The 49,464-nt window shown below is 58.6% G+C and carries 39 protein-coding genes and 10 pseudogenes (1 of these 49 running past the window's edge); 22 read left to right on the forward strand and 27 right to left on the reverse strand.

The features are described 5' to 3' along the window. Together AC0L2D_RS08120 and AC0L2D_RS08125 are read left to right on the forward strand one after the other, a co-directional pair. A protein-coding gene (locus AC0L2D_RS08120; protein WP_473540745.1) for a toll/interleukin-1 receptor domain-containing protein crosses the window boundary here: on the forward strand, positions 1-1,183 show its 3' portion. Its footprint begins 266 nt before the window's first position; 1,183 of the gene's 1,449 nt are visible here — the last part of the coding sequence; its start codon lies beyond the left edge, outside the window; the stop codon is at positions 1,181-1,183. Positions 1,184-1,187: 4 nt separating this feature from the next. After that, positions 1,188-2,696: an argonaute/piwi family protein gene (locus AC0L2D_RS08125; RefSeq protein ID WP_473540746.1), complete on the forward strand. Its 1,509-nt coding sequence runs from the start codon at positions 1,188-1,190 to the stop codon at positions 2,694-2,696. A 30-nt stretch (positions 2,697-2,726) separates the two neighbouring features. Here AC0L2D_RS08125 and AC0L2D_RS08130 read toward each other — a convergent pair whose 3' ends face one another. The 3 genes from AC0L2D_RS08130 to AC0L2D_RS08140 form a co-directional block, all read right to left on the reverse strand. After that, positions 2,727-3,206, reverse strand: coding sequence for a toll/interleukin-1 receptor domain-containing protein (locus tag AC0L2D_RS08130; protein ID WP_473540747.1), 480 nt, complete (start codon positions 3,204-3,206; stop codon positions 2,727-2,729). Positions 3,207-3,435: 229 nt separating this feature from the next. Beyond that, a complete protein-coding gene (locus AC0L2D_RS08135) occupies positions 3,436-4,401 on the reverse strand; it encodes a caspase family protein (RefSeq protein ID WP_473540748.1) in 966 nt (321 codons plus the stop codon). 1 nt (position 4,402) lies between these two features. Next, positions 4,403-4,867 (reverse strand): TIR domain-containing protein, encoded by a 465-nt coding sequence (locus tag AC0L2D_RS08140; RefSeq protein WP_473540750.1) that lies wholly within the window; start codon positions 4,865-4,867, stop codon positions 4,403-4,405. Positions 4,868-5,039: 172 nt separating this feature from the next. Between AC0L2D_RS08140 and AC0L2D_RS08145 the strand changes: the two genes are divergently transcribed. Further along, positions 5,040-6,197 (forward strand): hypothetical protein, encoded by a 1,158-nt coding sequence (locus AC0L2D_RS08145; protein WP_473540751.1) that lies wholly within the window; start codon positions 5,040-5,042, stop codon positions 6,195-6,197. A 324-nt stretch (positions 6,198-6,521) separates the two neighbouring features. Here the strand turns inward: AC0L2D_RS08145 and AC0L2D_RS08150 are convergent, their stop codons facing one another. From AC0L2D_RS08150 to AC0L2D_RS08185, 8 genes are all read right to left on the reverse strand, one after another. Continuing rightward, entirely contained in the window at positions 6,522-7,883 is a 1,362-nt protein-coding gene (locus AC0L2D_RS08150; protein ID WP_473540752.1) for a metallophosphoesterase family protein, read from the reverse strand. Next, entirely contained in the window at positions 7,880-8,164 is a 285-nt protein-coding gene (locus AC0L2D_RS08155; RefSeq protein WP_473540753.1) for a hypothetical protein, read from the reverse strand. The genes AC0L2D_RS08150 and AC0L2D_RS08155 overlap by 4 nt, the downstream gene beginning before the upstream one ends. Positions 8,165-8,179: 15 nt before the next feature. After that, complete coding sequence (locus AC0L2D_RS08160; protein WP_473540754.1) at positions 8,180-9,172, reverse strand: caspase family protein; 993 nt, start codon at positions 9,170-9,172, stop codon at positions 8,180-8,182. A 5-nt stretch (positions 9,173-9,177) separates the two neighbouring features. Further along, positions 9,178-9,525, reverse strand: coding sequence for a TIR domain-containing protein (locus AC0L2D_RS08165; RefSeq protein ID WP_473540755.1), 348 nt, complete (start codon positions 9,523-9,525; stop codon positions 9,178-9,180). A gap of 36 nt (positions 9,526-9,561) precedes the next feature. Continuing rightward, the gene (locus tag AC0L2D_RS08170) at positions 9,562-10,038 is read right to left on the reverse strand and encodes a toll/interleukin-1 receptor domain-containing protein (protein ID WP_292519461.1); all 477 of its coding nucleotides are present in this window, start codon (positions 10,036-10,038) and stop codon (positions 9,562-9,564) included. Between the two features lie 166 nt (positions 10,039-10,204). Beyond that, positions 10,205-10,525, reverse strand: coding sequence for an SCP2 sterol-binding domain-containing protein (locus AC0L2D_RS08175; protein WP_473540756.1), 321 nt, complete (start codon positions 10,523-10,525; stop codon positions 10,205-10,207). A gap of 7 nt (positions 10,526-10,532) precedes the next feature. After that, positions 10,533-11,120 carry a TIR domain-containing protein gene (locus tag AC0L2D_RS08180; protein ID WP_473540758.1) on the reverse strand — a complete coding sequence of 196 codons (588 nt, stop codon included), beginning with the start codon at positions 11,118-11,120 and terminating at the stop codon, positions 10,533-10,535. Next, entirely contained in the window at positions 11,117-11,422 is a 306-nt protein-coding gene (locus tag AC0L2D_RS08185; RefSeq protein WP_473540759.1) for a hypothetical protein, read from the reverse strand. Before AC0L2D_RS08185 ends, AC0L2D_RS08180 begins: the two co-directional genes overlap by 4 nt. Before the next feature lie 1,992 nt (positions 11,423-13,414). On the opposite strand from AC0L2D_RS08185, the gene AC0L2D_RS08190 reads away from it, so the two are divergent. After that, positions 13,415-13,582 carry a hypothetical protein gene (locus AC0L2D_RS08190; RefSeq protein ID WP_473540760.1) on the forward strand — a complete coding sequence of 56 codons (168 nt, stop codon included), beginning with the start codon at positions 13,415-13,417 and terminating at the stop codon, positions 13,580-13,582. A gap of 29 nt (positions 13,583-13,611) precedes the next feature. On the opposite strand, the gene AC0L2D_RS08195 is transcribed toward AC0L2D_RS08190, so the two are convergent. Further along, a complete protein-coding gene (locus AC0L2D_RS08195; RefSeq protein ID WP_473540761.1) occupies positions 13,612-14,310 on the reverse strand; it encodes an IS6 family transposase in 699 nt (232 codons plus the stop codon). Between the two features lie 75 nt (positions 14,311-14,385). Between AC0L2D_RS08195 and AC0L2D_RS08200 the strand changes: the two genes are divergently transcribed. Next, a complete protein-coding gene (locus AC0L2D_RS08200; RefSeq protein WP_473540791.1) occupies positions 14,386-14,610 on the forward strand; it encodes a hypothetical protein in 225 nt (74 codons plus the stop codon). Here the strand turns inward: AC0L2D_RS08200 and AC0L2D_RS08205 are convergent. Beyond that, a pseudogene (locus tag AC0L2D_RS08205) lies at positions 14,575-15,530 on the reverse strand (IS481 family transposase). The gene AC0L2D_RS08200 and the pseudogene AC0L2D_RS08205 overlap by 36 nt on opposite strands. An 81-nt stretch (positions 15,531-15,611) precedes the next feature. On the opposite strand from AC0L2D_RS08205, the pseudogene AC0L2D_RS08210 reads away from it, so the two are divergent. Continuing rightward, a pseudogene (locus AC0L2D_RS08210) lies at positions 15,612-16,094 on the forward strand (IS110 family RNA-guided transposase); the annotation flags it as partial. A gap of 285 nt (positions 16,095-16,379) precedes the next feature. Here AC0L2D_RS08210 and AC0L2D_RS08215 read toward each other — a convergent pair. Both AC0L2D_RS08215 and AC0L2D_RS08220 read right to left on the reverse strand, forming a co-directional pair. Beyond that, complete coding sequence (locus tag AC0L2D_RS08215) at positions 16,380-16,649, reverse strand: hypothetical protein (protein WP_245267560.1); 270 nt, start codon at positions 16,647-16,649, stop codon at positions 16,380-16,382. Between the two features lie 151 nt (positions 16,650-16,800). After that, positions 16,801-17,090 (reverse strand): annotated as a pseudogene (locus AC0L2D_RS08220) (recombinase family protein); the annotation flags it as partial. Between AC0L2D_RS08220 and AC0L2D_RS08225 the strand changes: the two are divergent. The 4 genes and pseudogenes from AC0L2D_RS08225 to AC0L2D_RS08240 form a co-directional block, all read left to right on the forward strand. Continuing rightward, positions 17,091-17,294, forward strand: a pseudogene (locus AC0L2D_RS08225) (transposase); the annotation flags it as partial. 106 nt (positions 17,295-17,400) lie between these two features. Then, positions 17,401-17,466, forward strand: coding sequence for an isopentenyl transferase family protein (locus AC0L2D_RS08230; protein WP_473540789.1), 66 nt, complete (start codon positions 17,401-17,403; stop codon positions 17,464-17,466). 257 nt (positions 17,467-17,723) lie between these two features. Continuing rightward, positions 17,724-19,409: an NAD(P)/FAD-dependent oxidoreductase gene (locus tag AC0L2D_RS08235; RefSeq protein WP_473540763.1), complete on the forward strand. Its 1,686-nt coding sequence runs from the start codon at positions 17,724-17,726 to the stop codon at positions 19,407-19,409. 114 nt (positions 19,410-19,523) lie between these two features. Beyond that, positions 19,524-19,895 (forward strand): annotated as a pseudogene (locus AC0L2D_RS08240) (DDE-type integrase/transposase/recombinase); the annotation flags it as partial. 320 nt (positions 19,896-20,215) lie between these two features. Here AC0L2D_RS08240 and AC0L2D_RS08245 read toward each other — a convergent pair. Beyond that, the gene (locus AC0L2D_RS08245) at positions 20,216-20,386 is read right to left on the reverse strand and encodes a hypothetical protein (RefSeq protein ID WP_473540764.1); all 171 of its coding nucleotides are present in this window, start codon (positions 20,384-20,386) and stop codon (positions 20,216-20,218) included. A gap of 842 nt (positions 20,387-21,228) precedes the next feature. Here AC0L2D_RS08245 and AC0L2D_RS08250 point away from each other — a divergent pair. Continuing rightward, positions 21,229-21,603: a hypothetical protein gene (locus AC0L2D_RS08250; RefSeq protein ID WP_027161678.1), complete on the forward strand. Its 375-nt coding sequence runs from the start codon at positions 21,229-21,231 to the stop codon at positions 21,601-21,603. A 41-nt stretch (positions 21,604-21,644) separates the two neighbouring features. Then, positions 21,645-23,165: a radical SAM family RiPP maturation amino acid epimerase gene (locus tag AC0L2D_RS08255; protein WP_473540765.1), complete on the forward strand. Its 1,521-nt coding sequence runs from the start codon at positions 21,645-21,647 to the stop codon at positions 23,163-23,165. 810 nt (positions 23,166-23,975) lie between these two features. Here the strand turns inward: AC0L2D_RS08255 and AC0L2D_RS08260 are convergent. Further along, positions 23,976-24,192 (reverse strand): annotated as a pseudogene (locus AC0L2D_RS08260) (transposase); the annotation flags it as partial. A gap of 235 nt (positions 24,193-24,427) precedes the next feature. Between AC0L2D_RS08260 and trxA the strand changes: the two are divergent. From trxA to AC0L2D_RS08275, 3 genes are all read left to right on the forward strand, one after another. Then, positions 24,428-24,748: a thioredoxin gene (gene trxA / locus AC0L2D_RS08265; RefSeq protein WP_473540766.1), complete on the forward strand. Its 321-nt coding sequence runs from the start codon at positions 24,428-24,430 to the stop codon at positions 24,746-24,748. Between the two features lie 294 nt (positions 24,749-25,042). Continuing rightward, complete coding sequence (locus AC0L2D_RS08270; RefSeq protein ID WP_473540767.1) at positions 25,043-30,220, forward strand: shikimate kinase; 5,178 nt, start codon at positions 25,043-25,045, stop codon at positions 30,218-30,220. 125 nt (positions 30,221-30,345) lie between these two features. Further along, positions 30,346-30,858, forward strand: coding sequence for a DUF192 domain-containing protein (locus tag AC0L2D_RS08275; RefSeq protein WP_473540768.1), 513 nt, complete (start codon positions 30,346-30,348; stop codon positions 30,856-30,858). A gap of 81 nt (positions 30,859-30,939) precedes the next feature. Here AC0L2D_RS08275 and AC0L2D_RS08280 read toward each other — a convergent pair. Next, positions 30,940-31,633, reverse strand: a pseudogene (locus AC0L2D_RS08280) (Tn3 family transposase); the annotation flags it as partial. Positions 31,634-32,025: 392 nt separating this feature from the next. Here AC0L2D_RS08280 and AC0L2D_RS08285 point away from each other — a divergent pair. Together AC0L2D_RS08285 and AC0L2D_RS08290 are read left to right on the forward strand one after the other, a co-directional pair. Beyond that, positions 32,026-33,381, forward strand: coding sequence for an aspartate aminotransferase family protein (locus AC0L2D_RS08285; protein ID WP_473540769.1), 1,356 nt, complete (start codon positions 32,026-32,028; stop codon positions 33,379-33,381). A gap of 194 nt (positions 33,382-33,575) precedes the next feature. After that, positions 33,576-33,804: pseudogene (locus tag AC0L2D_RS08290) on the forward strand (LysR family transcriptional regulator); the annotation flags it as partial. Between the two features lie 13 nt (positions 33,805-33,817). On the opposite strand, the gene AC0L2D_RS08295 reads toward AC0L2D_RS08290, so the two are convergent. The 7 genes and pseudogenes from AC0L2D_RS08295 to AC0L2D_RS08325 all read right to left on the reverse strand — a co-directional run bounded on the left by AC0L2D_RS08295 (position 33,818) and on the right by AC0L2D_RS08325 (position 39,666). Next, complete coding sequence (locus AC0L2D_RS08295) at positions 33,818-34,630, reverse strand: TIM barrel protein (RefSeq protein WP_473540770.1); 813 nt, start codon at positions 34,628-34,630, stop codon at positions 33,818-33,820. Between the two features lie 416 nt (positions 34,631-35,046). Then, positions 35,047-35,501: pseudogene (locus AC0L2D_RS08300) on the reverse strand (transposase); the annotation flags it as partial. 36 nt (positions 35,502-35,537) lie between these two features. Beyond that, positions 35,538-35,612 (reverse strand): annotated as a pseudogene (locus AC0L2D_RS08305) (IS6 family transposase); the annotation flags it as partial. Between the two features lie 193 nt (positions 35,613-35,805). Continuing rightward, a complete protein-coding gene (locus AC0L2D_RS08310) occupies positions 35,806-36,702 on the reverse strand; it encodes an alpha/beta hydrolase family protein (protein WP_473540771.1) in 897 nt (298 codons plus the stop codon). Positions 36,703-36,803: 101 nt separating this feature from the next. Further along, positions 36,804-37,103, reverse strand: a complete 300-nt coding sequence (locus tag AC0L2D_RS08315; RefSeq protein WP_473540772.1) for a tautomerase family protein — start codon at positions 37,101-37,103, stop codon at positions 36,804-36,806. Between the two features lie 159 nt (positions 37,104-37,262). Then, on the reverse strand, positions 37,263-38,618 hold the full coding sequence (locus AC0L2D_RS08320) for an MFS transporter (protein WP_473540773.1): 1,356 nt from the start codon (positions 38,616-38,618) through the stop codon (positions 37,263-37,265). A 46-nt stretch (positions 38,619-38,664) separates the two neighbouring features. Further along, on the reverse strand, positions 38,665-39,666 hold the full coding sequence (locus AC0L2D_RS08325) for an NAD(P)H-dependent flavin oxidoreductase (RefSeq protein ID WP_473540774.1): 1,002 nt from the start codon (positions 39,664-39,666) through the stop codon (positions 38,665-38,667). A 116-nt stretch (positions 39,667-39,782) separates the two neighbouring features. Here AC0L2D_RS08325 and AC0L2D_RS08330 point away from each other — a divergent pair, with 116 nt between their 5' ends. Further along, on the forward strand, positions 39,783-40,709 hold the full coding sequence (locus AC0L2D_RS08330) for a LysR family transcriptional regulator (RefSeq protein ID WP_473540775.1): 927 nt from the start codon (positions 39,783-39,785) through the stop codon (positions 40,707-40,709). A gap of 599 nt (positions 40,710-41,308) precedes the next feature. Here AC0L2D_RS08330 and AC0L2D_RS08335 read toward each other — a convergent pair. Beyond that, entirely contained in the window at positions 41,309-41,587 is a 279-nt protein-coding gene (locus AC0L2D_RS08335) for a hypothetical protein (protein ID WP_473540776.1), read from the reverse strand. Between the two features lie 780 nt (positions 41,588-42,367). On the opposite strand from AC0L2D_RS08335, the gene AC0L2D_RS08340 reads away from it, so the two are divergent. From AC0L2D_RS08340 to AC0L2D_RS08355, 4 genes are all read left to right on the forward strand, one after another. Next, entirely contained in the window at positions 42,368-43,798 is a 1,431-nt protein-coding gene (locus AC0L2D_RS08340; protein WP_473540777.1) for a phosphomannomutase, read from the forward strand. Beyond that, a complete protein-coding gene (locus AC0L2D_RS08345; RefSeq protein ID WP_473540778.1) occupies positions 43,798-45,213 on the forward strand; it encodes a mannose-1-phosphate guanylyltransferase/mannose-6-phosphate isomerase in 1,416 nt (471 codons plus the stop codon). The genes AC0L2D_RS08340 and AC0L2D_RS08345 overlap by 1 nt, the downstream gene beginning before the upstream one ends. Before the next feature lie 230 nt (positions 45,214-45,443). Continuing rightward, positions 45,444-45,704 carry a helix-turn-helix domain-containing protein gene (locus AC0L2D_RS08350; RefSeq protein ID WP_473540780.1) on the forward strand — a complete coding sequence of 87 codons (261 nt, stop codon included), beginning with the start codon at positions 45,444-45,446 and terminating at the stop codon, positions 45,702-45,704. Between the two features lie 298 nt (positions 45,705-46,002). Beyond that, entirely contained in the window at positions 46,003-47,910 is a 1,908-nt protein-coding gene (locus tag AC0L2D_RS08355; RefSeq protein WP_473540781.1) for a putative bifunctional diguanylate cyclase/phosphodiesterase, read from the forward strand. Positions 47,911-48,093: 183 nt separating this feature from the next. On the opposite strand, the gene groL is transcribed toward AC0L2D_RS08355, so the two are convergent. After that, positions 48,094-49,464: chaperonin GroEL (gene groL / locus AC0L2D_RS08360; protein WP_473540782.1), on the reverse strand; the 1,371-nt coding region annotated here is incomplete at its 5' end.

A 49,464-nucleotide genomic window follows, 5' to 3' on the forward strand; every position in this document is an offset into this window, starting at 1 on the left:
AGGAGTAAGAAACGAAATCAGTGTTGCTCTGGCGACCGGTAAGGGAATTCAGGACGATAGCTTCGTTATTCCCTTGCGGACAGCGGAATATGATTCCTCTTACCAGATCGTCCATGCCCAGCGCGTCGATTTTGGCGAAGGGTGGGCTCAGGGCTTGCGTGACCTGCTCGAAACCTTGGATGCCGCTGGCATACCGCGCCGAGGCGTATCCGAGCGCTCCCAAATCTGGCGCGAGATTTCTCTACGAGGTGGGCGCAGTGTGGTGGAGACCAGCGAACGGTTAGTATCGAATTGGCTGCGGGTAAAGGCCTTACCGCGAGATCTACGAATCTACGACTTTGCTGGCGGGATTTCGATCGGTGCCAAGGATCGCGCAATAGAGAGCTGTTCACTGCCGTTGGTGCCTAGGGGGCGCGGGTTTCTCAGCTTTGCCTCGCCACCGTCACTGCATGAACACTTCGGGGACGATCTTCCCATAAGCATTACAGGAATAGTGGAAACGGAGGAGTTTCTTGCGAGAGGCGCGCCCGGCTATCGTATTGAAGTGGGTGATGCGCGACGCCATCTCGTCGATCTGATGAGAAAAGGGTTCGATCGACGCCTCGAGCACACCGGGTTGCGATCCACGGAAATGGCAAATGGCCGATACATGTGGTGGCCTGAAAGGGATACGGTCGGACTAGAGAAGAAAGCCTTTGCCTGGGATGACGGCCCATCTGGACGCCGCCAACTCGTCGGGCAATCCAAGGCGCGAAACGTGTTCTGGCATTATGGGCTCAGCGCATGGCCAGCTACCGCTCCGTTTATCCATTTTCGCCTATCCGGACATGTGATCTTTACGGTGGATGGTAGGTCGACTGTCGGTGACGCGAGCCGCATGCACAAGATGCGCCGGACCATGTGCAAGTCTTGGCGTAATGATCGTTGGCGCGACCTGATGCTTGCCTATCTGGCATGGGTCGCCGGCGATGCGTCCGAGTTGTCCATCGATATGGGCGGTGATGCCGTCATCAAGCTTGAATTGCCTCCAGTCCAATTCGACGTGCCGTTCGGCCTGGAGGGAGAAGCGACCACCGCTGAGGAGCAGGAGGATGAGGAAACGTACGACATTCTCGCAAGCTCCGACGAGGAGCCGGACTTCGATGATGAGAATGACGCCGACATACTCGAGGATGAGGACTGACACGTTGAGAGCCATTCATGTCGACGAGCCGATGCTTGAGTTTCGTTATGGCCAGCGTATGGCCTACCCGCGGGACGGATTGTTTCTGTTTGGTCCCGGCGATGGAGGACGAGCACCGATCAACTTCGGGGTGATCGGCACGCCTGCGGGAGTCGCTCGCTTCCGTCAATGGATGAATTCGGTCGGCAAGTTCATAGAGGCCGCCAATAGCGACCCGCAGCATGTGCCGTTTCCAGGCTATGGCGCTGCCTTCGCGAGTGCCTGGCCCGACCAACCACCTTACGTCATCGATAGCATCGACCCCGCGGCCGTGTCTCGTGCGCTTCGCTTGGAGAACAGAAATGAGGCGATCAAAACCACTGTGGATCTGTACGTCGACCCGTTGGTCGCAGCCGCCAATCGCCTAGAATCCCCTCCGAATTTTTGGTTCGTGGTCATTCCCGAGGAAATCTACAGGCTGGGCCGGCCGCAATCGAGCGTGCCTAAGGCGGACCGGGTCCGTGGATCGGTAAAGCTGTCGAAGTCCGCTGCCAGGGCTCTGATGGTGCAGCCGACGTTCTTTCCCGAGGATTTGGAAGCCGCGAAAATCTATCAGTATGCCACCCATTTCAGGCGCCAACTAAAGGCACGCCTGCTCAAGGACCGGATCGTCACCCAGATCGTCAGGGAAACCACCCTGGCTCCGAACGATTTCCTGAACAAAATCGGACGGCCGCTTCGGCGGCTGGAGGATCCCGCAACTATAGCGTGGAAAATCTTGACCGGAGCCTATTACAAGGATGGTGGGCGCCCATGGCAGTTGGCCAACGTCAGGCCCGGTGTTTGCTATGTCGGTCTAGCCTACAAGCGGCAAGACAACAGCTCCGATAACCGTTTTGCCTGTTGTGCAGCCCAGATGTTTCTTTCGAGCGGTGAGGGGGTCGTGTTTCGTGGTGCGCTCGGTCCTTGGTTCCATTCCGAGTCGAGGCAATTCCATCTGAGCGAGGACGCGGCACGCAACCTGGTGGAAATGGTCGTCGGCGAATACAGGCTTATGCATGATGGACGGGCTCCCACCGAATTGTTCATTCATGCCAAATCTTCCTTCGCGGACCCAGAATGGAAGGGCTTCGAGGCGGCAGCTCCAGGCACCAACGTCGTCGGGGTACAGATTTCCGATGCCAAAGACCGTATGAAACTCTACCGGCCCGGTCGATATCCGGTCATCCGGGGAACGGCTCTGATCCTGCACGAGCGTCGCGCGTTTCTTTGGACATCAGGATTCGCCCCCCGCGTTGATACTTATCTAGGGCCGGAAACTCCAAACCCCATAGAGGTGCGCATTCACCGCGGAGAGTGCGAACTGAAGACGGTTCTCAATGATGTAATGGGCTTGACGAAGATCAACTTCAATTCATGTCTGCACAATGATCGACTACCGGTGACCATACGTTTTGCCGATGCAGTGGGAGACGTGATCCTCGCGGCACCGCAGACGGGCGAGCCCAAGCTGCCGTTCAAGTACTACATATAAGACGGACTTCGATCGGCCCGGACGCTCCGTCTAGATCTGGCCGAGCAGTTGCCTCAACTGCCGATAGAACAAGCGCCGTCCGCTCTTGCGCGCCACTTCCTCGGTTACGTAGCGCTTGTTGTTGACGTATGTATCATGCGCGGTTTTGGAGATCCTTGCATAGATATCAAGCTCTTGCTGGCTTCGAAGATACGGCCATTTTTTTAGATATTCGGGAAGTGAGGTGTCATCACTTGCGTACGTGGCGATCGGGTAGTCCTTCTCCGTTGCGACACCGATTTCCCAAGGTACCCACCATGATCCCTTGGTCGCTTGCGACACCACTGCAAGCAATTGGTCGCACTTGTCGAGCTCGTCCCGGAGATGCTCGCCGAGTTGATCGCCTTTCTTGGAAGACTCAGGATCAACGACGTCAAGATAGGAGTCGATCGTATGATATATCCAGAGCCGCTTCGCGATCCAGGTGGCGAGTGCGGTATCGGTCTGCTGATGGGAGATGAAAATTTTCATGAATTGGAACCGTCCCATCGGACGTCGGTACTTATCAGGCCCAGCCCGATAAACTCCTGGCCCAGGCTTTGCGCCAGCGCCACTTCCGCAAACGGGTGATCCGTCGCTTTCGCCAGGAAGGTCACCGCCTCGTTCCCGTCGGATGCAACAAGCAAGTCACGAAGGCTTTTGCATACCCAAGGCCAATCCATGCCGTCGTCGGCTTGGTGGCCGGTCTCTCCCGCCCGGATCAAATCAGGTCCTCATCGACCAGCCGCCAATAGAACTGCCCCAAGGCCGTCAACTCCACCGATCCGGATCGCTCCGCAGTCCAATAGAGGTCGGAGCCGAGTTTCGGCATGAGGAGGCCAGCGAGTTGCAGCGTCTTGAATTTCTTGAAGGTCTCGACATTTGCGGCTTTCGCGGCACCGTTGGTTTCCTCGTAACTCATGTCCAGCCGATATTGGGCGTCCTTGGTGCTGAAGAAATGAGGGAGCTCACGCAGAAGCGTATCCGGAACTTTGGGCGAACACAGACGAATGGGATCGAGCCTTGCGGCATGGGACTTGTAAAGCGGCCGTTGTGCCCAGGACCCGATGGCTGATTCAACGTAGCCGTAAATGGCCGCCGCGGAGACCCTCCCTCTGACATCCGCTGCGCCCCCGCGCAACGCACCCAGCACAAGGTCGGTGAACAGGCCGTGGCCATCTATCTCGCCAGCGGTTTGAGTGGGTCGCGATGCCGCAAGGATTGTAACGCCTTCGCGAAGGGTGGCTTGATAGAGTCCTGGGGTCTGCAGGCTAGGAGAGTTTCCGGCCGCGCCGCTGAAACAGCAGTCTAGGACGATCAGCACGGAGCGAGTAGGCGAATCATTGGCCAGTTGAACGATCTCATTCATGGGTAGGCCAAGGTCGTCTTCTTCTCCATCTTGAGTGACGAGATAGCCGCCCAATTGGCTCGGCCCGCCATGGCCGGCAAAGTAGAAGACGGCGTCACCGGTGAAGGAACCGAACAGCTCTTTCCATCGCGCACGCAAGAACGGTCGGGTAATACGATCCGTCGCCGTACTCGTGAACTTCCGACAGTCGAAATTCACCGATCTGTCCTCGTTGCGCGCAAGCACGGTCAAGATTGAGTCCGCGTCCGCCACGCAGCCCGAGAGTGGCGAAAAATTGTCGTATTGATCGATTCCGACGATCAAAGCCCGCCGGTCCATGCTAGAGGTCCTCAATGAATGAGCTGACGTTGTCCCAGGTCCAGCCGACGACCTGCACGTATTGGAATTCGGAAGGCAAAAAATACGGCCGGTTGTCCTGAGTGGCGTAAATGCCCAGCACCGGTACCCCTTCCTGAAGCGCCGCGCGCACCTCCCAAAGCTGGCCGTCAGCTTTGACGGTGTTCTTCGTAACCATTGCAATCATTCCGTCGCAACCTTTGATCCGAATTCGGCACTGGGTTTTCCAAGCCTCATCCCAAGGACGCTTGACAGACATGTCCACGAATTCGAATGGCGTGCGCTCGTTTCTGGCTTGCCCCACCATTCGCGTGCGAGCCCATTCGTCTTCGATGGCAAAGGAAATGAATATCCGATGATTTCTAGCCACTTGCGAAATTCCAATAATTAGTACGTAGAACGCCAATGCACGATAATAACGCGATTCTAGTTGGAGGTCTTCCGACACTGCGGATAACCCGGCGATCGACGGAAACCTGAGCTGTCAAAAGGCGATCGATGCCATTTCTGGCAGAAGGGCAGCCAGACACTCTTCGCAGGCGTGATCGCGGGTAGCCCCGTCTGATCCTGCAGCGAGCATCCGCAGTACGACTTCAAATCCTGATTAGGCGTGACACAGCATGATGGAATTATTTGACCCGATATTGCCAGACAGCAAACTTCACAAGAGCTTTCACGAAATTCGAAACAATGAATGCTATGCGAAGGTAAAGCCAATCATTCAGGGTTGGGCGGCGGGCTTGCTTGATAGGAGCGGGGAGGCGAGAAAATTCGTCACTGAATTTCAATCGACATTCAATTCGTCGATGTGGGAGATCTATCTCAACAAGGTTTTGAGTGAACTGGGATGCAGCGTGGATTATTCAAAGTCCTCGCCAGATTTCGTCGTGACGACACCGAAAAACTATCATTTCAACATCGAGGCGGTAATATCAGACCATCCTGCCGGCGACGATGAAAGGCAACCTTACGGCTATCAAGGTTTCAAGGATCGTGGCGCCCTAAAGCTGGTTGGAAAAATCAGAGACAAGTTGAAAATTTTCCAAGGGAGCGATGGCAAGAAGCATCCTTATTGCTCGCTAGCCCACGTCAAGGACCGGCCGTTCGTCATTGCTGTTGCGCCATTCGACAACATGCGATCCCTCATGCAGAACAACGAGCTGATAAACCTGGTCCTGTTCGGAATTGGCGCACCAGTACTCGAAGGAACTGAGCTTAGGCAAGACAGGATAAGATCGATCGCGACGGCCTCCGGCGCGCCGGTTGAAATGGGGATTTTCACGAACGATTCCTATAGGGAGATCAGCGCTGTCATCTTCTCCACAGTCGGAACTTTCGGCAAGGCAGTCGCTGAAAGCAGGATTGAGAGACTGGTCAGGGCAAGCCGCTATCGAACGATCGAGAAGGACAGGATTCCGCTCGGCTCACCATTGTGGCAGCTCGGGGTCCATCGATTTCAGGTAGACAAAATGAACTATCTAAAGACGCAAAGATGGGATTTCGGCAGCGACATCATAGGGTCCGATGTGCACATCCTGCATTCCTCGTTTCATCACGAGAGCCACCTTGATGGGCTGCACATCTACTTTAACCCGTACGCGGAAGTACCATTTGAACCAGATTTTGCCTGGCCAGGGGAGGTTTCTCTAAATTACTATGACGTAACAACTGAGAAGCCAATTCAAATACATCCTGATGGCGCGTTGGTTTCCCGACAGTTTTTTGAGTTGAGCCCTTTCTGGGTGCACCAACTCCTTACAGGCTATGGTTTTGCCTAATTGGATATCGAGTGCCGCGGTACCTCTCACCGGTATCGGGAAGAAGCCGACCTTCGGAGGGAAGGACAAGGTTTTTTCCATCACGTGTGGTGCCTTGTTCTTGGAACGGCACGCTCCATCCTGTACGCCGATGATCTACGCCGGGGCTCCTTAATCAAGGTGCTCGACGACCTTGAGATCCCGGCGCCCTATCTGTTATCCAGCCAGGCGAGGCCAAGCGGCTCGTCGCCGAGGTCTTTTCAGCGATTCTGGTGGTGCAGCTCGACAATTTCGGCTGAGCCGGTCGGGACCTGCGATAGTTGCCCGCGCAGGAACGCGCGAGGTCTATTCGAAGTCCTCGCCGAAGATCAGCTTCTTCTTCCCGCCCGCCACCTCGAAATACTCCGCCCGGCACGCCTTGCCACGAAAGGCAAGCATGGCATAGCCATGGTTGTAGACGCCCGGGCCCCTGCCGAGTTCTGTCCCGGGAATGATGGTCGGTGTGTCGCCCAAATCGCCAACCGGCTCATAGATCTGGTCGAGCACCGAAACCGGGACGGCGCCGTGACCGACGCAGCGTCCGCGCGAAAGACCAGCGAACGGGTTGTAGATCGCCAGATTGTGCTCATGCCCCCAGAACCATGCAGCAATCGCCTTTTCGGCAGAGAGCCGTTCGAACGCTGTCAAAAGCTTCGGATTGACGGCGGTCCTCTTTCCGTCCGCACCTGGCGCTCCGATGGCCGAGAACGCCGAAAAAAGCGGATGATGCGACAACAGGATGGTTCGCCCTGGAAATTCCCGGATGCGGTCGCAATGCCATTCCAGTTCGTCATCCTCAAGATAGGTCAAGGCGTCGGCTATTCCCGACGGATTGTCGTCGTGCAGCCCGGTGTCCATCGCCAGCAACTGCCAGTTTTCGTCAGCTGACCGTAGGCAGAAGAAGCTCGCCGGCTGCGTGAGAGGCGAGGGGTTCAGTTGCTTGATCAGGTCATAGAAGCCCACACCGCCACAATACATGTCGTGGTTGCCGGAGAGCGTGAATACCGGCACGGCCGCAGCCTGGCGAAGCACCAGATTCATCAGCTGCAGGAAATTCTGTGCGCATTCCGATGGCGTGCCGGAATAGTAGATATCGCCCAGATGGACCAAGACGTCGGCCTGGTCCGAAGCCAGCGCTTTCAGCACCTCGACGGCCGGACGGGCGCCTGTGCCCCAGTCCGCGAGCAGCCCGATCCTCGCATCCGCCTTGATTTCGATGACCTGGGCGCCGATCTGGGCCGGCCTGATATACGGAATCGGCTTTCGCTTGCCGCTGGCGTCGAAATAGGACCTGTACTCCCTGAGCGTTCCAAGCCAGGCCGGGTCGCAGGTTCCCGCGGTGAACTCGTCTTCCAATGCGAGGATCGAGGCCTGATTGCCGAGGGCGACGGCCTTGAGGTAGCGCAGACCCCATTCCGCGCAGGCGCGTGCGATTCCGAGCTTTGAGAGATCGCGTGCGGCAGGTGTTGCATCGTCTTCTTCACCGCGCTCGCGTCGAGCGATCGATGTGGCGATTGCCTCCAGGTCGCTCTTGGCGGAAGACGCGATCTGGCTGCGTGGACCGCCGCGCGACGCGGATTGCTGGTCCATTTTTTTGCCGACATCGACGGCGGCTGACTGGAAAAGCGAGAGCAACGGGTCGCGGAAGGTTTCGAAGTCTTTTGTCAAACCGAATACCCTCTGGACGCCAGCCAGCGCCTTATGATCGGAAAGTACTTTTCCACCTGCTCCCGGTCGCTCTGACGCTCCTGTTCGGCTAGGTCATCGTAGGCCATGGCGATCTGTCGCTCCCAACGCTGAACCAGATCCGCGGGAAGCACGAGAGAGCCGTCGGGCAACCGTTCGCCCTTCGAGTGCACGAATGTCTGCCAGTGTGCCCAGCGCTCATGCTCGAGAGCAGCCAGTTCTTCGATCAGGGTGGCCAGGTCGTTGCGGTGAGCTTTGGTCATCGACAAACACTACCGCTAAATCAGCCGTCGGGCGACCAGGTTGCGATAGTGCTCACCCAGAGCCGTCAGGTGGCACGATTTGCTGCTCATTGCGGCATGCCACATATGATCGGCGTCGACGGGCCTGACCAGATTAACTTTCACATAGTTCTGCAAGATTCTGAAAACAGCGGTCTTTGCCGGGTCGGGGGCTGGAATTTCTGCTGTATTCACAGGCTGGGCCGGGCGCTCAGGCTCATAGGCGGGATCCAGCTGAAAATTGTGACCAGGTTGCGGGAAGAGCTCGGCCAGGCGGCGAAGATCGTCCAGCGAAATCGGTGGCGCCGCTCTTCTGAGCGAGACGAAATTCTTCACGTTGGTCTTGAAAACGGGGCGCTGGCCCCATGGACCCAGCGATTGATCAATATGGGCGTAGGCGCTGCCGGGCGTAATGTCACCGACCAGATTCGCCGCCGCGCCGTTAAGGGCGTCGACCAGCAAATTTGTAAAGACGCCAGGAGCGCCATTGGCTCCTTCATAGGCGTATTGATCGGCCGTCGAGGCGGTCAGCAGCGTCATGCCCGGCCCGATTTCGGCAATGCCGCCACTTCCCGCGCGGTCCCCGGCCGCCCCGCTGTGGCAACTGTCAAGGATGATGATCTTGTTGGCGGCACGCGAGGAGCGGGTAAAAGTCATCACCTCGCTCAGCGGTATGCCGTCGAAGCCGTCCATCGCGTCGCTTGCGCAGACGAACCCGCCCGTCTCGTCAACGTAGCCATGACCGGCGAAGTAAAGCAGAGCGATCTCGGGATCGTCCTTGAACAAGGCCTGGATCGCCTGGCGAAGGTCTGATCTGGTTACGGCATCATGGACGCCGCTTGCCGTCATCACATTGGGTGTGGCGAAGTTGACGCTGCCGTCGGCGTGTCGGGCGAGCGCGCCGGCCACCGAATTGGCATCCTGCACAGCGCCTTTAAGAGGCTGCAGGCGGTCATAGTGGTCGATACCGACAATGAGGGCTTTGCGCATCCAGTTCACAGGGAATCGATGAAACCGGCGATGTTTGTATCGCTCCACGGCAGGGTTTGCACGCCTGCAAGCGCAGTGCGATCCGTTGCGTAGGCCCAGATCCCGAGCAGTTTCTTCTGCTCGTCCTTCGCGCATTGGATTTCCCATTTCTGTCCGCTTGACGTGAGCGAATTCCTGCTCACAAGGGCGATCACCCCGTCGGAGCGGCGAATGCGCGTGCGCACCTTGTCTTTCCAGTCGTTTTCATAGGCTTCCTTCACCGACATATCGATGAACTCGAAGGGCGCCCTTGCATGCAGCGACTGCCCTTTCAGGAAATCGCGCTGCCGTTCGTCTTCGATGGCAAACGCCACAAAGATTACCTTCCTGCTCGTCATAGTGACCACCCTCTATTGCCCAAGTGAAGCTCGCAAGGACGTGTGGAACGAGCGGAAGCCTGTCCGGCGGGCGTCTGCTTCGCCTTTCTGCACGCGTGTCTCGACCAGGGACTGAGCCCGTTTTGATTCGCTGATGTATTTGTCCAGATCCATGCTGGTTCTGAGATAGGGCCATTTCAGCAGATACTCGGGCACCTGCGAGTTGTCGGCGACGAACGAGGCGAGAAATCGCTCCTTTTCGGTGGCGACCCCGATCTCCCACGGCACCCACCAGGAGGCCTGCGTCTTGGCACTGATGACCGCCAGCAATTGCGTGCACTGAGCCAGCTGGTCGCGGATGTAGTCGGCGAGCTCCGGGCCGCCTTTGCGCAGTTGGGCGTCGATCACGTCAAGATACACGTCGAGACCCCCGGCTCGAAGACGCTCCGCGACGTAGGTCGCCTGATAGCTATCCTCTTGCTTGTGAGAGATGAAGACTTTTACAGGCATCGTATCCCCTCCGCTGCAACTAGGCGTTACACAGGAAAAAAATGCCGTGCAAGTATATTGTTGCGGGGTGTCTGCTTTCCAACAGCTTCCAGAGCCGGGCGGGCAGGGCTGTAGCTGTAACGACTTGCGCGGCGTGCGGATAGCATGAAGTCCGCCAGGTCACGTTCTACGCGCGCAGCAGCCGGCCGACTTCCCCAAGGAGCGATTTATCGCCGGCGATTTCAACGGTGCCGCTGATCAGGGCTTGCCGCGTGTCGATCTCCCCAGCCAGCATCTTCGCCATCTCGCGTGGCGTGATGCGGATGCGCAAATAAGGCGGAAGGATCTCGGCATCCCAGTTTTGACCGGGTGGCAATTGGATCACCTTGGCTTCCGGCGGCGCCAGATGGACCAGCCAGTCGCGCTGTAGCTTGCCGGCGAGGGAAAAATGGACCGTGCCCTTCGCCACCGTCGTCGCTTCTCCGCTCCATCGCAGTTTCGCAGGCAAGACACTGTCAAAAAAAATCGCTCACCTTGCGTTCCTGTTCGGAAAGCGTTGCGAGTTCCGTGACGGAACCGACTGGAAGCGCCTCCGAGCGGCGCGTTGACCTGGGCAAGGTTTTCGACAACAGCACCGGATCGGAAAGGATGCGCCCCGCACGCGCGTCAAGGTAGACCAGCGCTGGTGGAATCTCGGAAAACACGGTGTCATCAAGACGCACCGGTCGGACATAGCCACTGTCCGTAGCGTTTCGTTCCAGTGCTGCCGCCAGTTCTGCGCGCGTCCATCTGGACGCGGCGTAGTGCGTCGACAGGCAAACGGCGCAGCAGGATGATTCTTCCCGGTAGATGCGCAGTGTCGCTTCTTCGAGGTTGCGCCCGACCATCCATGCCCGGTTGCTTTCGCTGTCGTCATAGTAGACCGCAAGGCCGGCGCGCAGCAAGCGCTGCACGACCTCGCGGACAAACTGCCGGTCAGGCCCGGCACAGGAAACGGCCACGTCGAACCGGTGGCCATGCTGGCGCTGCTGCATTGGCCTCCCGGTTTCGTCGCTATCTGGCGTTGTTGAATGAGCGGCATTCAATGATTGCTCGCCGCTCAACTCAAGCAGCGCGGCAGCCAGACTGGCCGCTTGCCTGTTGGCGCTGGTCTGGTCCGCATATAAATCCCACGGCCCTGCGCCTTCATCATGTCGAGCATGTTCGGATCAAGCAACAGGCTTTCGATTTCAGCCCGCGCCACATGGTCCTCGCAGGCCAATGGTTCACTGCGGGCGGCTCGCTGCCGGATCGGCTCGGCCAACATGACGGCCATCCAGGGCTCGATGGTTCCGTCGTCGATCCGGCCCTGGAGAATGTCCAGGCGCCTTGCCAGGTCGGGAGGATCGGAAGGCAGGCGGCGCATGACTGTTCTCATCGGCTTTGCGATTTCGCAGGTACCAACAGGCCAGCAGGTCAGAGCTTAGCGCAGAGCGACACGGGCCGCAACGACGCTATCGACCACGCGGCGGAAGCGAGGTGAGCGGACACGCATAACGAGCCGAGGGGCGGTTGCCGCCTTTGACCTGAGGAATCCGGAGCCTGGCGGCCTCGCCCCGAACGATGCTTGATCTTCGTAGGGCATCTATCGGGCGTGCGGCGTTTGGTGATGGGTTGGAAAGGACGTCTGAACGGACCGCTCAATAAACCTGAACTCATCGTGCCGAGTGGCGTCAAAACACAGAACGCCCTCTCAACGTTCGCCGTTTGTGCTTCGAAAGTCGCATAAATGGCAGTCTGGTATGACGTCCGGAATTATCTGTCGTCGTGAGGGGCAAGAGTCCAGAATTATCTGTCGTCGGCCAGACTTCTAAGTGGATGATATTCCGCCGCTTTCGCCCAAAGAGGTGACCAATGCCCTTTGGACAGCAGGTTACCAATGTGCCCCAACGACAATCAATTCCAGACTGACCTTAAGCGGATGTTTTGATTGAGCTATTGCAGCCACGATTGGGAACCTAAGGCCAACCAACACGCGCATTGGTAACCTCCAGCGACAGGTTTGGTAACCCTCATTGAGCGAGTGGCGCCCGCACTCGCCGGGGGTGACATTGATATTGTCTCCGCGAGGTGGTCTGGGACGATCGTCAAATAGCCTACACGTTCGCGATGTAGCATTTCCCCACAAAATTCTCAGGAATTGCCCCGCGTCGACGCCAGGTTGCTAGCTATGAGTGAGTGGCTGACCACAGTTGAGTTTTCTGCGCTGGTCGGCATTGGGCGGCAAGTCGCTCACCGCGCTCTTCGTCGGCGTCGCTGGCGAAAAAATTCGCTTGAAGTGCGGAAGGTCAATGGTCGGTGTGCCGTCCAGAATTATCTGTCGTCGGCGTCCAGAATTATTTGTCGTCAGCTGTACTGCTAAATGGCTCATATCCCACTGCTTTCGCTCGAATAGGCCAATGCCCTTCGGTCAACAGGGTTACCATTGTGCCCCAACGACAATTAATTTCGAACTGGCGCTAAGGCGCTGATTCATTGAGATAATTGCGGCCTCAATTGGTAACCTAAGGCCATTCATTAGGCGCATTGGTAACCCACCTGCGACAGGTTTGGTAACCCTCAACGAACGACTACCGCTGGCACTCGGCGGACGCTGAAGCCCGCAGATTCCCACCGCGGCGGCGGCTCGACACATAGGTCATTGATCGTTTTCGTGATGGGCCCGGCCTCTCCGAAGTCCGGATTAATTCCGGACAACGACAGATAATTCCGGACGGCACAACGTCTTTCGTTTGTCATATTAGGGGAAGTGCGGGGATAGATGCCGTTGCGCAAGAAGCGCAGGGCACTTCGTCTCAACTCAGCGCGCCGGGGGGATTCGGCAATGGCGGCGCCGCACTGGCGGCGGGCAGTCGGCGGATGGCGGAGGCACATCGGCGTCGGGCACCGGGGTGCCGACGACAGGTGTGGCGCAAGATGCCGCGCCGGGCGGAACGGCCGCCGCCGGCAGCCCTGATGCAGCGGCCAAGGTTGGTGCCAAACCTGCCGATGCCAACGCAGCCGATAGCAAGGATGCCAAGACAGCCAAATCAGGTACGGCGGCAGAGACGAGCGATATCGAGGCCGCTCCACAAGCCGCTGAGGAGCAAGCGGCCACGACCACCACGACAACCGGCAGCGGCGATCCCGAGGCGATCGGCACTCCGAAGGTGGATCTGCCGAAAGCGGCCGGCAACGGCAATCTTGGCTATTCCATCGGCATCGATGCTCCTGCTTTCCATGGCATCGAGCCGCAGATCGCGCTCACTACAATTCCTCGCGCAAGACCAAGCTCGGCGGCATCTACCAGGGTTGGCTCGGCTATGCCCGGGGGCTCGATGGTTTTGACGTCATCGAACGGGCAAGTCCGGGCTACGGCATGCCGGCCTACGGTGCCAACGACGTATACCTGCTCGACGGCCAGGCGATGGTCGCCTGCATTGCCGGCATAGTGTCGCCGTCCTGCTCGACCGGCGGCACCCATGCGACCGAGAATGAATCCTATCGCCGCATTGCGCTCAACGGTTTTGTTGCAACGGCTGAATAGGGGCGCAGAGAGGCCTGATGCGAGGTCAATCAGGCGGCGAGGATTTCGAATTGCTCGGCCAGGGACAGATTCGGATTGAAGGCGTACCTCGCCTGTCGCTTGCGCATCGAGGGGATCATTTCGATGCCGGAAAGGATGGTGCAGGCGGTGGCCGTCGATTTGAAGCCGAACATCGGCCGGACCCGCCGCTTGATACGCCGATGGTCCTGCTCGATCCGATTGTTCAAATACTGGCTCCGGCGGATGCGGAACGGCTTCAGCCGGCGCCGGGAGCGATCCTGCAAGCGATTTGTGATGTCGCAGCAAACGATCGCCTCGTGGTTGGTCTGGCTCCCGTCGATGACGACGCGATCCGGTCGGCCATGACGCTCAAGCGCCTTTCTGAAGAAGCGCTTGGCCGCAGGCAGGTCGCGCTGCTCGCTGAACCAAAACTCGACTGTGTCACCGACAGTGTCGATGGCGCGATAGAGATACGTCCACTGGCCGCGGACCTTGATGTAGGTCTCGTCGACATGCCACTTGCCGGTGACGGCACGCTTGCGCCGGTTGAAACCCTCGAGCAACAAGGGCGAGAAACGAACGGCCCAGCGGTGGATGGTCGTGTGATCGACCGTGATGCCGCGCTCGGCCATCATCTCCTCAAGATCGCGCAGGCTCAGATTGTAGGCGAGATACCAGCGCACGCACACCAGGATCACGGATTGGTCGAACTGACGGCCTTTGAACATTGCAACCCTTCGAAATGATCGAAGGCTCCTTGCCACAGCGCTGGCAATCAAAAGGTTGCAACAGAACCTCCCAGAATGGTGCTCAAAACACGAGATTTGCTCATCCGTCAGCGCACTCAAGCAATCAATGCCTTGAGAGCTCACCTTGCCGAACTGGGCATTGTCAGGGCGACCGGTCTGGTCGGAATCATCAGTCTTGCCGCCATGGTGCGCGACGACAGTGACCTGAGATTGCCGGGTGCAGCACGAATGGCTTTGGAAGAGCTAGTTGTGGAGCCTCAACAGGTTGTCCTCGATTAGAGCCAGGCGCCTGATAGGCGTTTTGGACTTTAGGCTCCCGTGGGGACGGTGCCAATTGTAGCGATGCAGCCAGACCGGCAACTCTGCGGCACGGTGATCTGAAGTCGGATAGGCGATGGCATAAGCCCATTCGCGCAGTGCTGTCTGGATGAAGCGCTCGGCCTTGCCATTGGTCTTGGGCGTATAGGGTCTTGTCCTGACGTGCTTGAGGCCGAGATCGCGGCAGGCCTTGGCGAAAGCCTTCGATCTGTAGCAGGAGCCGTTGTCGGTCATGACGCGGGCTATCGCGACGCCGAGGCTGGCGTAGTAGGCGACCGCAGTCTTGAGGAAGGCGATGGCGCTTTCTTTTTTCTCGTCGGGCAGTATCTGCGAGAAAGCGATGCGGGAGGCGTCGTCGATGCAGACATGGACGAACTCCCAACTGCTGCCGCGCGAGCTGGCATTGCCGGTGCGCTTGCCGGTAATGCGATGACCGATGCGCTCGAAACGACCGAGCTTCTTGATGTCGATATGGATCATCTCGCCGGGGTGCTCGCGCTCGTAGCGCCGGACCGGTTCGGCCGGCTCGATATCTCTCAGCCGCGACAGTCCAGCACGCTTGAGAACCCGGCTGACGGTGGCAGGCGAGACGCCGACCTCATGGGCGATATGCTTGCCGGTCCAGCGTTGCCGGCGCAGCACCATGATGCGCTCGGCGATCAACGCAGCGGTGGCCTGTGGCATATGGGCGGGCCGCGAGGAACGGTCGATCATGCCGGCCCGCCCTTCGGCCTTATAGCGTTCGACCCAGCGCGCCACGATCTTGGCCGACACGCCGTAGACGCGCGCCGCATGGCTTTGGAGAAAGCGCCTTCTATCACCGACAGCGCCATCTCCTCTCGACGCAGCGGCGTGAGACGGGCATTCTTGTGGATTTTCATTCGGACCCTCCGGTGAGTGCTGAAGCCTGGTAACTCCAGTCTCCTCGGTCGGGTCCGAATGGACAACCTCCCGAAAGCTCACAGCTAGTCGAGCAAATCGAGACCGTGACGGCACGCATTGAAAGGCTCGATCGAATAATCCTTGCGGTGAGAGAAGACGACAGCGCTCGACGCCTGACGGCGATTCCCGGCGTGGGGCCGATCATTGCCGCGACCGTTCGAGCAGTTGTACCGGATTTCGCTGGCTTCCGAACCGGTCGAGATTTCGCTGCCTGGATTGGGTTGACTCCACGCGCGCATTCCAGCGGAGGAAAAGAACGGATAGGTTCGATCTCAAAGCGCGGAAACCGGCAACTGCGAACGTTGCTTGTCGCTGGAGCGACGTCGATCCTCAAGCTCGCTCGTCGTGGCCTCCAGCCATCACCATGGATAGCGGCCATGATGTTGCGCCGCCTGTTCAAGGTTATCGCTGTCGCACTCGCAAACAAGATCGCGCGCATCATCTGGGCTCTTCTCGTTCGAGGCGATAGCTATCGGGGAGCGAAGATGATCGTCCAGGCTTAGACAACGCGCTTTCCGGCCTACCAGTCGGAAAGGCAGGCAAGGTGCCAATTGTGATGAGCCAACGGGACGACATCCCGAAGCAAATCAGACCGCAAAATCGCAAGCGCGTTACAGCGCGAGAAGCTGATTAGGCGATTTGCTCCGCGGATCTCATCGTGGCCATGGCTGAAAGGCCAGAAAACAGGCCGGACATATGACCGCACCGTCCTTACTGGGGAAATACATGAGGAAATATGCCAAGCGGGCCGTTCCATATATGCGATTTTGGCTAACAATCCGAGAACGTCACGGCTTGTTCTCCTTGGCTTGGAGGAGCATGGCGACGTTTTCGGCGGCAAATTTGAACCCTCTGCGGTCGGGAATTCGCTCAGCGGAGATCGGGTAGCGTGGCCGCTTTGGATCGATGCCGGTGATCCGGAACCGTTCGCTTCCGGTGCGGAACTCGCGTCCGAAGTCCGAAGGGGCCAATCCGAATTGCTCTGCCAAGAACTCGAACCTGTCTTTTTCGAGATTGAATGCGGTGCCGTCGGAAGCGGGAATGCTGACGCGGAACACGGGCTCGAAGAAGAAGCCGGTATCCGTACCGTGCCATCCGGCGCCCTAGATGACCAGGCCATGGTCCTCAGCGATCTTCTGGCAGACTTCGAGCATGCGGGTCTGGATCTCTTCGCATGTGGCGTCAGACGGGTTATGAGCCTGCCCTTCATCATTTGCCCTTCCTCACCTGATAGACAGTACCGCGTGAGACGCCGAGATCGCGGGCGATCTGTGTTGGGCCCTGACCCTGTTTAAGCCTTTGCTGGATCGCGTCGCGGTCGATTTTCGGCGGGCGGCCCTTGTATGTGCCGCGCTTCTTGGCGGCAGCGATTCCCTCCGCTTGGCGCTCGCGCCGCAGATTGGTCTCGAACTCGGCAAAGACACCAAGCATGTCAAAGAAGGCCTTACCGGCGGCGTCGACGTATCGACAGGTTGTTCTGTCGCGGAGAGATGCGCGCCATCCTGCCACTGCCGCCGAAATCACCGGAGCTCAACCCGGTCGAAAACCTCTGGCTCGTATTGCGCGAAAACTGGCTGTCGAACCGCATCTTCAAATCCTATGACGATATCGTCGCCCATTGCTGCGATGCTTGGCGCAAGCTCGAAAACCAGCCTTGGCGCATCATGTCCATCGGCCGAAGAGAAAGGACAAATGGGTTCTGATCAGTAAGGAAGCGTATTATATTACATATGAAACGTAATAATAATTCAATGAGTGGGAATTTAGTGATAGAAAGAAATAGATAATATTGATAGTTAGCAAGCACTAATAGAAGATATTGCGCAAGAGTATTTGGAGCATGCTCGGTGGCAGGAGCGAGACTTCCCCATATGAGAGGAATGCGATGTATTTCGGCCAATCCATTCTCATCCAAATAAATATGCGTCAATCGTCGATTAGTGATATGCGTTTGAAGTGATTTTATTACTAAGTACTAAAGCTGGAAAGGTCTCTTCTAATACGCACCGTTAATTGCGCCTCCTGTGAGCAGCAATTGTTGTGCTGTGGCCAGCGTTCCAATTTAACAGGGGAGGCATTCTGAGGGCGGCTACACTAGATCTCAAGAAATATAGCTATCACCGGAGAGCGGTATGCTGAACAATACCATCGCAAGAAATTCGTTGCCGAGTATCGATCTTCTGTATGATTATGGACCGTTCTTGCGATTGAGCGAGTCTGAAGGTGGTATTGGGAGCTTTGCTAAAAACAGCCGGCGCCCGCGGGTTGGCATTGTGGGCGCCGGCATCAGTGGCTTGGTTGCGGCGACTGAACTTTTGCGCGCCGGAATAACGGACATCGTGCTATTTGAGGCGCGGGATCGTATGGGTGGGCGGGCTTGGTCACAAATCTTCGACCCGCGCGAACCGCATCTCATTGCCGAGATGGGCGCTATGCGCTTTCCTTCCAGCGCAACCTGCCTGTTCCATTATCTGGACAAATTGGGGATAGATACCGCAGCTTCCTTCCCCGATCCGGGCATCGTGGATACCGAGGTGCACTATCGAGGTGCGCGTCATTTATGGCAGGCCGGCGAGTCTCCGCCGCCACTGTTCAGACGCGTTCATCAAGGATGGCAGGCTTTGATAAGCGACGGTTACGTGCACGAAGGGATTCAACTGCCCGCACCGGCAAAGATCACAACTTTGCTTCGGTCGCATCGCTTTGACCAAGCTCGTGACGCATGGCAGGCCTGGCTAGATTCGTTTCGCGACATCTCCTTCTATTCGGCCCTCGTCACCATCTTTACCGGACCGCAGCCACCAGGGCGCGTACCTTGGAAAAGGCCGGAAGATTTTGAGCTTTTCGGATCGCTGGGGATTGGGTCTGGAGGCTTTTTACCTGTGTACCAAGCCGCGTTTACTGAGATACTGCGTCTAGTAATTAACGGGTACGAGGACGATCAGCGCCTGATTATGGGTGGGATCTCCCTGTTGGTGAAACGGTTGGCTGAACAGGAGCTTAACGGTGTGAGTTTGCGGCAGTGTGTCCGCTACGGTCATGTAAACCGTATTTACAAACAGGGCGGTCAGATTCTCGTGACATGCGCAGGAGGGCAGGTCGTGCCTTTTGACCGCGTCATCGTCACTACCAGCAATCGAGCTATGGAACTGGCCCATCGTCTCACGGCGGATGGAACCTTTCTTACTAACGAAGTTTTGCGAGCGGTCAGAGAAACTCACCTTACCGGCTCTTCCAAGCTGTTTATGCTGACGGAAAACAAGTTCTGGTTAAAAAAGGGCTCGCCGACATCCATCTTGTCAGATGGCCTTGCCAGAGGGGTTTACTGCCTGGACTATCAGCCAGATGATCCGGATGGTAAGGGCGTGGTGCTGTTAAGTTATACATGGGAAGATGATGCCAACAAAATGCTTTCCATTCTGGACAAAAAGGAACGGTGCCAGCGTCTGGTCGATGATCTGGCCACCATTTCCCCTGATTTCGCCCGCCATCTAGTCCCGGCTAACGGTGACTATGAACGTCATGTCCTGCAGCACGATTGGCTGATGGATCCATATTCAGTAGGTGCCTTCAAGCTCAATTATCCTGGTGAAGACATCTATTCAGAACGGTTATTTTTCCAATTCTCTACCGCAAAAAGACCGGAAGAAGACACGGGCTTGTATCTCGCAGGATGTGGATGCTCCTTTACCGGCGGGTGGGTCGAGGGCGCGGTACAAACGGGCTTGAATGCCGCATGTGCTGTTATCCGCAGCAGTGGCGGCCAGCTCTTGAGCGGTAACCCTATTGATTCGATGAATTCCGCATATCGATATTGAGAACCGGTAAGTTAGCCTTCTTTAGAAAAGGCTTCTTAAATATTTGCAACGTCCACACTCAAGGAGATTTGCAATCAAATACTGGCCGGGAAAACTTCGGCGTTGGACTGGAACCGCCGCAACACTAAAGCGGCCAAGCGCTTGCTGACGCGGCTGCTGAAGAAGCAAGGCGTCGCGCCGAAGCGCGTGATCACCGACAAGCTGCGCTCCTATGAAGCAGCCAGGCGACAGGTGATGCCGGACGTCGAGCATTGGTCGCATAAGGGATTGAACAACCGTGCCGAGAATTCGCATGTGCCGCTGCGAAAACGGGGAGCGGATTATGCAAGGCTTCCGATCACCAGGAGCACTGCAACGCTTGGTTTCGATCTTCTCGGCTCTGCGCAATCTCTTCGTCCGCCCCGCTCAAAACGCTCCGCTCTCGCTACACATATTCACCGCCTGCAGGCCATGGGGGAATGGAAAGCCGTGGCCATGGTCAGCTGACATCAGCGGCTGCAGGTCTCGACGCGTGTATATGCAGACAACGTGACATCCCCCTCGCAATGTTTCTATTGCCGGGACGAAGATCCCAGCTTCAGCCTTAAAGAACTTTCTGACCACCTCGCAACGGTATTCGAGCTGTATTACGACCGCACCTCCGACGAGCCGACGTCAATGCAGTATGCAATGCAGAATGACAGGAGTCGGACTACGAATGGGACCGCGAGGGGGAACCTGTCTCAGCGGCCGGCGCGGATCGTGATGCCGAAGAAGCCTTTGATCTCCGAAGAGCGCCGACGCGAACAGGACGAGCGCATAGCCGCTCAGATGGACTTGGTGAAGAGGATCGTCGGATGACGATGTTCGTTAAAACCCGGGCTGCGCTCACCGTGCGGGCTGCTTTCGAAACGGCGGTCAAGATGCGATATCCGGTGCTTGCGGTCGGCAAAGCCGGACTCGGAAAGACCGTAGCGCTCAACTGGATAGTCGCCCAAAGCGGCGCTGCCATTGCGAGGTTGCGCAGCATACCGAGGCTATTAGGCCGATGTTCCTGATGCTGCATGAGGCCTATGGCGTCCCAAGGGACAGCAAGCACACATATGATCTTGCGAAGGATTGCATGAATTTTTTTTGCGCCCGATACGGCCCGACGCGTCCCTTGCTGGTGGACGAATATTAGAACTTCACACCCACTGTTTTGCGGGAGCTGCTCCATCTTCAGGAGAGGTGCGGCTTCGCTTTACTGCTCGCCGGCAACACTCATCGGTTAGCGGGCACGAGGCGTGATACCCACGCTGTGGACCAGATCGAAAGCCGTATCGGCATGCGTTTCGAGATCGGGCAGCCGACGCGGGAGGACTGCATAAGGATCGGCGCCGGAGAGCCGACGCCTACGAAGCGATTGTTATCTAAGGTGAGAACACCTCGCTTCGCGCCCTTTGCCACCTCCTCCAGAACTGCGCTGCCGTTACCAATGGCGTTGGCAGCGAGACCACGCTTCGTGTCATGTCATGCGGCAGCGACAGCGCGCCAGCTCGGCATGCGCGGCTTTCCCGCACCAATACAGCCGGCCACAATGGTGTGGGAATCCACCCGCCCGGATGTTTTAAGGCGAAAAGCCGAATGGCTCAGCTACTCGGCCACGATCCGAAAGATCCAGAAAAAGGTCGGTAAGTTGACATCGTGCGGTCAGATAGCGCGCAAAATCAGAGATTGGAGATTGGTATGAAGCTTGCTGGTACATCAGCGTATGAAGCTTGCAGGTACATCAGCCGATCGCTTGTGGAGAGCGAGATGGCTGGATAGCTCGGACACTTAGGAGAGGCAGGAATTAGCTATGGCGCGAACTGACGTAGAGCGATTCATCAACGAGTTGGGAAAAAAAGGCAGTCCGCTTGAAAACCTCAAACGGCGTGCTGGAGGGCTTGCGTCGATTGTGGAAGTTGCAAAGGACCTCGACTACAACATCACACTTGACGAGATTAAAGGCTTTATCCGATCGAACAGGCGAGAAAAACCAAACAGCAAGAAGTTTCGCGCGACTGCGGGCCGCAAGGGTGGTTCGAGTGTTTCGACCTTGACCAGCCTTGTACACACCAATGCGGCTAATTGCGCTCCGTGTACATCCATGAGCCCTGTTGAAGTCGGAGGAAAAACTGCAGTCGTCGCGGTCGTTATCGTCATTGTGATAGTTGTAGCGGTCGCGAGCTAGCTCTGATCGCATTGGCTCGATGGAGCCGGTATGAAGAGAACATGATCGCAGAGCTTGTCAGCGAGAAGATAATGTCATCAGTCGGACAAGGGGCCGCTGCAACGGCTCATCTCTACCATCGGAGCGAACGCTGGCGGCAGATTTTTAATCGGCGCACGCCGAAGGAACGGCGAAGTTTGTCACATATCAAGCGCTTCATGGAGCGGCTGGCCGGTGACGGGAAATTCCGTAAGGCGCTTTCCGAGAACCTCGACAACCCTCGGATAGTGACCGCGTGCTACGGCATCGAAGTTGACCCAATGGAGATCCTGCCGCTCTGGTGCGGTGACTACCTGAAGTATCGCTTCAAGCCGGAGTCTGCCCCCTGGCCGCTGGCTATGATGTGGGATGAGTATACGCGGGAGATGTTACGCTATCGCGACCTCATGCGCGGCCAAGGCGAAATGTCCACTAACAATCCTCGCTTTCATGTCTGGCGCGAACGCCAAATCCGGCGCTGTAACGACGAAATGGGCGAATTGGCGCCGTCGATCTCGCACTCCGTCATCGCTTTCGAGCTGAGCGAAGGCTGCACCGTCGGTTGCTGGTTCTGTGGCCTCTCGGCAAGTACCTTCAAAGGTTACTATGAATACACTGAGCAGCATGCAGAGGTTTGGCGCGGCGTGCTCCGTGTGGCGAGCGAAATGTTTGGTTCCGCAGTCCGCACGGGCTTCTGTTACTGGGCCACAGACCCGATCGACAACCCGGAGTACGACCGTTTTCTGTTCGACTACCATCAAATCACGGGCGAATTGCCACAAACGACGACGGCGGCACCGCTCAAGGATCAGGCACTCACCAAGCGCGTGCTCGAACTGTTTGAACGCTACGGTCGCGTGACCAATCGGTTCTCGGTGCTAAGCACGGACCATCTTAATCAGATACACGCGGCGTTTTCGCCCGAGGACCTGATGGGGGTCGAACTCATCCTGCAGGGCAAGGACGGGCCGATCGCAAAGGCTTTCACCGGGCGCGCACGCGCGCGGAAGGAGAAACTCAGGGCGTCCGGCAAAGATGCCGCAATCGCCGTGCCGGAGGGCTGTCCCACCACTATCGCCTGTGTTTCTGGCTTTCTGGTGAATATGCGGCAGGGACGTTTACAACTGGTGACGCCGGTACCGGGGAGCGAACGCTGGCCTCTCGGGTACCGAATCGTGGCTCAACGTTTCTTCAGCACGCCCGACGAATTCAGGGAAGGTCTGGATAGCATCATCGACGAGAATATGCTCGAAAGCCCGCCTCCCAACCGGCCAATTCGCTTCCGCGGAGACCTGCAGTACGAGGTGGGGGACCACTGCTTCCATCTCCGCTCACGCAACATTGAGCATCGAGTGCTCGACGGGGAGGTTCCGATTCCCATTGGCCATCTAATCGCGATTGGGAGCTGTACAGCCTCGGAGCTGATTATGAGGGCCACGGATGGAGCGAGCGTCCTTGCAGTCGCTGACCTGCTCGATCAGCTTTACGCGGCTGGGGTGATCGAAGAGGACCTCGACGACGTTTCGCTTGGTAGAACGGGATGACGGGCGCGGGCCTCGGGCCGCGGGCTTTTTTGCCCTGCGTTCGAATCCGATAAAACGGGCTATCGCGGCCGGTCCTCGACGACATCGAGGTGCTCGCCGACGGCTTCGCCAAGGACAATGGCGCCAAGCTTACCGAACGCTCTATGCCGACGGTTGGCATTGAATCATTGGCAAGCCAGGCCGGCGTGGCGTTCCCCTCACGGATCCTCTGGTCCCCGGTCCGTTGCGCGTATCGTGCGCGCGGCCAGGCCGCGACATCTCTCCATTTGGTGATTTCACGAGCCCTCCTTCACGCAGCGCGACGGCACCTTCAAGTGCATCCCGGCAACGATTCGAGATGCCAAGTCTCTTGGCGCAGACTGGCACCCGGTGCTCGATGCCGTCCGGCGACAGGGCAGACTGTCTGGCACGCCTTGCCGCTCGCTGAGCAACGCTTGCGTGATGCGCCATTTGCGCGCGCTTTGGGATGTGCATCGCTTCCGCATTGCGCCGCAGAATCGCCGTTCTCGATTGCCGCGTTGCGCGGGAACGCTCGCTTGCCGCGTCGCATCGGATACCGGCCCCGAGCGGGTTGACGGGCGCATTCGTGTCACACTGCGGCCAAGGCGCGAAGCCGCCCAGACCACCGGGACGTGCGAACCGACGGCCAAGGCCATGCGGTCGGCACATCCGGGCGCACGACCAACAGCATTTTTGTCAGCGGGCCGCTGGCGCGTGGCAGCGTCGGTAAGAAAGCCGGGAAATTCTACCTTCCGGCGGTCCAAAGAATGGTATCGGAGCAGAACACTGCATCGTCCTGATCGAAACGACCCTTGCACGGACGGGGCGGGTCATACCATTTTTTGAAGGCAGCTCGCGAAGGGCGGCCACGTAGAAGCATCTGCTCGGCCAGAAGCTTCTTCAGCTTCGCGTTCTCCTCTTCCCAAGGCCTCAGCCGCTTCGCCTCGGAAACGGCCATGCGCCGAAATTTGGCCTTCCAATTGTAGGTCGTCGCTTCGGAGATCCCATGCTTGCGAGCCAGTCCAGCATGTCCGATCTATCCACATTACGAATGTAACCCGTTTCGACGTTGACGCTTCAGAATTTTGGATCTTCATTAAAGGACACGCTCCAATCGACGCATTCGATATTGAACGAAGGTCCATTTGCCGCTCGCAAAACTTACATCACCTCACTCGGGCTCAGTCAAAGTGGAAACAGCGTTCGGCTAAGCCGGAAACCGCACACTTGATTCAACATCTTCTTCGGTCAAAGGAGCAGCCATGGCTACCGTGAAAGTCGATATCAATAACTTCCAGTCGGAAGTTCTGGAATCCGCAGCACCCGTCGTCGTCGATTTCTGGGCCGAATGGTGCGATCCCTGCAAGATGATTGCTCCGAGTCTCGAGGAAATCTCCGTCGAGATGGAAGGCAAGATCAAGGTCGCCAAGCTTAACATCGATGAATACCCGGAGCTCGCCGCCCAGTTGGGCGTGCGCTCCATTCCGGCGCTCGCGATCTTCAAGGGCGGCGAAGTGGCCGATTACTCGGTCGGCGCCAAACCGAAGGCAGCTCTTTTGAACTGGATTTCGAACGCTGCCTGATCGATATCGCTCAGTCTGTACCGCAATGAAAACCGTAGATTCTGCCCGCAAAGCGGAGGGTTCATAGTGATTTATGGGCGTTTTGTACAGGGTTCACCCCTTTGAGCTTCAGCCTGATGTCGGTGCGATCAAGCGGCGAAGAAGCTTTTCATTGCGGCGTTGTCGAGGGAGTTGCCGTTGCGTGAATGCTGCGGCTTTCAAGCATGCCGTTGCAGGGTCGCGTGACCGCACTCAACCCAATGATCTGTTGTTGACAGGCTTAGGCGATGCGTTTTGCTGGATCGGAGAGGGAATATGGGCAGCACCGGAGAGTTGGCCGGACAAGCAGGGCGTCCGGATAGCGAAGGAGGCCCGCACCGCATCTCCGACGCAATGTCGGACCAGCAGAAGACGCGCGAAGAGACGCTTGCCATCGCCGGCGCGGTGGTTGCCCGCGACGGCAATCTCGACCGATTTTCGGATTCAGAGTTGGCCGATTTGGTGAACGGCTTCAGCCGATGGCCGGACCAGCAGGAGACGCGTGAAGCGACGCTTGCCATCGCCGGCGCGGTGGTTGCCCGCGACGGCAATCTCGACGGATTTTCGGATTCAGAGTTGGCCGGTTTGGTGAACGGCTTCAGCAGATGGCCGGACCAGCAGAAGACGCGTGAAGCGACGGTTGCCATAGCCGGCGCGGTGGTTGCCCGCGACGGATTCTCGGATCAAGAATTGGCCAATCTGGTGAACGGTTTCGGCAAGTGGCCGGAAGAAGAAAAAGCACGCAAGGCGATCGTTGCCATCGCCGGCGAGCTCGGTTCCAAGGGCCGTCGCTTCAGGACTTTCAGCACGCCTGCGCTAGTCAGGATCGCCAACGGTCTGTCGCGGTGTATCGAGGAGGGAGAGATCGCCGGCGAGGTCGCCGAACCGGCCTTGCTGAAGGACCGCCTGCAGCAGCTGGCGCGCTACCTCCAGCATGCCGAGGATCGGCTGCAGCAGGCCGATGTCCATGCGATCGCGGGTATATTCAAGGCGTTGGGCAAGGCGCAGTTGTTGGACGATCTCGGTGTGCTGACACAGCCGGGGCTGGATAGGCTCGAGGTGTTACGTGCCGCTCCCGGGTTTAAGCTCGACAACAACCTCGAGACGATGGGCAATCTTTGCGCCTCCCTGCTGCCACTAGCTCGCAGCCCGAAGCCGGCGTTGCGCTGGCACCGCAGGTCGGCGCTGAACCTGCTCAACGCCATCCAGCCGGTGGTGGAACACAAGATCGATGCCCATCTCAAAGCAGGCGAGGCCGAGCGCACCAGCGGCGCCAATGCGAGCCGCTGCCCGGCGCTTTCGATCCATGAGGTGCTCAAGACCCGGGCGGTGCTGGAGAACCTCTACCGGCTGCCCTATGTCGAGGGCGACACGCTAGCCTTGAAGCGCAGGCGGAAAGAGCTGCATGGCAAGACCAGGCAGATACTGAAGAGCGCCCGCACCCTCATCGACGCCGGCCGTTCCTACAGAAGCTGGAACGTGATCGCCGAGATCGAGGCGAAGGAGCCGCTCGAAGCGCTCGACACCTTCATGGCGCAGAACGCATCGATGATCCAGGCCCAGCATGCAGCCGCCAGCTTCGATGTCCATCGGGTCCTTCAGGCCATGGACCAAGAGCCGAGACCGCCGCAAGGCGATGCCGGACTGATGCGGCTGCCGGTGGTCGACATGCAAGGCCGGCCGCTGGCCAGCGAAGCCGAGTTGCGCTATTCCACTTTCCACCGCTTGACCTCGGGCGCGGTGAAGGTGGTGGCGGTGCAGCTAAAGGGAACTCCGACTGCCGCCATGCTGATACGCACGGTCGCCGTGGAGGGCGTGCCCTACCGCATCGACCTGTTCGGCGGCAGCAAACTGAAGCCGCCGCAAAAGAGCCTGAACCAGCTTGCCTCTCAGCTGCCCTTCACGGCCGAAGAGGCCCCGAGCGGCAAGCTTTTGGCGATCCCCTATGCCGAGACGGCTCCGGGTACGGCCTTTGAGCAGCTTTCGCGGGCCTGGGCGCCGTTCAAGGAAGCCTATTACTATACCCAGCGCCGTGGATTTGCTGCGCCGCCAGGCATCCCCGACATTGGCCCGCATGATTATGCGCTGGAAGGGTGCTTCAAGCTGTCCCTTCTGCCCGACCGCCCCGCAGGCGCAGTGCATCCCTTCCGGTTGGAGGGGCGAGACGGCGAGATCGCCTTGCGGCCGCATGACGGCTGCGGCTTCATCAGGGCGTCGCTGGCCGAGCGCATGCCGTCCATTGCCCGGGCTCGCCACGACGCTCCCGAGCGGATGCCTGCCTATGCCGATAAAAGGCAATCGGCGGTACCGCCCTCGGCGCTGCAACATTATCCGCGCAGCGTCGAGGTGGCACAGGAGACGCGCGAGAAGGCTCTGGCATGGCTCGAAACCCATCCAAGCCTCACCGCCGAGGAGCTGTTCCGGACGGTCACGGGCGGGCATATCGAGGGTTCGAGCGCTATCGCCGTGCCGTCCAGCGACGAATGCCTGCATGTGCCGACGGGCAAGAGCAAGACCTTGACCCGTGACGCTGGCGTGCTTGTCGGACGCTCCCCCTATGACAAGCCCAACCTGCGCCCGTTCGCCGCCGACCGGGTCAGGTCGGCGCGCGATGGCGATCGGACCGCGGGGTTCCTGGATCGGTGCGTGGCCTTCCAATACAGCTTCAACGTCGCGCACAGGTCGGGGGCTAGGCTTGCCGCCGACGATCCGACCTTCTTTGCCAAAGGCGTCTTGATCGTTGTGCCCGACGAAATGTGGCCGGCGGACTTCGCCGAGCGCGGGGTGGTGATGTCTGCCGAGGACGTAAAGTGCCATTCGCACTGGCTGGAGGAAAAGGACCGGGTCAAGGCCGACACCGCGCTCGAGTGCGTCGGCATCCTGCAGGCGACGGAGGTGATCGCGCCCGGCTCTTTGGTTGCGGTTCCGAGCGCCGAACAAAAAATGCTCGACGGCGATTTTGACGGCGACAGCGTCGTCATCATCGGCGACCACCCTCGCCTTTACGAGCATGTGCGCCAGTTCGACGCGCAACTGCAGGCGCGCGGCATCGCCTCGATGAAGCCGCCGAAGTCGCACACACCGGCCATTGAGAAAGGCGGCTACCAGTTCAGCCGGTCCAAGCAGATCCTGTCGACCACCGGGCTGGTGCTGGAGACCTACAGCTGCCTGCAGCGCAACCTGCTGGCGCAGCCGCTGGAGGCGCAACGCTGGTTTGCCGAGCGTGCCATCTTCGGCACCTACGAGGGCATTCATCAAGAGCTCAAGGCCGACATCCGCGCACTGTTGCAGGAAGATCGGCCGGATGGCCAGACCCTCCATGAGCTGATCGCCAGGGCGGGGGAAGACAGCAAGGCCGCCAGGCATCCGGTGGCCTGCGAACTGGCCGCGTTGCTGGTGGCCGAGCTCCAGGATTGGAACCTGCAGCTCAATAGCGAGCCGGCTCATGAGCAGTCGGACGTCAAGCAGCAGTTAGCGCGATCCGTGGCCTCAATTGGCGCGAAGCCTGCCGTCAGCGCCGACGCCGGCGCGCTCTTCCCGAAACTCAGAGAATCCTATCCGGCAACCGCTGACGCCAGGAAGCGCATCGACTTCCTGCTCAACCACTACCAGCCGCGCATTGATCCGCGACCCGACGGCTACAACCCTCACGATCTGCATGAAAGCGCCATCAATCTGTTGAGCGTCGGCATCAAGGTCGGCACGGACGCCTACAAGTCCGATACCGGTGCGCGGGTGTTCATGCAAAAAACCACCGAATTGCAGCGGCTCTTGGAACGGAGGCCGGGCTTCAAGTCGGCGCCCTATGTCAAGGCGCAGGCGGCAAAGCTCCACCAGGGCCGGTTCGAGGTCGATGACAGCCTGGCGGATCTGAAGGACAACCCCACGCTGGCGGCCTCGGTCATGGAGACCTCGATCAGACTCGCCGTCGAAACCCGCATTCTGCCCAGCGCCATAGCAATCTCGGCCGACGACGACCCCGCCAGCAGGATAACGCTGAGCAGCGAACAGGCCCTGGAGCGCGCTAGGCTCGAAGCCGCCCCCACCGAAGCGCAAGAAAGCGCGATTACCGAAACTGTGCATGCGGTTGCCGAGCTTTTGCGGCAGGACGGCATCGAGGTGAAGGTGCCGCATCTTGACCAACGGTCGCGCGGGCATGTCTGGATAGCCGACGAGTTGACCGGCCAGAGCGTGAGCGCGGCGCCGGAGGCCCAACTGGTCGCCAATGCCGTGCGCCATATCTTCGAGATCCCCGACGAGACATTTACGCGCGCCTTCAGGAAGGCGGCACTGGCCTTCGAGGAGCGGGACTGCAGCGAGGTCGAGACCACCAACTGGTTCATCAGGATGGACACGCCGCGGTTACGCGGCGTTCACACGGCGTTCAGAACCGCGCAGAACTATCGCTTCGAGGTCGAGTTCCATACGCCGGCCAGTTACCGGGCCGAGCTCGCGCAGCGCGCGCAGAGCGAATGCGAGATGGTCCCCATTCCCCGTGGTGCCTGGGAGATATTACACTGGGGCTCGTCAGCAGAAAGCAGGTCGAGGGCGGCAGGTACCTCCAGGTCGCTCACCGTCGCAAGACAACAGATTGCGGTCGCTCGCTCGCCGCAAGCCGGCGAGATCGTCGCGGCCCTCGGCACGCGGCCGGTGGTGCTCGTCGGCATGCCGGCGAGCGGCAAGTCGAGCATCGGCCCCCAGCTTGCCAAGGAGCTGGGGGTGGAGTTTGTCGACATCGACAAGCTCATCGTCAAAATGCACGGCAATATTGCGGATATATTCAAGCGCAGTGGCGAGCTGTGCTTCAGGGAGCTGGAGGCTAGAGAGCTCGCCGAGCAGCTGAAGAAAGGGCCCATGGTCATCGCAACCGGCGGCGGCGGCTTTGTCAAGCAGCACAATCGAGACCTGGTCCGCGAGAAGGCGGTGTCGATCTGGCTCAATACCGACCTGCAAGAGATCGGCAGGCGTCTCAGGGGCGACACCAGCCGGCCGCTGCTGCAAGGCCCCGACAAACAGCAGCAGCTCGAAAACATGTTAGAAGAGCGCCGGCCAGACTACCAACAGGCCGATATCAGGGTGGTCCCGCCCTTTAAAAAAGACAAGAAGAACGCCGGCACTTGCGTGAACGAGCTCTACGCTTTCCTGTGCAGCAGGGAGAGAGAAGCCGCCCTGACGCCCGCTGCCGAGATATCAGATGTCTCCGGTGCTTCCGGCTCCGCCATCGACTTGCCTCCGACAGCACAGCGCATGCGCGACGATCATGACAACCGCTATGATCGCGGGGGCGGCGTCGTGGAAACCATCCAGGCGCCGGCGGCACCAATGAGTGAAGGTGAACTGCCGCCGCCCCGCGACACCCTCACTGCCGACCCGCAGTCTTTGCTGGCCGGCAACAACCCACGAGCGGATTTAGCGTCTTCCACGAGAAGCAGAGAACGCTCAAGTCGAGGATAAGATTAGGCGGCAACAATCAGGGTTCTTTCGTAGGTTTGGTGGTACGCGCCGAATGTAATAAAACTGGGAATCGCATGCATAAAGTAGTCGTCAGAAGAAGGACGATTTCCGGCCGAGGATTTCGAATGACTCACACAAACTGGCTGACAATGGGCATACTTTGCGCGGCGATCGCCTTTGTCGTCGCCACAGGCGCTTTCTTCCATTCGCAGCAACCGGCTTCGGCCGACAGCCGGGCGATGATCCTTGCCGTCGACCCGCAGCCGCTGGTCGCGGTGACGAAAGGCGGCGAACGCTCGTTTTCCGTCGAAATCGCCGACACCTGGGCCGAGCGCGACGCCGGCCTGATGTTTCGCGATGAGATGGCCGACGACCATGGCATGCTGTTCGTGTTCGAGGAGCCTCGGGATGTCAGCTTCTGGATGAAGAACACGCCGATGCCGCTCGACCTGATCTTTGTCGGCCAGGACGGCAGGATCCGGGCGATCAAGCAAGGCAAGCCGCAATCCAAGGCGATGATCTCGCCCAGCGAGCCGGCTCGCTTCGTGCTCGAGCTCAACGCGGGCACGGCAGCCAGGAGCGGCATCGCGGACGGCGATTTGTTGCGTCACCCGGCAATCGGCACTGCACCCAACTGAACGCGCAGGATCGATCGCAGATGCAGTTTTTCTCCCATGACGGGTCCCAGCGACACGCCAAGATCGAACGGAGCATGAACGTTATGCGGCGTGGCGTAACCGAGCCGGGGTCGAGCGATCGGAAGCCTTCAGGTATCTCATGTTCTGTATCCCAGGTGTAGATTCCGGTCAGATTGATGTGTTCCGAGCTCAGCGGCGAGACGTGATTGGGCAGCTGATCCAGAGTCTCGCGATGCATTTCTCGCAAGTGGGTGACGGCCCGTTCGATATAGACCGCGTTCCAATTCACGATCGCACTAACGAGGCCCGGAGGCGCGCAAGGCCTGGCTTTCGAATGATCGGTCGCGGATTTCACCGCGGTCGTGGAACAAGACGGTGCGCTTCAGTTTATGCGCAGCTTCGCCTTGCTGAGCTCAGCTTGGGAGCGCCGACGCAACATCGGACTTGAGTATCATTCGTGTGAAGAGCGAGCGCTCGACCTTATCGAGTTCCCGTAGCGCCCTTGCGAGCTGGACGCGGACAGGTTCCTCAGGATCGTATACGGCACCACGGACCGCGTTGTGATCGACGCCGCCAGATGGAGAAACATGTGGAACTTCCGATCTTTTTTGGGCAGTCGCGGTGCGAACCGATTGCAGATCAGCGAACAGCCCGAAGTCGTGATCACTCGAACCGCCCGTATCAGTAAAGTCTCCCTGGATATCGAGGACCGTGATCGAATGGCCCATCGAGCACATAGGGCCGCCTCGTTTTCGGTCGGACTGATGAGCAGAATGGGCGCAACAAGGCAGGATGGTCTGCGAACAGTTCGCGGTTGAGCCGTCGGCGGCAGGCAGTGTAACAGATCCTTCAAAGAAATTGATAGACTCTTAGCAACTCCAAACCGCCGCCCATGCTAACGACATAGACTCATTGAAAGCCGTCTCGTTGGCCTTCTTCTTGTTGGAGCTGACTTGGGAAGCATCCCGATCCGTGTTGATGGTGTAGCCATCCATATGAAGCCTCGCCGTCCACCCCCGCGGCCCAATCACCACGATCGGGCAAGCTGCGATGACAAAGGCTTAGTTAATCCATTGAGCATCTCACGCTTCCTCCAAGTCGCCGAACAACAATGGCATCAAGGTTTCGCAGCGCCTCGCCATCTCGACAAAGTCAAGGAGTTCGGACATGAAGCGCATTTCAAGGCTGGGCCACAACCGGGGAGAGGTTGTTGGGCCGAGATCGCGCGACGAGTTTCAGCGTTCGCTAAGGATCACGCCAGGCGGAAGCATGCGTGCTGCGCCTTTCTTCGCTCCACACCCGCCCTATGCTGTGTCAGGAGCGGGCTGCTGGATCACCGACGCGGACGGCAGGAAGATCTTCGACTGCGAAAACAATTTCTTCTCGCTCGTTCACGGCCATGCCTTTCCGCCGGTGATTGAGGCGCTGCACAAGGTCCTGGACGACGGGACCGCATTCGGGCTTCCGACCACAAGCGAGACCAGGCTTGCGGAAGCACTCACGACGCGTTCGCCGAAGCTTGAGCAGGTCCGCTTTACGAGTTCCGGCACCGAGGCCGTCATCTTCGCTGTCAAGGCCGCTCGCGCTGTTACAGGGCGCCCTATGATTGCCAAGTTCGAGGGCGCATATCACGGCGCCTATGACTATGTGGAAGTGAGCCTTGATTCTGCACCAAACAACTGGGGCAATTCGTCGCCTAACAGTGTGCTCTACGCCAGTGGAACTCCCCCCTCCACCGCCGCGGATGTCCTTGTCCTTCCTTACAACGAGCCCAAGTCGTGCAGAGAGCTCATCCGTAAACACCATGAGCGTCTCGCCGCGATCCTTTTCGATCCAGTTGCTTCCCGCGTGGGCATGGTTCCGATAGAGGTGGATTTGCGGGATGTGATCCAGGATTGCTGTCACCGCTACGGTATCCTGCTTGTGGTCGACGAGGTCGTTTCATATCGCGTCGGTTTCCGCGGAGCCCATGACGTCTTCGGCGTTGAGCCTGATCTGGTTGCTTTGGGCAAGATCATCGGCGGAGGTTTGCCCGTTGGGGCAGTAGCGGGGCCTGCGTCGCACATGGCAGTCTTCGATCACACCAATGGTAAACCAGCCGTCTCCCACGGCGGCACGTTCACCGCCAACCCGCTCAGCATGACAGCTGGGCTGGCGGCACTGCAATCATACACGAAGGATGCCGTGGTCCGCCTTAACCAGATGGGCGACACGCTTCGCAGTGATGTCACCGAGCAACTCAGAAGGCGCGAACTCCCCGCGCAAGTTACCGGCATGAGCTCCCTCTTTCGGCTCCACCTGAAGGCTGAAGTTGTCCGAAACTACCGGACCTCGTTCCCAAGCGTCTTGCAGAAGGCTGCGCTGGCAAAGGTGCACCGTGCAATGCTGGAACAGGGTTTTCTGATGACGCCGAATTGCTCTGGCGCGCTGTCGACCTCGATGAGCGAGACCGATATCCAAAATCTAGCCGCAGCGCTCGTGGATGCCGTCCATGAAGTTTGGAAGCAATCTCCGTGGGACTGATCGAACAAACGGTGGAAACGCAGTCGCGGCAGCGCTCGCTCGGCGGCCCCGCGGACATGGGACGAGGTCCGACGGGAAATGAATAACCGCCCAATCAAATAGCCGCCGATGTCGTTGGTCTTTGAAGCAACTTCGCTGACCATCTGCTTTACACTCGCCGGCATTTCGGTAATTCCGCGCACATCTTGCCGGCGAGCATGATCCCGCCGATGGTCTCAGGCACAGCGCTTATAGCGACCATGCCCTCCCGGCTGGTTGAGCTTTTCAAGTCTTCCCACTAAGATCATCTAACTTCCGCTGCGCTTCCCGCATTTACCGAGGCGCTGCAATGGCCCGCCCTTCACAACAGTGATGTGGCAAGCGTCTGGGGAGGCTTCTCTAATGACTTCTCCGCGGGACGCTAAAAAAGGTCGCATGCCCTGATTGATACCGCGTCTCACGCCGCCACTCGCGTCAATAGCCCGTGTCGGACGAGATCGATGCTCGCGGCAAGCGCGCCTGCGAGGTCGTCCTGCGGGTCGGCTGCGCCCAGAAAAGGAGCGAATGAAAAGGGTCCCCCATAGCCGCCATCAAGCAGCGCCTGGATCTGGCTGCCATTGTCTGAACCGACTAGGACGCGATCCGGGTAGATCCAGTGGATCGGATCGTTCACGCTTGAAATGTGCACGAGACCGGTCAGTTCGCAAGAGAAGAATGGCTCTCCGGCGAGCGTGTGATGAAATGTGTCGTGCACGAGCCGGAAGACGGACTGGCCATCAATGGCGGCGATGGCCTTAGCCGCTTCGTTCTTCGATCGAAGCGAGCAGGTCTGGAAGCCCAGCGGCTCGATGAGACCGATCAAGCCGCGCGACTGGAGGATCGGCTTGAGAGCCTTCAAGGCAAAGCGGAGATCGCCCCTGCGCTCGCCATTGGCGGGCCAGGAGCCGTCGTTGACCGGCATTAGCATGAGCGTCTTGGCTCCGCAGGCCGCCGCATAATCGGCGAGCTTGTTCGCCTCGGTCTTGCGGGCGGGTGTCCACTCGTTGAAGCGCTGCAAGGCATTGATGGAAATGATCCCAACGCCTACTTCGGCGGCGGCAGCCCGGACGTCCGCCGCCGGCATACCGCGTGCAATAGCATTGCTGTACGGTTGGCTGCGGATCTGGACATCGGTCAGGCCCTGGTCACGGGCAACAGCGAAAAGTGCCCTGACGTCGAGTCCGGGCGTCGCCATTTGGTCGAGTACAAAGCGGGGCGCTGCTTGGCGCATGGCTTGGCTTTCCTTCAATGTTCCCGGAAATTTTTCTGCGACCCTATTGCGACACTTGAAGCGAGACAAACGATTAGATCAGATGTTTTCCATCTGAAAAGGAGATGGCTGACAAACAACGCCGAACTCAGGTTTTTCCAGGCGGGTTTGAGAGCAAACACACGGATTGGAGCACAATGGCTGGCCATGGTGCTCCGCTTGCGCGTGCCATGTGGCCAAACTCATTGTAAGACGCTTGAGGTCAGCACTGCTGCTCTTCAGACCGAGGTCCAACAAGCAAATCAAGATCAGTAAGTGTGACTGTCGTCGAAGGTGCCCCGCAGCAGCCGAGTGCCCAACTGTGGTATGCCTCTAGTTTGCACACGATGCTCGCACGATGGGGCCGGGACAAGAACTGCAAAAGATTTACGAGGCATTTAGCAACCGGAGGCAGCTATGGTTGATTTGATGATGATTCCTCCACCCAGGCTTCAGCGGACGCCCCGTGGCGGCGCCAAACGCTCAGTAGCTGCAGCGCCGGCGGGCACGCGCGACCAGATGGTCCTCAAGACTTCTAGACCATGCCTTGCCGAACGGCGCACCCGGATAACACGCTGTGACCATCGGAAGCCAACCTCGTGGAAATACAGGTCGGTATGCTGCGGGCTGATAAAAAGACGCCGGCGATGGTACGGCGGACGCGGGAGTTGAAGCCCTCTACCGATTAGCCGTGGACGGCATCGCGACATACTCACCACCGGGATGCTTCACCGTCTCGCGCTTGGCAAAGCTCTCACGAATGGCCGTGAATGCTTCCAATCGTCGCTCATCAAGTGAGCTCTCGACTCGATCTGCGCTTCATGACGCGTTCGCTTGCTCGCGCTGAGAGACCGCGGCACGAGCCTCATCCGGCAGGAGCGCCGGTCGTAGTCAGGCCGTAGGCCAGATACCAGCGAACGCAAAGCAGACTGACGGTCTGGTGGAAATGGCGGCCCTTGAACATCTGAACTCTCCGGCGAAACTACCAGAGGCCGTGCCATGCGCCTGGTTACCGAAGACGGCGGATGTACTCGGGAACCGGGTTCACGCGGACAGGCATCCTGCATGAAGGATAACCGAACAGGCGAGCGTTACCGCTTTCGCTCCGCCAATCCGGCCGGCTTTGCCGGCCGAGCGAGCGCTGTTCGACGCGCAGGCTATTCGCCGTTGGACTTTAGGAAGGCGACCGTCGCTAAGATCAGCTTGTCCACGGTCTTGGCACTCCGTTCAACGCCGAAACCATGATCAACGGGTTCAGCCCACAGTTCTTCCGGACCGTCGTGATAAGCGAGCAACGACTTGGCGAGAATGGGTTGGGGAAAGACGATGCTATCGCGCGTGCCGACCGCGAGGAACAGCGGCCCCTTGTAGCGCGAGATTTCGCCGGCAGGCTGCACCGCGTAGAGGCTCTCGAAAAAGCGGCCTTTCAATGGAATTTCCTTCCCATCTCCGACGCGCTTGGCCGGATAGACTTTATCGCCCACCGTCACAGCTTCCGCCATCTGCTTCTCGCCAAATATGGAGATGAACGCTGCCGGAAGATTGATGCCGGGGTTCCAGAGCACGACAGACTTTAAAGGCGTTTTCGTCCGGCCGGCAACTGCTGTCGTGACCGCACCGCCCAGGCTCATTCCCATCAGCGAAATGCGTTTGGCGTCGACGCTGTCATTCGTCGATAGGAAGTCGAGTGCGGCTTGTGCGTCCGTTATCTCGGTTTCGACGGTCATGTCAGCGAATTTGCCGTCACTCTCGCCGCTGCCTCGAAAATCGATCCGAAGCGAAGCGATGCCATTCTTTGCGAGCACCGGCGCGGCACGCCCGAACAGGCCTTCCTTCACTGCCTGCGAACTCCATTCGTTGCGGCTGCCGGTGAAACCGTGAAGCATCAGGATGACGGGAGGATTCGCGACATCATCCGGAGTGACCATTGTGCCTACGATTGTCTGGCCTCCGACTTGGAACTTGGTGATGGCCTCCTTGGCTTGCGCCGAAACTAAAAAAGTTGTCATCAGCATTCCCAGTGATGCTGCAACGGTTCGGTGTAGTTGTTTCATAGCTCACTCCCTGTTGTTCGGATTTGCGCGGCCGGTCAAAGCTATTGGCGCGGCCGTATCGGACTGGTATTAGTTATTGACTTCTTTTTCCGCCGCGATGCCTAATTTCCGCGAAGCTCGCTGGTTATGAATTGAGCTCGACCAAGGCCGAAGGACCAATCCGCGTCACCATTTTCTACGATACTGACCACAACATCTGCAGGGTCGATCGCACACACATCCAAAAGCCCTCTTGCAACGAAACGATAGAAGGCCTGTTTGTCGTCAGTTGACCGTGCTCGCGAGATCACCTCGATAATGATCAGCCTGTCACTGCGAAAAAGGTCGAGACCGGTATCCTCGGCGCGCATATGCGCTCTCTCGTGTTCGATCAGGATCTGATAACGATCGGCGGGCGGCACATGGAAAGCCCTGACCACCGCCTCATGGATGCAGTCGAGGATCTTTTCCTTCTAACCAGGCGATCGGCCCTTCAGAAGGTTAATTTTTACAGCGGCATGGGTCGTCCTCGGCAATGGAAAGGAGGGCGGGGACGCGCACTCGGCGTCCCCGTGAAGATTTCAGATTGCTCTCGCAGGTAGGCCGGTTGGGGCAGCCTCGGGCTCCCCAGCCATCGCGCAGGGGAACCATAGAACATTTACAACTGCGCTCATGATCGCGATCCCAATGGGATAGGCCAGGCCCGCATAGATGTTGCCCGTGTAGGCAACCAGCGACAGGCTGATGAGGGGAACTAGGCCGCCAAACACGCCTGTGCCGATGTGATAGGGCAGCGAGAGCGAGGTGTAGCGCAATTTCGCCGGGAAGAGCTCGACGAGGAAAGCTGCCATAGGGCCATAGACCAATCCGACGAAAACGAGTTGGGCCACGATCAGCGCTGTTACCAAAACGAAGTTCTGGGCAGCGACGGCGGCGGCAATGCCCTGATAGATTGGAACATAGAACGTGGCTGCCAGAATGAAACCGGTGACAATCAACGGGCGGCGGCCGATCCGGTCGGACAAGGCGCCGAAGAAAACGATGAGGGGCGCTCCGATCATCAAAGCAACAGCAAGGCAAATGTTCGCTGTCAGGAAGTCAAGCTTCAGCACGCTTTGCATGAAATACAGCGCGTAGAACTGGCCTGTATACCAGACGCACCCCAAGCCGGCGGTCGCCCCGAACAGTGCAAAGGCTGCATAACGCACGCCATGACCGGTGGCGAAACTCTCGCGGATTGGGCTCTTTGCGGTCTTCCCGCCTTTGCGAAGCTCCTCGAAGACCGGGGATTCGCTCAGCTTGAGGCGCAGATAAAGGGACAGCACGATCAAAACGGATGATAGCAAGAACGGAATTCTCCAACCCCATTGCTTGAAGAGTTCTTCGCCGAGCGACAGCCGGCACGTAAGCACGACGACAATCGCGAGAAAAAAGCCGACGGTTGCCGTTGTCTGGATAAAGCTCGTGAAGAACCCGCGCCGGTTCGCCGGTACGTGTTCTGCAACGTAAACGGCGGCGCCGCCGTATTCGCCGCCGATCGCCAATCCCTGGATCAGCCGAAGGACCACAAGAGCGATTGGAGCGAAAAATCCCGCTGTCTCAAAGGTTGGCAAGGCGCCGACGAGCGCGGTCGCAATGCCCATCAGAATGAGCGTCATCAAGAACGTGCTCTTACGTCCGACGCGGTCGCCGATGCTGCCGAACAGCAGGGCTCCCAATGGGCGCACGAGGAAGCCTGTGGCAAAGGTAGCGACGCTGATCAGGACAGCTGCCGTCGGTTCATTGGCAGGGTAGAAGAGCGTTGAGAAGAAAATCGCCAGACTTCCGTAAAGATAGAAGTCGTACCATTCGATGACAGTGCCGGCGCTTGATGCAAGGACGACGGTCCAGACACCTGGTTTTTGGGCGGAGTCGCCCCTTTCCTGTAGCTGTTGCATGCTGCAATTCCCCTTTTATGTTTTTGAAAGCAGTCGGCCCTCTTCTTTAGGGCCGTGGTTGCTCAGCTCGCGATGCGTGATCGAATGCGTAGACGCCAAGTCTTTCGCTTGCCTCGCGCACCGTTCGGCGGACGATGTCCTTCGCCGATGGCAGATCGCTGATGAGGCCCACCGCCTCACCGACAGTCACGTTGGCCGTGTCATAGTCGCCAGAGGCCCATGCCGCCTCGACTTTCGACAATTCTTCGGAACGCAGCGTGCGCAGCTCTTCTTCCCGCCCGTGCCACTTGTCGACGAAGCCGTTTTTGAGCAGTCGGCCGGTATAGCCAGCCGGCCAAGCCTTCTGACGGACAATATCGTAGACGGAAGTCCGGATTGTCTCGTCGCCAGAGGCAGCGACTACCTTGTCCTTGGCTGCCGGATGAATGAGCGACTCTCGCGTAGCCCAGAACCTGGTTCCCATCAGGATCCCGTCGGCTCCGAGCATCAGCGAAGCGGCCAGGCCCCTACCGTCTGCAATGCCGCCTGCCGCCACGACAATGACAGAAGGCGAAATCTTTGCCACCAGATCCACGACTGCTGGAACGAAGGGCATGGTTGACCGCGCGACCAAGCCATGGCCACCGGCCTCGGTCCCCTGAACTATAAGAACGTCGGCGCCAATGTCGATTGCGCGCCGGGCATGTTCGAGTGTGTGGATCATGCAAATCAGCGGAACATCCGCCTGCCTGACCCGTGCCGCGAGCTTCGCCGGATCCGAAAACGAAAGCATCATCGCGGATGGACGCTCCGCAAGTGCGCGGTCAAACAGGTCAAGGTCGGCTTCGACTGCCCAGGAGATGAACCCGCAGCCAACGCGTTCATTGGTGATAAGCGACGACTCTGTTTCGTACCATTGACGATCAGCATATCCCCCACCCAACAGGCCCAGACCGCCGGCGTCGGCGACGGCGGACGCAAGCGCGCCACCGGCGGCCGGTGTCATCGGGGCAAGGATGATGGGATGCTCGATTCCGAAAAATTCTGTCAGACGCGTGCGTATCGTCATCTGTAGTTCTCCCCGCTTGAGGAAGTTCCCGGAAATCTCTCGTTCACGCTATTGCGACACTTGACTTAAGACAAACGATTAGATCAGATGTTTTTCATCTGAAAAGGAGATGGCTGATGAACAGCGCCGACCTCAGGTTTTTCCAGGCGGTTGTGAGAGCAAACAGTATCGGAGGGGCTGCCGGTGTACTCAACACGGTGCAATCCAACGTCACCGCGAGAATAAAATCGCTTGAAGAGGAAATCGGTGCTCCGCTTTTTCATCGCTCCAGGCGAGGGGTCACACTGACAGCCACCGGCATTCAGCTCGTTCCCTATGCCGAGCGCGTCGGAGAGCTTCTGGACGAAGCCAAGCGCGTCGTCACAGACCGCGGTACGCCGTGCGGTTTGCTTAGGATCGGCTCGATGGAGACCACTGCAGCGCTTCGCCTTCCGCCGATCCTGATCCGCTATGCTGCAGAATATCCAGAGGTCGACGTACTGGTGGAGGCTGCCCCGACTGAAAAGCTCGTCAGTGAGGTCGTCGCACGCAAACTGGATGGCGCGTTCGTCTCCGGCCCCATCGCTCATCCCGAACTGAAGAGCCTATTGATCATCGAAGAGGAGCTCGTTGTGATCTCCTCGCCGCGGTTTCGCAAGCTTTCGGATCTGAAGGCCTTGGCCGCATCACCGGCTCTGAAGGTCCTCGCCTTTCGATCGGGCTGTTCCTACCGCCGCCGCATGGACATGTTCCTGGCGGCGTGTGGGGTTACGCATGGCCGCTGGATGGAACTCGGAACCATGGACGGGATCATAGGCTGCGTCGCCGCCGGGGTAGGGATGGCCATGCTACCTCGGGGGGTCGTTCAGGATGCGGCAGCCGGCGGACACGTCGTCATACACCAGCTACCTGATAACATGCGGTCGGCGCCGACTGTTTTTGTGACGCGGAGCGACGAGTATCTCTCCGCGGCACTTCAGGCTTTCATGACGGTGGCGTCTGAAACCCATTCACGGCCTCGGCCGGCAAGACCAGAGCCGGTGCGACAACTGCAGCGGGCTTAGGAAAGGTGGAGCAAAAACAAAGGGGTCAGTCGCACGCAAACGTCGGCGGATCTTGTTGGCAGCTAGTACGGTCCGTTTGCCCAGAGATCGCTACGATGCTTGAAGGGCGCTGCATGCTGCTGCAAAAGTAAGGAATGAGCACGGATTGGAGTACATGGCAGGCCAAGTGCTCCGCTTGCGCGTGCCATGCGGCCCAAACTCATTTCGCCATTCGGTTAAGGAGCTTGACGTCAGCACTGCTGCTCTTAGATTCGCGGTTCAACAATCAATCGAGATCAGTATGTGACTCTGGTGGAAGGTGACCCGCAGCAGCCTGTGAATAGCCGTAGCCAAGGCTGACGTCTGTGCCGCCCAGTGGACCCGCAACTCGGCCTCACCATGGTAATGATGCGAAGCTGCACCAGCTTCACGCGAGCGGTACCGGCCGTTCGATCCCGGCAGCGCTCTCCACGATCAGGTAGAACGGATCGAGTCAGAACGCCAGCATTCCGATCACGGGAGTGGACGGGACGCTTCGAGCATTCCCGAACCAAGCTTCGACCGGCTTCGCGCCATGACGCGCCATGCCCGCGGCATCCGCCGCCTTGGCGACCACCGTGTCAGAAGCACGGCGTCAAAGCCGAGCTCCATGACGATGGCAGCATGCAAAGGCGCATCGAGCGCAGCGCCTCATATAACCGGCCCGCGCTCACCACGGCGGCATCAGCACCTTGCGCTTCCAGCACCCGCTCGGCGAGGATAGGCCGCCGATGGTGGCAGGGGATTACCGCAAAGCCGTCTTCACACAGGATGCGCGCGGCCCCGACAAGGCCGGACATGTCCGCTTCCAACGCTACTTCGAGCTTGGTCCAGCTCGTGCCGAACTCTCGCGGTGCCATGTTCGCGGTGGTGTCCGCTCTTCCTTGACGGAGTTGCAGCCAGCAGTCCCGGCGGATTGAAGCGGCGCAAACAAGCACGTGGCTGGATCGGGTTGCAGTGAATGCGGCCGTTACGTTGCCGAAAAGGGATGAATGCAGACAAGGGCGAAGGCGTGGATCACGGAGACGACGAAAGCGTCAACTTTTTGGGTAGGCCCTGATCCAACGCAACTCCAGAAACAACTTTCATAGACTTGAGCCGTTGCAGGGCAAGACATTGCTTGGTCGAGCGCCCGCGGTGACGCCATGGTCAGCCAGCCCTCTAGCTGACGTCATCACCTAAATCGCAGGGCCTCTACGATCCTTGTCGATAAGGGCTTTCTAGCCCATCCATGGCATGGATGCATCCAATCCAAACAACCAAGTTTACCGGCCGGTCATGATGCTGCATAGCGAAATACCGGCATGCCCCGATCAGTTATCAATGCCTTTGATCATTAGAAGAGCGGGCCAAAGATTCCGATAGAAGAGGAGAACTGTGCATGCCCCTGACCGACTGTGGAGGCCGGACCTCAGAAGGGCCTCACGGCTCTCGTGACAGAGCGAGCTATAGGGTCCGCTAAAATCCGGCAGCCTTGGGTGGCGAGAAACCCCGTTCTGAGCTCCTGTTTGGGATCGTTCTAGAAATTAGATCGGCCGTTACCGGAGAGAGCGCATATCTGAACTGCAGGTGGCTGAGAGCGATGGCGCATTTAATAGAAGCACTAGCCAACTGCAACATTACACCAGCAAAGCGAAGTCATGAAATTCGGGTCAAGCGGCGTTCGAGGTTTGGATTCGGAATTGGTTGGCGAAGCCAGCGGACTTTATACCGAAGCTTTCGCTTGGCGTTTGATTTCGAGCGGGGTTCAGCCGAATGGTTCAGTCTTCATAGGCCGCGACCTACGTGACAGCAGTCAGGCAATAGTCAACAATTGCTTGGCGGCGTTGGCTTCAAATGGTTTTCAGCCGATCGATTGCGGCGCCATACCTACGCCTGCCCTGGCACTATATGCACGCAGACACGGCACGGCCGCTCTTATGGTCACCGGGTCGCACATTCCAGCCGATCGCAACGGCATCAAATTCTATGGTCCGAATGGTGAAATCAGCAAGGCGGATGAGGCCGCGATGACGCGCTTTGTAGGCGAAAGGTCAGCTGCATATTGCTTGCCACCGGCCCCTCTGGGAACGACGTGGCCTATGCGCCATGAAGAAGCGATCGGCTGTTATCGAGAGCGCGCCAATGACATACTTGAGCCGGGCTCCCTTTCCGGCATGAGACTTGGTGTCTACCAGCACAGTTCTGTCGCGGCGGAACTGTTGGTACAGGTCCTTCAATCGCTCGGTGCCAGCGTAATCGCGGTCGGGAAAACCGGAACCTTCGTTCCTGTCGATACCGAAGCCGTGGACTCGGCAACAATGTCAAAATTGAAGAAATGGGTCCGCGAATTCGGTCTCGATGCCATCGTGTCGACCGATGCGGACGCTGATCGGCCACTCATCGCTGATGAAAATGGCGATCTTTTTCGCGGCGACCTGATTGGGCTCGCAACGGCTCTCTTCCTGAAGGCAGACACGGTCGTGACGCCAGTGACCTCCAATTCGGGCATCACGAAAGCTCTTGGTTTCGAAGTCCGGAGGTCGAAGGTCGGCTCTCCATTTGTCATCGAAGCCATGGAAGCCTCAGGTGGCGCAGCCGGCATCGTCCTCGGTTTTGAGGCCAATGGCGGTGTCCTGCTAGGCTCGGATTGCACGGTGAACGGGAAGACGCTGACCGCACTGCCGACGCGGGACTCGCTGCTCCCAATCCTAGCTGTTCTCGGTACCCTGGCATCGACAAAGAAGAAGCTGTCGGGACTGCGCGGGTTTTGGAACCTTCCGGCGTGCGCGAGCGAACGCCTTCAAGACTTCACTGCGGAAAGTTCGCGCAGATTGATGGATCGCCTCGCAGACCTCGACGCGTTGCGGCAATTTCTCGCTCCGTTCGGGACCGTAGCCGAAGTCGACGAAACCGACGGCCTCAGGGTTCGGATGAGCACAGATGAGATCATACATCTGCGACCCTCCGGCAATGCACCGGAATTGCGCTGCTATTCGGAAGCTTCAACCGAGAGCAGAGCCACGGCGATCGTCGCCTCGGTGCTGAAAAGGGCATTGGCATCCGCGTCACAGACGATAGGGAGCATTTGATGAAAGTGGTTCCGGTCATTATCAGCGGCGGGGCGGGCTCGCGGCTGTGGCCTGCCTCCAGGCAATCGCATCCCAAGCCTTTCCTCAAGGTGGCGGACGGGCATTCGCTCATTCAGCACACCGTGTTGCGTGCGGTCTCGATAGAGGGGGTCGCCGAACTCGTCACCGTGACCTCCAAGGCCCACCTCTACCTCACGAAAGACGATTTTAACGAGCTGAAGTCTGTTGTGCTGCCGCGCACCTTCCTGCTCGAGCCGGAGGGCCGGGACACGGCCGCCGCTGTCGCCGCGGCGACGATCCACACCAAGGCAACACAGGGTCCGGATGCGATCCTGTGCATTTTTCCGGCGGACCAAATCATCGGCGACCTGTCGGCTTTTCGAAGCGCCATGGGCCGGGCGATAGAGCATGCGCGGCAGGGGCACATCGCTGCCTTGGGCATAAATCCGAACAGGCCGGACACAGCATTCGGCTACATCGAGGCCGATGGCGAAAAAGTCGTCCGTTTCGTCGAGAAGCCGGACATCGAGACAGCCAAATCCTATGTCGCCTCCAAACGTTTCTTTTGGAACGCCGGCATCTTCTGCTTCAAGGCGCAGGTCATGCTCGACGAAATGGCTGCGCATTGCCCAGAGGTGATCGATGCCGTTCTCACTAGCTACGAGAATGCTCGCGTCAGTCACGGCGACCATGTTGCCAGCATCGAACTCTCATCTGAGCACTTCGCCATGGCTCCGCGTATTTCACTCGACCGAGCGGTGATGGAAAAAACCCACAATCTCTCCGTCGTTCCATGCGAAATGGGGTGGAATGACATTGGATCGTGGAACGCAATGGCTGAACTGGTCGCCGCTGACGTGAACGGAAACAGGATTCGCGGCGATGTTCACATGATCGACACCATGCGCAGTTACATAAGCTCGGACAAGAGAGTCATCGGCACCGTCGGTATCAGCGACCTGGTGATCGTGGATTCCCCCGATGCCCTGCTTGTCGCATCCCGCGACAGCGTCCAGGATGTAAAGAAACTCTTCGAGGGACTCAAGGCTGCGGGACATGAAGCACACTTACTTCACAGTACAGTGCACCGGCCCTGGGGCACCTACACGGTTCTGGAGGAAAGCGAGCGCTTCAAGATCAAGCGCATCGAGGTTAACCCTGGCGGACGCTTGAGCCTGCAGATGCACCATCACCGCTCCGAGCACTGGGTCGTGGTCAGCGGCACTGCGAAAATAGTCAACGGCGACCAGGAGCTACTCCTGACCACCAATCAATCCACCTATATCCCGTGCGGTCACAAACACCGGCTCGAGAACCCCGGCAATATCGGCCTGGTAATGATCGAGGTCCAAAGCGGAGAGTATCTCGGCGAAGATGACATCGTGCGGCTTGATGACGTATACGGTCGAGCCTGACAGTCCACTTCTACGGGTCCCAAACAAGTTGGCGCACTCGCGAACGTCTTTTTTAGCTATATAGGAATCCGCGAAGATGAGGTCTTGATCTAAACGGTGGCGGCCGCCGCATTAGCGGAGCGCCTCCCACGCCGAGATGCCCCCGGCTCGGGCTTTTCGGCATCCTATCTCAACATCGGCCGCCGCTTGTTTCGCATCTTCGAACGGCCGGTCTCTGCTTTGGAGGCAAAATGACTGCTTCGCCTTTCGCGCTGCCCGAGACAGTACTTACCGCAATTTCAAACGGAAAACCCGCAATTCAGGCATATCGAGAAAATCTTGGCTATTCGACCGAGGAAATGGCCGTGACGAGCGGACTGACGGTAGAGGAGGTCAGGCTGATTGAGTCTGGCCATCCCTCCGACAGGGCATACCGCGATCGGATTGCTCGGGCACTTGGCTTGGCTGAGAGTATCTTCGATGAAATCTCAACCATCCCAAACGCTGCTTGACCTCGCCCTCTGAAGATTACCCGCCGCAGGGGCCGTGAAGAGCATCGCGAAGCCCTTGTGCGTCGCCTTCGGCGGCACGACCAGCGCAGCTTTCGTGCCGCTCCTTCCTAGATCCCAGTTTCGTGCCGAATCCGGGACACCACGACGCCGCGTTCCTTTGGCCGCTGTAGGTCTTCGCAGACATCTCATTGACTAAGCGACGCAAGGCTGATGCCCCGCAGAATCGTTAACCCGTCCTTCAGGGGGTTTGCATAAATCTGCGCTCCGGAAGAAGACCAGAAAGCAAGCTGACTGATCTATGGCCCTGAACAAAGAAGACGCGCTGGATGCCAGAATTCTTCAGGATCAGCTCGCTGATTTGAGGGCCGGTCTCTTCGTGTCAATGCCGATAAGCACTATCCTATCAGGCTTGATTTTGATGGTTCAGGCCCTTTCTGGCGAGGGCTTTGCGGCCGCAGTCTGGTTCTTGATTGTCAATGCTATAAATGTCGCGCGCCTTGCACTAGCCCATTATCAGCTAAATGAGACGGGTCATCAGGACGATTTGAAATGGATTTCGCAGAGGCTTCGCTGGTTTGCGATTCTTGCTCTTATGGCAGGATTTGCCTGGTCCTTTCCTGCCGTCCTCACGGCCGGATACACAACCCCCCAAGCGGCGCTGCATCTGATCATTCTGGCGGGGATTTCAGCAGGTGCCATAACATACGGCAGTTCGTATTCTGCGGCAGCGATCAACTTCATCACACCGCCACTCCTTATCACTGCAGGATGGCTGCTGACGAAAGGCAACTTGGAAGACTACATTCTGGCCTTTGCGGTTCTACTCTTCGAGGGCGGCTTGGTTCGAAGCTCGTTTGTAGGGCAAGCGCGCTTCCGCGAGGCGAGCCGCCTGAGACATGAGGCCGAGCGGCTTGCGGCCGAAATGGAGCGCAATTCCAGGGAGGACCACTTGACGGGGCTGCTCAACAGACGGGGCCTCGAACACGCAATCGGTCAGTACGAGAACACAGACGGCCCCTTCGTGGCAATGCTTATTGACTTAGACGGTTTCAAGTCTGTCAACGATACCTACGGTCACAGGACGGGTGATGAACTGCTCGTCATGATCTCCCGCCGGATAGAGCAAGAAGCGCCCGCAGGCTCAACGCTCGCCCGTATTGGCGGCGATGAATTTGTGCTTTTTTTCCCCTCGCTCAGAAATTCTCCTTCTCCCAGTATTCTCGCATCCAACATCATAGCCAAACTTGCTCGCCCCTATCCTGGGGTCGCGTCCGTCCGGATCGGAGCATCTTTAGGAATATACTTGGCCGAAAGCCCGGGGCTGACAGAAATGTTGTTGCGGGCGGATATCGCCCTTTACACAGCTAAGCGTCGTGGCAGGAACGAATTTTGCCTGTTCGATGCCGAACTCCACAGGGAGCTGCATCGCCGCCAGTCCATTGAACGCGACCTTCATGCGGCGATAAAGACGAGAAGCCTCAGTTCTTGGTTCCAGCCCATCGTAAGACTCGATACCGAGGCCCTGGTTGGTTTCGAAGCCTTGCTGAGGTGGACCCACCCGATTCATAGCGCCATCTCTCCGCCCGAAATCATCATAGCCGCGCGCGAAACCGGAATGCTTCAGCTGCTGACCCATACGGTATTCGCGGACTGTTGTGCTCTTATCGACGGCTTGTTGAAAGCTGACCGCCATGATGTACGTGTGGCAATGAATGTTTCACCGCGCGAACTGGAGGCCGGCGATATCGACGATATGATTCTGAATGGTTTGGCCGCAAAAGACCTGCCACCAACGATGTTCGAAATTGAGATCACCGAAGAATCCCCTGTGGACCCGGACAGAGTGGATGAGAAGCTCGGACGGCTTTCACATGCCGGCATCTCCATCGCGCTCGATGACTTCGGCACCGGCTTTTCCACATTGGCATCGCTCAAGGACAGCCGGATACGCAAGGTGAAAATTGACCAGGGCTTCGTTCGCGGTCTGGCAAGGTCCCGAGACGACCGGCTGCTTGTCAAAACGGTGATCGATCTTGGTAGGACGCTTGGGATCGAGGTCATGGCCGAGGGCGTGGAGACAGAGGCAGACCGACAAATTCTGCACAAGCTTGGATGCAGAACCGCTCAGGGCTTCCTGTTCTCCAAGGCGGTAACTCTGACCCAAGCGCTTGAATTTGCAGTAAAAGAGCACGCGAAAGACTTGTGACCGGTACCAGCTATTGCTGATTTCATCAAGGAGAGCGCCAAAGGACGACATGGGTGCTGGAGCGGACATGAGGTGCGTTATCAAGCGCCATTACGACGATGTAGTTGTGGTTCCGAGAAGTTGGTCAAAAAAGGGCGGCATCGCTGCCGCCCTTTCCGTATCTGGAGGCTGATAGAGGCTGGATTAGAAATCCATGCCGCCCATACCGCCCATGCCGCCGCCGCCCATGCCGCCAGGCATGCCGCCGCCGCCAGCCGACTCCTTCTTCGGAGCCTCCGCGATCATGGCTTCGGTGGTGACCAGCAGGCCGGCGACCGAGGCAGCGTCCTGAAGAGCGGTGCGAACGACCTTGACCGGATCGACGATGCCCATGGCGATCATGTCGCCATATTCGCCAGTCTGGGCGTTGTAGCCGAAGGTCGCGCCCTTGTTCTCAAGGATCTTGCCGGCAACGATCGATGCTTCCGCACCGGCGTTGGCCGCGATCTGGCGGGCCGGAGCCTGCAGCGCACGACGAACGATGTTGATGCCAGCGGCCTGGTCGGCATTGACGCCGGTGGCCTTGATGTTGGCCGAAGCGCGCAGCAGGGCTACGCCACCACCAGCAACGATGCCTTCTTCGACGGCCGCGCGGGTCGCGTTGAGGGCGTCATCGACGCGGTCCTTCTTTTCCTTGACTTCGACTTCCGTCGCACCGCCGACGCGGATCACCGCAACGCCGCCCGCGAGCTTCGCGAGACGTTCCTGCAGCTTCTCCTTGTCGTAGTCCGAAGTGGTCTCTTCGATCTGCTGCTTGATCTGGGCAACGCGGCCCTGGATCTCGGCCTTCTTGCCGGCGCCGTCGACGATGGTGGTGTTCTCCTTGGAGATCGACACCTTCTTGGCGCGGCCGAGCATGTTGAGGCCGACGTTCTCGAGCTTGATGCCGAGGTCTTCGGAAATGACCTGGCCACCGGTGAGGATGGCGATGTCTTCCAGCATGGCCTTGCGGCGATCACCGAAGCCCGGCGCCTTGACGGCAGCGATCTTCAGGCCGCCGCGCAGCTTGTTGACGACCAGCGTGGCCAGAGCCTCGCCTTCGACGTCTTCAGAGATGATGAGCAGCGGCTTCGAGGTCTGCACGACGGCCTCGAGGATCGGCAGCATGGCCTGGAGGTTGGACAGCTTCTTCTCGTGCAGGAGGATGTAGACGTCCTCGAGTTCGGCAACCATCTTGTCGGCGTTGGTGACGAAGTAGGGCGAGAGGTAGCCGCGGTCGAACTGCATGCCTTCGACGACTTCGAGTTCCGTCTCGGCGGTCTTGGCTTCTTCAACCGTGATGACGCCCTCGTTGCCGACCTTCTGCATCGCTTCCGCGATCATCTTGCCGACCGACTCGTCGCCGTTGCCGGCGATCGTGCCGACCTGGGCAACTTCTTCCGAGGTCTTTATCTTCTTGGCGTTCTTGATCAGTGTCGCAACGACGTCGGTTACCGCGAGATCGATGCCGCGCTTCAGGTCCATCGGGTTCATGCCGGCGGCAACGGCCTTGTGGCCTTCCTGGACGATCGACTG

The sequence above is a fragment of the Mesorhizobium sp. WSM4833 genome, assembly GCF_055811095.1.

Bases quoted from the DNA above. Each gene is read 5' to 3' on its own strand.
- AC0L2D_RS08130 (WP_473540747.1), bottom strand. From the start codon at position 3,206: ATGAAAATTTTCATCTCCCATCAGCAGACCGATACCGCACTCGCCACC.
- AC0L2D_RS08135 (WP_473540748.1), bottom strand. From the start codon at position 4,401: ATGGACCGGCGGGCTTTGATCGTCGGAATCGATCAATACGACAATTTT.
- AC0L2D_RS08145 (WP_473540751.1), top strand. From the start codon at position 5,040: ATGATGGAATTATTTGACCCGATATTGCCAGACAGCAAACTTCACAAG.
- AC0L2D_RS08155 (WP_473540753.1), bottom strand. From the start codon at position 8,164: ATGACCAAAGCTCACCGCAACGACCTGGCCACCCTGATCGAAGAACTG.
- AC0L2D_RS08160 (WP_473540754.1), bottom strand. From the start codon at position 9,172: ATGCGCAAAGCCCTCATTGTCGGTATCGACCACTATGACCGCCTGCAG.
- AC0L2D_RS08170 (WP_292519461.1), bottom strand. From the start codon at position 10,038: ATGCCTGTAAAAGTCTTCATCTCTCACAAGCAAGAGGATAGCTATCAG.
- AC0L2D_RS08185 (WP_473540759.1), bottom strand. From the start codon at position 11,422: ATGCGCCGCCTGCCTTCCGATCCTCCCGACCTGGCAAGGCGCCTGGAC.
- AC0L2D_RS08190 (WP_473540760.1), top strand. From the start codon at position 13,415: ATGCCGGCCTACGGTGCCAACGACGTATACCTGCTCGACGGCCAGGCG.
- AC0L2D_RS08195 (WP_473540761.1), bottom strand. From the start codon at position 14,310: ATGTTCAAAGGCCGTCAGTTCGACCAATCCGTGATCCTGGTGTGCGTG.
- AC0L2D_RS08200 (WP_473540791.1), top strand. From the start codon at position 14,386: ATGGTGCTCAAAACACGAGATTTGCTCATCCGTCAGCGCACTCAAGCA.
- AC0L2D_RS08235 (WP_473540763.1), top strand. From the start codon at position 17,724: ATGCTGAACAATACCATCGCAAGAAATTCGTTGCCGAGTATCGATCTT.
- AC0L2D_RS08250 (WP_027161678.1), top strand. From the start codon at position 21,229: ATGGCGCGAACTGACGTAGAGCGATTCATCAACGAGTTGGGAAAAAAA.
- AC0L2D_RS08255 (WP_473540765.1), top strand. From the start codon at position 21,645: ATGATCGCAGAGCTTGTCAGCGAGAAGATAATGTCATCAGTCGGACAA.
- trxA (WP_473540766.1), top strand. From the start codon at position 24,428: ATGGCTACCGTGAAAGTCGATATCAATAACTTCCAGTCGGAAGTTCTG.
- AC0L2D_RS08270 (WP_473540767.1), top strand. From the start codon at position 25,043: ATGGGCAGCACCGGAGAGTTGGCCGGACAAGCAGGGCGTCCGGATAGC.
- AC0L2D_RS08275 (WP_473540768.1), top strand. From the start codon at position 30,346: ATGACTCACACAAACTGGCTGACAATGGGCATACTTTGCGCGGCGATC.
- AC0L2D_RS08285 (WP_473540769.1), top strand. From the start codon at position 32,026: ATGAAGCGCATTTCAAGGCTGGGCCACAACCGGGGAGAGGTTGTTGGG.
- AC0L2D_RS08295 (WP_473540770.1), bottom strand. From the start codon at position 34,630: ATGCGCCAAGCAGCGCCCCGCTTTGTACTCGACCAAATGGCGACGCCC.
- AC0L2D_RS08310 (WP_473540771.1), bottom strand. From the start codon at position 36,702: ATGAAACAACTACACCGAACCGTTGCAGCATCACTGGGAATGCTGATG.
- AC0L2D_RS08320 (WP_473540773.1), bottom strand. From the start codon at position 38,618: ATGCAACAGCTACAGGAAAGGGGCGACTCCGCCCAAAAACCAGGTGTC.
- AC0L2D_RS08325 (WP_473540774.1), bottom strand. From the start codon at position 39,666: ATGACGATACGCACGCGTCTGACAGAATTTTTCGGAATCGAGCATCCC.
- AC0L2D_RS08330 (WP_473540775.1), top strand. From the start codon at position 39,783: ATGAACAGCGCCGACCTCAGGTTTTTCCAGGCGGTTGTGAGAGCAAAC.
- AC0L2D_RS08335 (WP_473540776.1), bottom strand. From the start codon at position 41,587: ATGGCACCGCGAGAGTTCGGCACGAGCTGGACCAAGCTCGAAGTAGCG.
- AC0L2D_RS08340 (WP_473540777.1), top strand. From the start codon at position 42,368: ATGAAATTCGGGTCAAGCGGCGTTCGAGGTTTGGATTCGGAATTGGTT.
- AC0L2D_RS08345 (WP_473540778.1), top strand. From the start codon at position 43,798: ATGAAAGTGGTTCCGGTCATTATCAGCGGCGGGGCGGGCTCGCGGCTG.
- AC0L2D_RS08350 (WP_473540780.1), top strand. From the start codon at position 45,444: ATGACTGCTTCGCCTTTCGCGCTGCCCGAGACAGTACTTACCGCAATT.
- AC0L2D_RS08355 (WP_473540781.1), top strand. From the start codon at position 46,003: ATGGCCCTGAACAAAGAAGACGCGCTGGATGCCAGAATTCTTCAGGAT.